The organism is Ktedonobacteraceae bacterium, assembly GCA_035653615.1.
In the GTDB taxonomy this organism is placed as follows: domain Bacteria; phylum Chloroflexota; class Ktedonobacteria; order Ktedonobacterales; family Ktedonobacteraceae; genus DASRBN01.
Genome location: DASRBN010000025.1, coordinates 57672 through 115342, shown reverse-complemented (window position 1 = coordinate 115342; position 57671 = coordinate 57672). Strand labels below are relative to the sequence as shown.

Sequence of the window (57671 nt, the reverse complement as noted above, 5' to 3'; positions counted from 1 at the left end):
TGAGGTAGCGGCGACAAGAATAGCTGCATCTTCCAGGGTAGCTGCCGCGAGCAGTCCCTGCTCGCCGAGTATGACTCCTGGTAAGGCTTTGCGCGCTTCCTGTTCTATCTCCGGTGTACCGGCGAAACACGCGACCAGGGAAGGTTGAAACTCCCGCACCTGCTGCGCGAGGAGCGAAACATTGCTACGTGCCGCCAAAGCTACAACTTGAAAATGCTCCGGGTAACACCGCACCACGTCCAACGTCTGCCGCCCAATCGATCCGGTGCTGCCCAATAAGGCAATACGCCTGGGAAAATCGGTCATATATGTGTATCCATGCGGGAAATGTGTTGACCCACCTCATAATGATATGCGAACGAATTGCTCGCCCTGAATACGATCACTCTGGCCCGTAGGGGGCTTCATTGAAAGCGGAATTTCGTTCGCCTTGTTTCTATACTATTCTCAGTCATATTCTACCACGCGGCCAGGCAAAAAAGAAACTTTCTGGGAACCTGTCAATGGTGTCTTGAGTGCTGGCTGACGTAGCATCTACTACTATAAATACGTAATAACTTGCGTAAAGACGAACACGACAACGACAACGAAGAGGATGCTATCCGCACGGTCAAGGATGCCACCGTGACCGGGCATAAAATGCCCACTATCCTTGACATGCGTCGTCCGTTTGATCAGCGATTCGGCCAGGTCACCCAGCGTCGCGGCCACACCGATCAGAATGCCCAGCACAATTGCCAGGTACCATGGTACCTTCAGGGGAATGACGGTGAGGGCAAGGGAGAAAGCAATTGAACAAACGAGGCCGCCTATCGCGCCCTCCCAGGTTTTCGCCGGGCTAATCTTCGGCGCCAATTTATGGCGTCCAATGAGGCGACCGGTAAAGAACGCGCCGCTATCGAAGCTCCAGGTACCGAGCAAGACGACCAGTACCCACCACAGGCCAGGGCTGAACCCGACCTGGTACCCGCGTAGTACGGGGAATAGACTGAGGGGCCAGCCTAAATAGACGGCGATTGCTATAGTCAGCGACCAATCGACCATCGCACCATCGAGCTTTTTGCGAAAGAACAGCAGGGGAAAGGAAACCAGCAATGCTAAAACCAGCCCAATTTCAAGGAATAGCAGGCTTAGATGAGGAAACATGGCAGCGATCATAAAGAGCATACTCAGGACGAGACTGACTACTATCAACGGATGGTACCCCTCGTGAACCATCATCGTATGTAGCTCATTGATTCCCAGCACAACCACCAGCCCAGCCGCAGCAAAAGCCCACCAGCCCCCAAACCAGACGAAAACCAGCACAATTGGTATGGCGATAAAAGAAGTAATAACGCGTTGGACGACGCCGCTTTTCTGCCTTTTGGGTTGGGCAGGCTCCGGCGCTTCCGGCTCTAAATTTCGCTTCGTTGCTGATCGCACGCGACTCCTTATAGGGGCATTTCCCCATCACTTTTTGGCTGGAAAGCTCGACACATCGCTCTTCTTCCCATTTGATTATGCTAGACGCGCAGGCGTGTGTCAAGTGATTCCGGAACTTGCCCCTATTATACGCTATGATGTGGAGAGGCGGCCAAATCGTCGTTGCCGTTGACGGTAACTCTCGAGCGCTGCCCTCAAGTCCTCGCGCCCAAAATCGGGCCAGAGGGTAGGAGTCGCATAATATTCACTGTACGCGGATTGCCAGAGCAGGAAGTTACTGACCCGCATTTCTCCGGCGGTACGAATGACCATATCCGGGTCTGGCAAATCGCGCGTATAGAGATAGGAACTGATCAATTCTTCGGTGATAGTATCCGGGTCACGGCCATCGGCGATAATCTGGCGAATAGCATCAACCAGTTCGGCGCGCCCGCCATAATTAAAGCAAACGTTGAGACTAAGCCGTGTATTATTGCGTGTCAATTCGACCATATCGCGCACGGCGCGCTGGATATCGGGCGAGAGATCTTGTAGACGACCAAGATGGCGCAGGCGCACTCCATTGCGATGCAACTTCTCTACATCCGAGCGGATCGTTTCCCAGAACAGGCGCATCAACCCATCTACTTCTGTTCGCGGGCGCCCCCAATTTTCGGTTGAAAAGGCATAGACGCTGAGCATTTCGATGTTTTCGTCGACGGCGCATTCTACGACGCGGCGCAGCGCGGCTACACCGGCCTTATGCCCGGCGAGGCGCGGTAAATGGCGTTTCGCTGCCCAACGCCCATTGCCATCCATAATGATGGCAAGGTGACGCAGGGTGAAAGGCTTTTGCTCGGAAGCTGCTAGCTCCTCAGCTTTGGATTGCGTCTGCACACTGTCTTTCCCCTGCGACGAGGAGAAAAGATTTTGAATCATGGTCAAATCTAGACCTCCAGAATCTCCAGTTCCTTAGCTTTTCCGACCTTGTCCATCTCATCGATATAGCGGTCGGTGAGCTTCTGTAGACGTTCCGTGCTACGTTTCAGCTCATCTTCGGAAATTTCTTTTTTCTTCTCACGATCGCGCAACTTGTCCTGCGCATCACGGCGAACGTTGCGTATGGCAACCTTATGCTCATCCAATTTCTTGTGGAGAGTCTTTACCATCTCACGGCGGCGCTCCTCGTTGAGCGGGGGGATAGCGAGGCGAATAACCTGGCCATCGTTGTTGGGATTAATTCCCAGGTCGGACCGCTGGATAGCCTTCTCAATATCGACCAGCAGCTTGCGGTCCCAGGGCTGAATTACCAACAAACGCGCCTCCGGCACAGAAATTGTGGCAACCTGGTTGATGGGTGTCGGTGCTCCATAGTAATCGACCGTGATACGTTCTACGAGCGCAGAGCTGGCACGCCCTGTACGGATGGCAGCCAGGTCCTGTCGTAAAGCTTCAACAGCCTTTTGCATACGTCGTTCTGCATCTCCGAAAATATCGTCTACCATAGCAATGCTCCCTTTCAACGGCAGGGACAACATGTTCGCATCCTGTCCCTACAGCCCTGTTTCATCTCTTCGTTGCCCGGCCTGCTCCTGACTTGGAAAGAAGCAGGCAGCGTTCACAGATCAACGACTGGCACTCCACTCCGGTTCCTCGATATCATGGACCAGCGTACCATACTTACCGCCGTGTACAATAGCCTCAAGCGCACCCGCCTCATCGAGATCAAACACTACTATCGGCAGGTCGTTATCCTTACACAGCGAAAGCGCGGTGCTATCCATGACTTTCAGCCCCATATTGAGTGCCCGCATGTAGCTCAGTTCCTCGAACTTCCGAGCATCAGGGTTGCGCATGGGATCATCGTCATAGACACCATCTACTTTGGTTGCCTTGAGCAAAACTTGAGCATTGAGTTCAACAGCACGGAGAGCAGCCGCGGTATCGGTAGTGAAAAATGGGTTGCCGCTGCCAGCAGCCAGGATCACGACACGCCCCTTTTCCAGGTGACGGACGGCCCGGCGGCGAATAAACGGCTCGGCCACGGGCGGCATTTCGATTGCCGTCTGCACGCGAGTGACCATCCCCAATTTTTCCATGGCATCCTGCATAGCCAGCGAATTCATAACCGTTGCCAGCATGCCCGCGTAGTCGGCAGTAGCGCGGTCCATACCTGCCGCGGCCGCGTCTGCTCCACGCCAGATATTTCCGCCACCTACCACGACTGCCACCTGCACGCCTTCCTCATGCACCTTCTGAATTTCGCTGGCGATGCGCCGCACTCTCTCGGCATCGATGCCAAAGCCGTTACGCGGAGAGAGGGCTTCGCCGCTCAACTTCAGCAGGATACGATGATACTTCAAAGGTGAACTCTCTTGAGACATGTCTTGCGCTTCTCCCATACTTCCACTAGTCCTGGCGAATGAAGCGGGCGCAAAACCTACGCGCCCGCCTCATTTTGCCCTACTGTTCCCCTAATGCGAAGCGGCTAAAGCGCCGCAGCACCACGTTCTCACCGGTCTCGGCAATCACCTTACGCACGAGATCGCCCACCGTGACAGCCTCATCCTTCACCCAGGGTTGTAACATCAATACCTGCTCGCCCAATACCTTCTTGAGCTTATTGTTGATAACCTCGTCACGCTTTTCTTCCGGGACACGCGCTATCGACGGATCCTCAAGAATTTTGTAACGGGCCTCTTCCACAATCTCTACTGGCACGTCTTCAAAGTTGATGTACTTGGGGTCGGCTCCCGCGATCTGTAATGCCAGGTCACTGGCAAGCTGGCGGAAACTTTCGCTACGAGCAACAAAATCGGTGCTGCAATTGAGCTCAAGCAAGACGCCCAGGCTGTGATTGTGATGCACATACGAGAAGATACCGCCCTGTTTGGTTTCTCGACCCGCCGCTATCATTTTCTCAGCCTTTTTGTCGCTCTTCGCCTCAACGATCCTGGTGGCTTCATCCCAGGTTTTCGCATCCGCCAACGCATTCCTACAGTCAGCAAACGTTGCGCCCGTCTGTTCGCGCAACTTCTTGACGTCCGCAGCAGTGTACTCCATGTGTGTTTACTCCTTGATATTGTTGTATGATACTCAGACCCTACCGGTTATACAATAGCTTTCGTCCATCTTTTTGGGTCCCGAGTGCTTGACAAAAACGTTGTAATATGTGTTGTTTATTATTTCGTGGCGAGAGAAAGGGTTGCGCACGCGGCCCAGGACGTTACTCCCACCCATAACCTGTTACGCAATACAGTATGAGGCGGGAGATGGAATCGGGTTCCTACCTCCCGCCTTTCCGAATATACAGGGATGCCTCTTACAGTCGAAAACGTTTCCCTATATTTCTTTTGCTACGAGTTCAGGCTCCTGCTGAACCTCCACGCCTTCATTGCCGGCAGTGGCGGCATTTTCAGACTGTTCAGCCGATCCAGCAGCGCGATTCTCTGAAGGCGCCGGAAGGGCCAGTTCAGGTTCGGTAACCTCACCGGCTTCAGTAGTTTCAGCCTCCGCAGGCTCATTATCTTTCTGGCGAGCTTCCAGTTCGCGGCGTCCCTCGATCACGGCATCAGCGATTTTCGCGGCTAGCAGGCGAACGGCACGTATGGCATCGTCATTGGCAGGGATGGGATAGTCCATTTCATCGGGATCGCAGTTCGTATCAGCAAGGGCGATGATTGGAATCTCCAGGCGGCGTGCCTCTAATACTGCTGTACGCTCTTTGCGCGTGTCAATGATGAAGAGCGCGTCTGGCAGGCGGCGCATATCTTTAATACCACCAAGCGTGCGTTCGAGGCGAGCGATATCATCCTGTAAATGCTGTACTTCTTTTTTGGGCAGGCGCTCGAAATCGCCGCGATCTCGTCTCGCTTCCAGGTCACGGAGATAGCGGATACGCGCTTGAATGGTCTGGAAATTGGTCAACATGCCACCCAACCAGCGCTGGTTGACATAGAACATGCCGCAGCGTTTCGCCTCTTCAGCGACGGCTTCCTGGGCCTGTTTCTTCGTGCCAACGAACAGGATAGTGCCACCATTAGCGGCCAGCTGCTCTACAAACCTGTAAGCCTCATTGAGGCGCGTCACCGTCTGCTGGAGATCGATGATATGGATGCCGTTGCGATCCATAAAGATGAACGGCTGCATCTTGGGGTTCCAGCGCCGGGTCTGATGACCAAAGTGAACGCCTGCCTCAAGCAGCTGCTTCATTGAGATTACGTTTGCCAAAAATGAATCCTCCCTTTTGGTCCTCCGCTCTTTTCCTATCAACGACAGGGTCCCACAGGCCATGGTGAAACTGCTTACTTACTGCTTCACGTAACCCCTACCACCAGTATCTTCAGATAGATCGAGGGGCACCAGGGTTTTCGCCGATCTAAGAGCGTGCGTACTTAATTTTTGTGTTCTACAAAGAGCGGGTACATCATCTCCCGCTAACGTGGAAGTATAGCACACCGTGAGCGAAGATTCAAGAAAAATGGCCGCCCGGCAGTACATTTCAGGTGCCTGCAACCCATACAGGAGTTCTCATCTTGCAAACTTGCAAACGTGAAGCATGCAGGACGTAGTAAGACTATGTTATAATCCCATAAGGTGCAGTCGAAATAGCAATCAGCCAGGTAAAGAAGATTCATCTACTATGATCTTCCGCTATGAAGAGAGTATTTTCCATACAGTAGGGGTGCGGGCTTGCCCCGCCCTCGCGTCCACTTGCGAACAATCCATCAAGGCACGAGGGCGGGGCAAGCCCGCACCCCTACTGCTATTGTTATTCCTGTGCTTTTTAGCGAGCTGCGGACAGATGACCGGTGGGCAAACGAGCAACAGCCAGGGCAATACGGCTACACTGGCGCGGCCACCGGCGGCACCTATCACTTACGTTGCGATTGGAGCTTCCGACACATTCGGCATCGGAACCGGCGATCCTTATAACGAGAATTGGGCTGCCGACCTGGCTCAGAAACTTGGCAGCGCCTATCATCTGATTAATCTTGGCATACCCGGTATTACTGTACACGATGCATTGAGCGAAGAACTTCCTGTTGCGCTCGATGAGCATCCTCGCCTGGTCACGATCTGGTTGGCAGTCAATGATCTCGCAAACGGAGTCGATGTCGGCAGCTACTCACACGACCTGGCGACAATGATACGCCGGCTGCAGGCCAGTTCGCCACGTGTAACCATCGCTATGGCGAACGTACCTGATCTCACGCTGCTCCCTTATTTCAGTGCCTACAATCCTTCATACCTGGAGAGTAGGGTTCACGCTTATAATACTGCCATCGCCAACATCGCGCAGCAGCAACGCGTGATTCTGGTGAATCTGGTGAACTACGACCTTAAGGATTTTCCCGAATACATCAGCAATGATGGTCTTCATCCTAGCACGATTGGTTATGTTCGGATCGCGGAACTCTTCTATAACGCTTTACAGGCTTCGCTAGAATTACCAAAACATCCATGACACAGATCTTCGGTATTCCACTCGATAGATTGACGACCATCCTTGTGGTCACTGCCGCGATCATCACCGGCAGCGTCGTACTGCTGGCAATCGGCAATGCCATCTTTTTCAAGATCGGCGTGCGCAATATCTTTCGCCGTCGCACGCAAATGTTGCTGATCGTCTTCGCGCTGATGCTTTCCACCACCTTGCTCTCCAGCGTGCTGGCAACAGGCGATGTCATCACCGCCGCGGTACAGACGGTGGCCGTCTATAATCTGGGCAACGTCGACGAGACGATACAAGGAGGGAATGGCGGCTTCTTCGACGACTCTATCTATTACCAGCTGGTCAGGCGAGAGCGAAACAATCCTGACATCGCGGCAATAGGAGCTGCGCTTTTCGAAAACGATCTGCTGGTAGCCGACCTCACCTCGCGGCAGGTGCGCTCAAAGGTCACAGGAATGGGTATCATCCCTGGCAGCGAGCAGGGCTTTGGGGGCTTGGAGGATGAAAGCGGAAAAGGACATCATACCATTGCCGAACTCGGGCCGAATGAGGTCTTGCTCAACAATACTGTCGCAATATTGCTCAATGCTCATGCCGGAGATAACCTTTACATTTATTCGGAACGCTGGCCAGGTCAGCGCTTCGAACTGCATGTGCGAGCTATCGTCCGCGATGGTGGCCTTGTCGGAGAACTGCCATATATTCTCACCAATGTGCAGACATTTCGTGCTATCGAGCATCGCCATGATGACCTCACGGAAATCTTCGTTGAGAATCGTGGCGGTGGAGGCACCGGTGGCGTCGCTCTATCCGGCCAGGTAGAAGATGAATTGGAGCAAGCGCTACCAGGCTATTTACATGTTTCTCAAGTGAAAGAGATAGGCATACAAAATGCGCAGCTGGCTGATAACATCTTCTCGCGCATTTTTGCCCTCTTCAGCCTCTTTGCCCTGGCGATCAGCCTGCTCCTGATCTTCCTGATATTCGTGCTGCTGGCAGCTGAGCGACGCGCTGAAATGGGTATGGCGCGCGCTATCGGCGTACAGCGCCGCCATCTTGTCCTCATGTATCTTTTCGAGGGCACGGTTTACGATCTGGGCGCTTCATTGATCGGCCTGTTGATCGGCATAGGTGCAGGCACGTTGCTGGTACTCTACCTTAGCCCGATACTGGCGCGGTTTAATTTCCCGCTCCAACTCACTTTTCAGCCGCGCAGCCTGGTGATTGCTTATTGCCTGGGCGTGATCTTCACATTTTGTTCTGTAGGAGTATCGGCCTGGGTGGTCAGCCGTATGACAATTGTCGACGCATTGCGCAACCTGCCGGAAACAGAACGCCCCACGCTCTCCTTCCGCGAGATTCTGGCACAGATGCTCCAGATAGGAAAGGTTCTTGGCACCCAGCTTGTTCAGCCTGTACTGCCCTCGACGATCCGGCAATACTATCGCGAGCAAAGGACTCTGCATCCGCGCAGTATCAGGCGCGCGCTCCTACAGCAATTGCCTGAATTAGTGATAAGTTTCATCGCGACCCTATCTCGCACAGGCATCCTGCCGCTGCTGGCCGGCTACTGGCTCCTCGAGTTCGGGCTACAGCAGGCGCTGATTACTCCTTTCTCGCTTGGCCTTTCACTGCTCGCCGTTGGCGCGGGGCTACTGCTCAAGACGATTGCGGAAAACATCCTCTTCCGAATGGGCAAGAGGAGATGGAATAGATACGTCAATAAGATATTTGCTGCCGTCGTGGGACTTTCGCTACTCGCCTACTGGGCGCTGCCTTTCGACGTACTGGCGCAATTGGGCTTGCCGCGTTTCCAGGGAGGTCTGGAGGTTTTCTTTGTCTCGGGTATTATGATGGTGCTGGGAGGAGCATGGGCGCTGATTGCCAACGCCGAACTGCTTGCGATACCCTTACTGGCGCTTTTCTCGCGTCTGCCCGGCTTACAGATGATGACGCGCCTGGCTTCGAGTTACCCTTTACATCATCGATTCCGCACGGGACTGAGCGTAGTGATGTTTAGCCTGGTAATCTTTGCCATGACGGTAATGGCGGTGATTACCAGCGCCATGCAGAATAATTATGCCGATATCAACTACCAGACGGGTGGATATGATATTCAGGCCGTCACCTATTTCAAATCGATACCCGATATACAAACAGCGCTGCTCAGTCACGGCATCAACCCGCATGTTTTTTCGGCCATCGGTGTCAGTTCAGAGACAACAGTGGGAGTGATCCAGCCCAATGGACAGGACCCGGCATGGCACATTTACCCGGCGCAGGTGGTGAGCGGAGGGTTTCTACAAGGCTATGGACTGCACCTGACCGCGCGTGCCAGGGGTTTCAACAGCGATAGCGCCGTATGGCAGGCATTGCAAACGCACCCCAATTATGCTTTGATCGACGATGACGCCCTACCATACCGTCCTGGCAGCCTGATCAACTCGCCGGTATATGACCCTAACGCTCCGCAGGCCGCAGCAGCAGGTGCCCCGCTCACTCCCCCCGGCATCGATCCTTATTATGCCTTCACAATGAGCGGCATCTACCAGGGCGATACCACCTTTCCTGCTACCAACTTGTGGACGGTGGGTTATTACAACAATAATACGTCCGCGATGAAACTGACGATTATCGGTGTGGTTGACAATGGCGATAGCTCGCACTTTGGACTCTATATCTCCAGTGCCGCCTTTCACAATTTCCAACCGGACCTGTCGACGCCTGAATCGCAGACCTACTATTTCAAGGTTGCGCCGGGGCAGGATAAGCGCCAGCTTGCTCTAGCTCTCGGCTCCGCATTTCTCGACTATGGAATGGAGTCCACTGTGCTTGAGGATGCCATCTTGTCGATACGCGGGCCGCGCATATTCCTCAGTAATGTGCTTTTGGGTGTCGTCGGGTTGACCCTGCTGCTGGGTATCGCCGCCCTGGCTATTACAGGCACACGCGCAGTCATCGAACGCCGCCAGCAAATTGGCATGCTGCGAGCGCTCGGCTGCAAACGGCGACTATTGCAAGGAGCATTTCTCAGCGAATCGTTCATCGTGGGCTGTGTAGGGAGCCTGATGGGCGTGACTCTGGGCCTGATTCTTTCGCGCAACATTTTTGCTGTGAATTTCTTCGAGCAATTCAACATCGGCCTGATATTTGCCGTGCCATGGCACGAATTGGGCCTGATTGTGGGTATTGCCATGCTGGCCTCGCTGCTTGCGGCATTGCTCCCGGCATGGCAGGCAGGACGAGTCACGCCTACAGAGGCGCTGCGGTCCTAAATGTGCGCACCATCACTCATCTAGAGGATCGTCCTTGACCAGGTGTGCGAACGGCCTGAGATGTTCCTGCACCGCTGACTTTTGCTCATCTGTCATCGTCTCGGACATTTGCAGCATCATGTTCAGGCCCGTCAAATGCCGCCCTAACTCTGCATCGTTCCCCTGGAATCGCTGAGCAAGTTCATTAATGGCAAGGCCCAAAAGGTCTGCATCGGCATTTTTCATCGCCGGGAGCAAGAAGTAGGCCGCACTAACATGTGTATTCAGCACCTCCCGCGCATCCATCTCCCACAGCTGGATTCTCTTGAACTTGAATTCCATCATCACTCTCCCCCCAATTTCATCTCGTATATGTTCAGGGATCGCGCTGGGGAACGGGCAGAGGACTTCTGGATAGACATCATAGGCAATTACTGTTCCCCGATTCCCACTCTCATACTGAACAACATGGTCATCTTCCGGGAAATCTTCTTTTACTTTGCGCATGACCGTAGCAAAATTCGCCAGGAGACGGCGTGGGAGTTTCTTGTCATCGCGTTCCATCTGAAACTCAATCATTAAGACGGTTGGCTCATCAGACCCTTCTTCCTTGACGCGATAAGCGCGTTCAAATTTTCCTGAATGCTCAATCCATTCGGTTTTGTAGGCTTTCACAACCTCCGCTCCTGGCATAAGCAAGCCTACAAGTCCCTTATCCATCTCACTTGGAGAGCCTTCGAGTGGAATTGATCGAAGCTCGGGCATCTCGATATCCAAAACCTGTATCACCTGAAGGCCGGGCTCCAGGACAGGCACAATTTCCTCAGCCTGTTCGTGCAAGAGATTTTTAAGAATATGCGTATAAGGTCGTTTGCTTTTCATCTGGCTATCGTCTCCCTTTCTATACCACGATATTTGCCAGAGTATAGCATAGCCGGATTTAAAACTCGATAATATCGTGTATAGCGGGGAAAAATTCCTACTCCCCAACACGAAAAAAATGAGGTATACTCTTTACCAGAACAGAGAAGTGCGATGTAGTGGGGCGGAGGGTCGAGATGCGGCGGCAGATACGTTATCGCAAAATCATCTTAGTTGCTGATCACGTTGTTGATGAGCGTGGCTGGAAATTTCCTCTGATTGTCCCCACTCCAACACCCCACATTTTTGAAGCCAATGCTGGCAAGCATATTCCGCGTAAAATTCACCTGCTGCCACTTTTGTTTTCGCCTACCACAGTAACTTCGCCTACAGAAGAATTGGAATCGGCACTAACAGTAGCCTCCGGCTCTGGCAGTTTGCTTTTCCGCAAACGATGAGATTTGCGGGGCATCCAGAAGTACACAACAAACAACCAGGCAAGAATAGCCACCAGGCCAGCCGCTGAAAGCAAAGCGCCGTAGCGCACAGATGAGGGGGCATACGTGTAACTTAACATATGCGTACCAGGACCAACCTTGATGGCCGGTAGCACGCCTCCAATCAACTGTACCTGCGCGGCATGTCCATCCAGCACGGCATTCCAACCAGGAAATGCGGGCATAGCAATCACGAAATAGCCGGCTACAGCGGTGGAAAAAGTGAATACCTGCTGCTCTGGCTCAAGCGTGATAGCGCGAATACCAGCAGGAAGCTGCTGTACCTGGTCGAGCGATGGTGGATTGCCACCAGACCCTGGCAAAACGAAGTAGCCGGGACCGGCATCAGCGGTGTTTTGATAGATGAATACGCCATTTACTTTCTCAATCAGTATGAAGAGGGGATCGGTCAGCGGCCTGCGCGAAACCACGATGCTGATATGCATCAATCCAAGCAGCCTGGCGTGCGGCTGAACGTGTGAATTATCGTAATCAGGGATGTAGAGATGGTAGCCACTGGCAGTATATCCGCCAGCACGCTGCATATAGGTCACATAGTCTTCAAGCAAGAGCGGGTCCTGACCATCCGCGAGTGGTATTTGTAACGCTATCGCGTCCCGCTGTGGAATGATCCGCTGTATATCGTAGACACGCCCGGAGCCGGCTAACTGCACCACTACACGCGCCAGGGCAGTAGGCGTTGTAGCCGCGACAATATCACCATCATGCGCATATCCCATATCTGTTTTGACGAGTGAAAGCGCGATGACCAGGACAAGCAGAAAACCGGCGACAACCCTCCCACGCGGCAAGACGCGGCGTACACCCTTAAGAAGCGCGTCCGCGCCAAACCCCGCCAGCAGGGCGAACAACATGAGCGCGACGAACCATATGCGCGTAAGATCACGAAAGTGATTAAAATCGGGCAAGACCTTCGCAGCCACACGGTAAAACGGCAAGGCATGGCCCATCGCAAGCGTTGCCACGATGATGATAGCAAGCAGCAGCGGCCAGACGCGCCGCCAGTAAACCGCTACGGCGAGCAGCGCCAGAACAAGAGCGGCCAGACCGGGGGTGAGCATTTTTTCCCATGCTGGATACGAAGGCGGTCGTTGATCGATCAGTTCCTGCAGGAAGCGCGACAACGGATAGCTATCCGCGGCATTCAATGAGAGCTGGCGCGTCGAATGAGCGGTAAGTTCGAACAGGGGTAGCAGGTAGACCGACGCCAGTAGCACAGCGATACCTCCACCCACGATCAGCCCTGTCAGTGATGACAGTGCCGCTTGCCGCCCTTCCACATACCAACGTTTTGCCAGGAACCATGCCGACATACCGATCGTCATTAGTAGCCCATAATATGCCATTTGTGGATGCCCGGCCAGCAACATCATTGCGATACAGATGCCAAAAAGCCCGCAGCGGCGGAGCGACTCTCGCACAGTTGCCCAACAGGTCAGCGCGACCCAGGGATACCAGGCTACCGTTTGAATGATGGTGACATGACCCGCGCCAAGATGGCTGATCAATGCCGGTGTCGCCATGTAACTTACTGCCGCCGCCAGCGCTGCTAGAGGCGATAATTTAAGCGCGAGGCGCGCCAGCAGCAGCATCCCGAGGCCCGCAAAGACCAGGTGCGCTAAAAAGAGTACGAGGAAGTAATCACGTAACGAAAGAAAATGGACCAGCAGCGTTGGCGGATAGAAAAATGCCGCCAGTGGATTAGCATCGAGGGGCAAGCCGCCGGCAATATACGGATTCCACAGTGGCAGCGTGTGTTCCTGCGCGAAGGTGCGCTGGATCAGCAACGCGAATGGCCAGTGGCTCATCAATACGTCACTGACTCCTGAAACTGCCGGCAACTGATTTTGTTGAAATGGCGCGGGATAGAGAAGTGCAATCGCAACGGCAACAAGCACAGCAAGCTGGCCTGCTGCTGAGAGCAGTGGTACTAGATTCACCCTCCGTAATTGCCGTAGTACCATTCGTGTCTCTTTCATGGCGGAAACAATCTCTTACATTTCACTTCAATTTAAACGTATTCTCTGCGAAGCCGGTAACTCTTCCAGCATGAGAGATGTGGACACGGTGAAGAGTAAGGAGGTAGTTATGAATAAGTTTCATACCTTCTTGTAACACTATGAAAGCTACGAAAATGATATAATATCAACCGCAAAATCGTACCAACAGGGCAGAATCAATCACAGGATAGTATGCAGGAACAGACAATCATACAGGCACAAAAGGTGCGCAAAATCTATCGCAGTGGGCACTTGCGAGTAGAAGCTTTGCGCAATATCGATATGGAAGTAGCTGCCGGTGAGATGGTGGCCATTATGGGACCAAGCGGCTGCGGCAAGACGACGCTGCTCAATTGTCTCGCCGGTTTAGATACCATCGACGAGGGTGATATCTTCATCCAGGGCGATAATCTCCGCGACCTGAGCGATAACGAACGCACGGCCTATCGTGCCCGGCATATGGGATTCGTTTTCCAGGACTTCAACCTTCTACCGATGCTCAGCGCTGTGGAGAATGTGGAATTGCCGATGCTGGTTTCTGGAGTTGCCAGCCGGAAGGCGCGCAAGCGGGCATTGGAGATGCTTGATCGCGTGGGACTCGCCGACCGCGCGCAGCATCGCCCCGCTGAACTTTCGGGAGGCCAGCGCCAGCGCGTAACAATCGCGCGCGCACTGATAAACGAACCTGCCATCGTGTGGGCCGACGAGCCGACAGGCAATCTCGATAGCGAAGCGGCAAATGATATTATGGACCTGCTGTGCCGCTTCAACAATGAACTCAGACAGACGCTGGTGGTTGTCACGCATGCCCTGGAAGTTGGTCAACGGGCGAACCGTATTATTCGCATGCAGGACGGAAGCATTGTGAAGGCCTGATAATCCATCTGGTGAGCACGATACGCTGGCCAGATGGATTATCGCACACCTATTAACGAGCCAGTTCGTATCCCTTAGACTCGGAATGCACAAGCTCCCGCACAACATCCTTGACATGCGAGGATGTCAGCCCATAGAGTTCCTTCAGGATAGAGGGCGCTCCATGTTCAACCAGCCTATCGGGGAAACCAATCAGCCGTATATCGACGTGAGGCAATAGACCGCGGGCCTCTAGCAATTCGAGTACCGCGCTGCCGAAACCACCCGCGACGACATGATCTTCGATGGTCACCATACGCCGTGTTCCCCTGGCCAGCCGCAGGATCATTTCCTCGTCAAGGGGCTTGGCCCAACGCGCATTTACTACGGTCACATGAATGCCTTCTTCCGCCAGTTCTTTGGCCGCCAGTTCCGCCTGCGCAACAGTTGTGCCATAGGCCAGAATGGTGCAATCTTGCCGCTCCGCATCTTCAATAGTAGCCGGACTCAGCAGTTCTGCCTTACCGACCTCCAGTTTACGCAATTCGGCATCCAGGGGCACACCAACCGCCTTCCCCCTGGCATAGCGCAAAGCAACGGGACCATCCATATACACAGCAGTATAAAGCATATGGCGCAGTTCATTCTCATCCTTGGGCGCCATGAGCTTCATATTGGGAATGGGGCGTAGGAAAGCAATATCGAATACGCCGTGCTGGGTTGGGCCATCCTCGCCCACTACACCGGCACGATCCATGGCAAAGACGACGTGCAGGTCTTGCATACAGATGTCGTGTATCACCTGGTCATAAGCGCGCTGCAAGAAAGTGGAATAGATGGCAACGACGGGACGCAGACCACCCACAGCAAGGCCGCCAGCGAAGGTGACGGCGTGCTGTTCCGCGATGCCGACATCAAAGTAGCGCTCTGGAAAGCGCTGGTGCATCTTTTTCAGGCCGGTACCTTCCGCCATTGCCGCCGTGATGCCGACAATCGACTTATCCTTCTCGGCCAGTTCCACCAATGTATTCGCAAAGACATCCGTATAGGTCGGTGGGTCGGAAGGGTTTTTCTTGATAACGCCGGTTTCATAATCGAAAGCGCCAGGGCCATGCCATTTGGTCGAGTCCTTTTCCGCGAACTCCCAACCCTTGCCCTTTTTCGTGACCACCTGCACGATGACGGGGCCTTCGATATGCTTGATATTCTCAAAAACGTCGAGCATCAACGGAATATTATGCCCATCGAAAGGTCCAAAGAATTTGATGCCCAATTCTTCAAAGATAAGCCCTGCCTTGCTGTGCATCACAAAATTCTTGAAGCTCATTTCGGCACGACCCGCCGCCTCGCGCGCTTTGTCCCCGACCACCGGAAGTTTTTCGATTGATCCTTTTGCCATTTCACGTAACTGGCGATAGCTGGGAGAAGTTTCTACCTGGCGTATCTTCCCCAGGTAATGATGCAAAGCTCCAACATTATCAGAGATGGATTTCTCATTGTCATTCAAGACAATGATGAGATTTTTTTTGAGACTGCCCGCATTGTTGATCGCTTCCAGAGCCATACCGCCGGTTAACGCGCCATCACCTATCACGGCTACGACTTTGAAATTCTGTCCTTGCAGGTCACGAGCGACAGCTAAGCCGAGCGCGGCTGAAATTGAAGTGCTGGCATGGCTTGCCCCGAAGACATCATAAGGGCTTTCATCACGCCGCAGATAGCCGGAAAGACCACCGAATTGACGTATGGTATGGAAACGGTCTCTTCGTCCCGTCAGAAGCTTATGCACATAAGCCTGGTGCCCAATATCCCAGACCAGCAGGTCGTTTGGGGTATCGAAAACGTAGTGCAGCGCCATCGTCAGTTCAACCACGCCCAGGTTTGGGGCCAGGTGACCACCTTTTACCGAGACCTTTTCGATGATCTCACGTCGAATTTCTTCAGCCAGTTGCTGCATTTGCGCGGTTGTCAGGGCGCGTAACTGCTCTGGGCCATTAATAGTATCGAGAATCCTCGCCAAGTATTTCCTCCAAAACTCGTAGGGCATCCTGAGGGGTGCCAGTCGCCAATAACTACCATCCTATTTTCTCTCATAAGACGTTAGAATCAGGCATCGGGGGTCTAAAGCATCATACTATATTATATGGGCGCGAACAGTTCCATGCAAATACTCTCAAACATCAATTCATGCACCTGGGGTCTTGACAGGCTAGCAGTTCCCATTATAAGCAGCTTCAGACCTATAAAAATACATCTTGACAGATAGTTACTTTCTTCATATGATGACAGTGGAGATACCACCGGTAGGGATGAAAGTTCTTGCCTTTTCGGAAGTGGTAGAACTACAAATTATGCGGGGCGGTTACGAGGATCGCCTTACAGAAAAATAACAGGTGGAGAATGACAAGGAAAGATAGCGAGAAAGACGCAGAACGGCCACATTACTATTCTCAGTTCTGGCTCGATGTCGCTGCCGGGCGCAGGGTGATCGGCGGGTCAAAATCCGAAGATGGCACCGAAAGCGCGGAGGCGGAGCTTCCAGAACCAATAGCCCTTCGTAGAGCCGGGCGTACAAGCACAGCCCCTACCAGCGATGGGCATAGGGAAACACGATCCCAATCTGTCGTTGAGCCTGCCTTCGCACCCGATGAAGAAGAGGAAGAGGAAATGGAACCCGAACTGGAGGAACCTGACCTCGTTGCTGAAGAGGATGAACTGGGCATTCCAAACATCGATGTGGATGAAATGGCCGATGATACCGAATTCCCCGATTTAGACCTCGTTACCCCCGAAGCCGAAGAAGACGAAGAGGAAGATTTCTTCGACGAGGAGGACGAGGAGGAAGAAGAAGACGATTGGGCCATTGGCCGGGGCCGCAAAAAGCCCAAACCGGGCCGGCAAGTGAAACCACCCAAGCCGAGCAAAAAGCCCAGGCGCGAGCCACGACGCGGATTCTAACGTGGCCGATGAATCGGCGCTGGGCGCGATCAATCGGCCCCTACGGGATGCCCGTAGGGGCCGATTGATCGCGCCCAGCGCCGATTCATCGGCCCGCGCGTTTATTGCCGCAATAATTTGTTAAAAACCATCACCGGCTATCACGGGATCATCAAAGTTATCTGATTACACCCATAAGGTGAAGCTCGCCTACGGGTAAATGCCACGCACCTGCGTCGCTTCCGCTACACGGGAGATAGCAAGCATATTGGCGGCCAATCGCATATCGCAGGAGTAGTGCTCTGCTTTCTCGGTAACAGCAGCAAAGGCGCGATTCATAATTACTTCGAGCTTTTGCGTAATCTCTTCAACTCCCCAGAAGAAACTTTGCAGATCCTGCACCCATTCGAAGTAGCTGACGGTCACACCACCGGCATTGGCGAGAATATCGGGCACAACAATGATATCCTTGTCGAAGAGGATCTTATCTGCCTCGGGTGTTGTTGGCCCATTCGCAGCTTCTGCTACAATGCGCGCCTGGATGCGATCAGCATTGATTGCCGTAATGACACCCTCAGTAGCAGCAGGAATCAGAATGTCGCAGGGTACTTCCAATACATCCTGGATGCTCACCTTTTGAGCACGAGGGAAATCGGTGACGCTTCCTTTTTCTTGCTTATGACGGAGAACGGCTGAAGGATCAAGCCCGGACTCATCGTAGATGCCGCCGCGCGTATCACTAACCGCCACAATCTTGCACCCTTCCTGGTGGAAGAGGCGCGCGGCGATAGAACCAGCATTGCCGAAGCCCTGTATGCTGACACGAGCGCCTTGCAGCGGCATGCCGATACGCTTAGCCGCCTGGCGAGTCACGAACAGGACACCGGTCGCGGTCGCGTCGTTGCGGCCCTCACTTCCGCCAATCGAGAGCGGTTTGCCGGTAACGACTGCTGGAATTGAAAAACCTTCGTGCATGGAATAGGTATCCATAATCCATGCCATCACCTGCGAGTTCGTATTGACATCGGGAGCTGGAATATCACCGTGCGGCCCGATAATAACGGAAATCTCAGTAGCATAGCGGCGAGTGAGACGCTCTAATTCGCCGGGGCTCATATGCTTGGGATCGCAGATGACGCCCCCTTTAGCGCCGCCATAGGGGATTCCGACCACGGCGCATTTCCAGCTCATCCACATAGCCAGCGCCTTCACCTCATCCAGCGTCACCTCGGGGCTGTAGCGAATGCCGCCCTTAGCCGGACCGCGATTCACGTTATGCTGAACACGATAACCTGTAAACGTCCTGATTCGACCATCGTCGAGCCTTACGGGGAAATGAACGGTAAGCTCGCGTTTAGGCTGTCGCAGAATCTCGCGCATATCCTCAGAGAGGTTAAGCTTATCAGCGGCAGCTTCGAACTGCTGGACCGCCATATCGTAGGGATTCAATGCGGCAGACTTCACATCGTCGTGCATTGTCTGCATCTCCTTTTCATGCGTACCAACTCCTTCCTGCATTGAAGAAGTTTCGTACATTTTTTTGTAAGTAGGTGTATTCGAACTATAGCGTGACTGCAAGCTGTAGCATAAAAGAAAACAAAGCAGTGATTGCTTCACTGCATCTTCCTTGATCGATATTCAACGACCGTCGCTATTTTCTTCTCTCACCCCCTTCTTCTATTGATACCAGTAAGTCTAGCCTTTCCCAGGACTTTCGTCAATAGTTGAAAAGAACAATCATCTCACATTTTTTCTCAACTGATCTAACACATGCAGCGTTGCACGCCCATCAGAAGCAGGATAAAGCAAGGAAGCCTGGCCAAGCATGCAATCGATAAAGTGCGATACCATCGCCTGGTAAGGGTCTGCCGGCGCAAAAACTTTTTGCTCCAGGGTCGAACCGCGTTGTATAAACAGCAGCGTCGTGTCATCTTTCCAGGCAGTAAAAGCAAGCGGCGCTGTGACAGCTCCTTTACTTCCCACCACTTCAATGACCTGGTGTTCGGCTGCGGTAAAACTGCATTGGATATGGGCCAGAATATCCCGCTCAAAACGCAAAATAGCCATCGTACTGGTATCAACACCATTCTGGCTATATGAAATACCCTGCGTGTCTTGTGGCTCGGAACCGGTAAGCCAGCGAGCAGCATTGACACAATAGCTTCCTACATCCAGTAACGCTCCTCCCCCGAACTGGGAGAAATTACGATAATTGCCGGGTGCATGGAAAGGAAAAGAGAAGGCGGTATGCAAAAAGCGGATGTTTCCACAGGCACCGGAAACCAGCAATTGCTTCAGGTATTGCATACGCGGATGAAAACGATACATGACGGCTTCCATTAACAGGACATGCGCTTGCCGGCAGGCGGCAATCATTTCATCGCATTCGGCAGCGTTCATGGCCAGTGGCTTCTCGCATAATACATGTTTGCCAGCTTGAGCAGCACGAATCGTCCATTTATAGTGCAGGTGGTTGGGAAGCGCGATATAGACGGCCTGGATATCAGGGTCTGCCAGCAACTGGTCGTAGTCATCATACGCTTGCTTAATACTAAACCGGGCAGCAGTAAGCCGGGCGCGTTCTTTATTGCTGCTGGCTACGGCAAGTACGCGGGCGTTCGCTACGTTCTGGATGGCGGGAATGACGGCGCGAGTGGCAACAAAACCGGGGCCTAACACTCCCCAATTGCAGGGCATATCATACTCCTAAATGCTCGTACTTCTCGTTCAGTCTAGTATAGGCAGCCTCAACCGGACAGTCAAGAGCAGTGCAATAGCCCAGAAGTCCTATAGGAGTCAAGATTTGTAAACAAGCAAGTGCCGGTGTTTATAATTGATTCGTGTAGCAAGAGAAAGGGTGCTCGCTTGCTGCTGAGATAAGTAGTGAAGGCGCTTGAGAGCTAAGTTGACATTTCCTTGAAATAGAGTATACTGTTCCATTGTAGGAGAGTTGGTGCTAGTAGAGGAGACCTCAGAGGAATCACCTCTACTGTTCTTCTTTAGATTTCAGCCCAGGCGTTATTGGGAAGAGGCGCGTTTGAGCGGGTAGGAGAATAATAAGTTATGTCCCTGATCAACATGGCGAAGCGAGAAATCAATTGTAAGATAGTCTATTATGGCATCGGTTTGAGTGGCAAAACCACGAATCTGCACTATATACACCAGGCGGTTAATCCAAGAGATGTAGGTGACATGGTTTCGATTGACACAGAGACCGAACGAACCTTGTATTTTGATCTGTTACCCCTTGAACTGGGCAAAGTTCACGGCTTCCAGATTCGCTTTCAACTCTACACCGTGCCAGGTCAGATACTCTACCAGCAGACACGCATTTCTGTTCTCAAAGGCGCCGATTGCGTGATTTTTGTCGCCGACTCCCAGGCCAGCAAGCTGCAAGAGAATATCGAGTGCTGGAACGAGCTTCAGGAGCAGCTCCGGCGCATGAACAAGGAAATCACGGAGTTCCCCCTGGTGATGCAATGGAACAAACGCGACTTGCAGGATATCCTGCCTGTTCCGGTGCTGGAGCAGTATCTCAACACCTATCACGCGCCGAGTTTTGAGTCCGTTGCGGTCACCGGCAAGGGCGTGATCGAGTGCCTGCGAGTGGGCATCAATTCTACACTGCGCCGCCTTGAGCGCATTTAGTCATCTTAAGCGTATTGCCGGGAGCGGCCGCAACGTCATTTGAGGTGTGCCGGTCGCTCCGCCTGCTCTTCAGTTTTCCTGGCTTTGCTGTCATCAGCCAGGAAAAGCTCTTGTGCAATCCATAAACATGCCGACATATAAACCATATGGGCTATCTCACGATTGTCCATCATGAGCTAAACGTGTATAATGTTCCAATGATCGGGTTATAACTTACCTGTTCCATGGAACAGGCTATGAGTATACCTGAGACACTCCCCCTGCCTTCTTGAGGAGTGAGTGCATACTTTCTCTCTATTTCGTAATCAATTGATAGAAGTGAGGCAGTACAGTGGCAGGACTCCAACTCCGCTCCGGCTGCTCTGAACGAGGAATTGAATGGACACAATACGAGTAATCATCGTTGATGAGCAGCCCCTGTTTCGCGAAGGTATTCGTTATACCCTCGAAAACATGGGAAATTGTGAAATCATTGGCACATCTACCGATGCCGTCGAAGTTCTTGAGATGGCCCGCCTGGGCAATCCCGACGTTGCCGTGATCGACGCCGGATTGACTTCAACGGACCCGCTCGAGATCATCAGACAAATGCGTCATATTGCTCCACAGGTAGCAGTAATGATTCTTACACCCTCCGAAGACGAGGAACGGCTATTTCAATCCATCAAGGTTGGCGCTGCTGCCTATTATGCGCGCAATATCACGCCGGGAGAACTCGCCGACGCGGTTAAGCGTGTCAGCCAGGGCGAATATTTGATTAATGATGACGTCCTTTCAAAGCCGCAGCTGGCCAGCCGCGTACTCAAGTCGTTCCGCGAGCTGGCGGTCGAAGAGGAAGACCCGACCACAAAAGACCTCTATTCTCCCCTGTCGAGCCGCGAAGTTGAAATCCTGGACTATATTGCGCGCGGTAACAGCAATAAAGAGATTGCCAAATCATTGAAGATTAGCGATCAAACGGTGAAAAATCATATTACCTCGATCCTCAAAAAGCTCTCGGTCAACGACCGTACAGCGGCGGTCGTCCACGCGCTGCGCCACGGTTGGATTAAGATGCACGATAGTTGATCAAATACGGATCGCCAGCAGTTCCTGGCCGGTATTCGCGTCGAGGAAGACGTAGAGGTCGTAATGTTTTGAGAGCGACTGAGATGGGTCGGCTGAGGGATCGGAAGATGGTTGGGGTATTTGTTGGTACAGCACCATCCAGGCGGGTTGATTGGTAATGGCCCGCTGCGGTGTTGCTGTACCTGTCCCATCATAGCTCAAAAGGACATAGCTGGCGCTCGTTCTCTGCGCGTTCGCGGCTGCGTCCGGCTCAAGCTCTCCGGCCATCAACAGCGCCTGTTGTTGAGTGAGCGCGGGCGGCGAAGCAGGAGTCCCTAACGAAATTCCGGCGGCAGTTAATGGTGCAATCTGACCTACGGTAGGAGTTGGTTGAGTCAGACCAGGAATGGGGAGCAACGAGATGCCTGTTCCCCCTGTAAAGCGGTTTGAAATCATCCATGCCAGCCATAATAACGCGAGCGCAAGCAAGAAGGCGCCTACAATTCCACTTACCAGGCGTTTTTTTGTAGTCAGTTCCTCAAGCCTGGTTAGCTGCCGGCCCCGGGTGTTTCTTCTATAGCCTGCCACGTTGTTTTCTCCTCAGCAATTCGTGATACCTGCCCGACTCACCTGGAGCCAGTATAGAGGAAATGCTGCCTGAAAGCAATCATTGTGAAAGACAAAGAAATGGGGATACCATTTTGTTCGCCATCGAATTGACCTGACTTTCCCCAAATTATATACTTGTTTTAGTAGACATCACAGAAAGGAACCTTTATCCGTGAAAGTATTTGGCCGCATGACGGTCTTTCCCATCATGCCTTCGCGCATTAGCCGACTGTATGAGCTGGCTTACAATCTATGGTGGAGCTGGCATCCAGAGGCGCGTGCCCTTTATAGAAAACTAGACCCTGATTTGTGGGAAAAGGTCGGGCATAATCCCGTTCATTTCCTGAGCGAATTGGACCCGCGGCTGCTGGAACAGGCCGCTGAAGACAAGGTATACCTGGAACATTACGACAGCGTCCTGGAGGACTTCGACCGCTATATGCATCCGCGGGCCGAGGAAACGTGGTTCTCACAGACTTATCCCGAATATGCAGATCAAACAATCGCCTATTTTTCGGCAGAGTTCGGATTACATGAATCCTTGCCTATCTATTCCGGTGGCCTGGGCATCCTCTCAGGAGATCATTGCAAAGAGGCCAGCGACCTCGGTCTGCCTTTCGTCGGCGTAGGCTTTCTCTATCCTCAGGGCTACTTCCGCCAGGCAGTGACCCGCGAGGGAGTGCAGGAGGCCTTTTATGACAAGCTGCATTTTTCAGAGGCGCCCGCTACCCCCGCCCTTGGACCTGATGGCAACGAGGTCATGATCAGCGTCGACCTGCCGGGACGCCGTATTCATGCCAAAGTGTGGAAGTTACAGGTTGGGCGCATCCCGCTGTACCTCATGGACACGGATGTTCCCCCCAACGCTCCGCATGACCGCGAACTTTCCGCCCGCCTCTACGGTGGAGATCGCGAGATGCGTATCTCGCAGGAGATCGTACTGGGCATCGGTGGCGTGCGCGCCCTGCGCGCTTTAGGCATTTCACCTGCCGCGTGGCATCTTAATGAGGGACACGCGGCCTTTTTGAATCTGGAACGCTGCCGCGAACTGGTTGCTGCCGGATTGAAATTTAATGAGGCAAGAGAAGCGGTTGCGGCAAATTCGCTCTTCACGACACATACCCCGGTACCCGCCGGCAATGACACCTTCAGTTACGATCTTATTGACAAGTACTTTGGCTCCTACTGGGGACAACTTGGACTCAATCGCGAGCAATTCATGGAGATTGCACGCGAGGATCATGGCTGGGGCCCAACCTTCAGTATGACGGTGCTGGCGCTGCGCTTAACGGGCGACCATAATGGCGTGAGCCGCCTGCATGGGGATGTTTCGCGTAAGATGTGGCAGTTTTTGTGGCCTGGAATCGATCCCGACGAGGTACCGATTGACTACATCACGAACGGCATTCATACCCCTTCCTGGATTTCTCCGCAGATGAACGACCTGTTCAAACGCTACCTCGGTGAGGATTGGGAGAATCACGTGGATGATCCCGATTTATGGAACCGCATCGATGAGATTCCCGACGAAAAACTCTGGAATGTTCATTTGGAGAGAAAAGAGGCCCTTATTGCGTATGCTCGCCGCCATTTGAGAGATCAACACCTACGACTGGGTGAGGGATCGGTCCAGATTGCCGAGATTGAACGCATGCTGAACAAAGATGCGCTCATCATTGGCTTTGCACGACGTTTCGCTACCTATAAGCGCGCCACACTGATCTTCCGTGACTTTGATCGACTGAATCGCATTGTGAACAACCCTCAACGCCCGGTACAAATTATCTTCGCGGGCAAGGCACATCCCGCCGATGAACCTGGCAAAGCGCTGATCGAACAGGTCTATCGCTTCTCGCGCAGCGATGCATTGCGCGGCAAGATCATATTCCTGGAAAACTATGATATCGACATGGCGCGCTACCTGGTTTCAGGCACAGACCTCTGGCTGAACAATCCCATCCGCCCGCACGAGGCAAGTGGCACAAGCGGTCAAAAGGCTGCGTTGAACGGACAGCCCAATTGCAGTATTCTCGATGGCTGGTGGGCCGAGGGCTATAATGGCAAGAACGGTTGGGCCATCGGCGAGGAACGGGAGTATCACGATACAAACGTGCAGGCCGAGGCGGATAGCCTTTCACTCTACCGGTTGCTTGAAGAAGAGATTGTCCCAACCTATTATGATTGCGGGTCAGACGGCATCCCGCACCGCTGGATTGCCTTTATGAAAGAGGCTATTCGCACTTGCGCTCCGCAGTTCAGTATGAAACGGATGGTGAAAGAGTATACCACCCGTTTCTATGTGCCAGAAATCCAGCGGGGCATAGCCATTGCACAGGACAATTACGAACGGGCGCGTGTCCTGGCAGCATGGAAAGACAAGATAAGGAAGAGCTGGCAGAGCCTGGAAGTGTATGCTGATGGGCAGCGCGATGGGCAGTTGAGCCTCGGCGAGGGCATCGATGTACGCGCATGGGTGCGCGGTGATGGACTGCGCCCCCAGGATTTAAGCGTCGAGCTGGTCTATGGCGATGCTAACGACGAGCAGCTTCCAATCCAGCATACGTTACCAATGCAATACACCAAGCAGGAACTGGACGGCTCCTACCGCTTTGACCTGCGCCTGCAGCCGCCCGAAAGTGGCAGCATTGCCTACGGTATCCGCGTGCTGCCAAACCATCCGGCCCTCGGCGGCAAGCATGAGATGGGACTGGTGCGCTGGGCATAAAGTACAGCAATTCAGATGGCATTGAGAACCTGGCTCAGAAGATCTGTAGGGACAGCGACTGGTCCCTACAGATTCCTTTTCGCCGCGATTTGCTGTCCGGTTTGCGCCTGGACTACTCCCCATACGGTATCCAGATATTCTTCACCTGGGTGGCCTCGTGTAGGAACTCTTCGCCCTCGCCCTGAACAGGGTCCAACCAGTTACGAGGGTGACCATAATTGACCCAGGTGCGCTTCATATTGCCCGCCGATGCCAGTTCAACTCGTTTGCAGCCCTCGGATGGGCCGAAGTACCACATAGAGTCTACATCGTCATGATCGGCCAGCACCTGGCTGAGCGTATCGCGATCACCCGTCACGATATTTACGACTCCATTGGGAAGATCAGAGGTTTCCAGCACCTGGTAGAAATCGGTGGCACTTAAAGGCGACGTTTGTGACGGCACAACCACAATCGTATTGCCCATAGCGATTGCCGGCGCTACTAATGATACAAAGCCGAGCAACGGGAACGCTTCGGGGCAGGCAATACCGATGACGCCAATGGGTTCGGGCATAGCCAGTACCGCTCCACGTATCGGTGGACGATGCACAAAGCCCTCAAACTTATCCGTCCAGGCGGCATAGCTGAAGAGGCGCGAGATGCTGGCTTCAACTTCTGAAAGCGCATCCGAGTAAGAACGGCCCGTTTGCTGCACAATGCGCCGCGCGAATTCCTCTTCGCGTACCGCCAGGTTCTCGGCGATGTAGTAGAGTATCTGCGCGCGGTTATGCGTCGTTCCAACAGCCCAACCGGCAGCGGCATGTGCCGCCTCGACCGCGTTACGGATATCTTTCCGATTGCCTTCGCCCACCTGCCCCACCATCTGCCCCTCTGGATTAAAAACATCCCGGCTATAACCAGAATCCGGTCGCACCTGCTTGCCGCCGATGAACATCTTCGGCGTGCGATCAATCGATGGCATTACCGGATGATAACCATTGCCCGCATCGACCTCAATCTCTTCCCTACGCGGCTCCTCATTATCTTCATCCACTATTTGCCTGGAACCATTAGAAGACGACGATTCTACAGCTATAGGAAATTCGTGGTTGGATATGGATGAAGATGATTCCCATTTCGGACGCACGTATTCGTAGAGGCCCTCTTTGCCACCTTCGCGACCAAAACCACTTTCGCGGTAGCCGCCAAAGCCACTTGAGGCATCGAAGAGGTTGGTACAGTTGATCCAGACACTTCCGGCTTTGAGTTTGGGAGCAACGTCGAGGGCAAGATTGATATTCTCGCTCCAGACGCTGGCCGCCAGTCCATAGCGTGTGTTGTTCGCCAGTTCGACCGCTTCGTTAGGCGTGCGAAAGGTCATGGAGACCAGGACAGGGCCGAAGATTTCGACCTGCGCGATGGTTGTGGCCGGGGAGACATTGGTGAAGAGGGTAGGCGGGAAGAAGTAGCCCTCACTCGGACAGGCCCACGATGGCTGCCACATCACCGCTCCCTCTTCAACGCCCTGATTGACCAGGCGCTGAATCTCTTTCAACTGGCCTGGGGAGACGATTGCCCCAATATCCACTGCTTTGTCCAGGGGATCGCCGATGCGCAGGTGTTCCATACGCAGGCGCAGTTTTTCGACCAGGCGATCAGCGATATCTTCCTGCACGAGCAGGCGCGAACCGGCGCAGCATACCTGGCCCTGGTTGAACCAGATGGCATCAACGACGCCTTCGACAACGCTATCCAGGTCAGCGTCATCGAAGACGATGAAAGGCGATTTGCCACCCAGTTCAAGCGAGAGTTTTTTGCCAGAGCCTGCCGTAGCCCGGCGGATGCTGCGGCCCACATCAGTCGAACCGGTAAAGGCAATCTTATTCACATCGGGATGGCGCACCAGCGCCTCACCAACCCGCGATGCCTCACCGGTTACGATGTTGATGACTCCCGGTGGCAAACCTATCTCCTGGATGATTTCAGCAAATTTCAGGGCGGTCAGCGAGGTATACCGCGCCGGTTTCAGGACAACCGTATTGCCCATGGCGAGCGCGGGAGCTATTTTCCAGGCCAGCATGAGCAAGGGGAAATTCCAGGGGATGATCTGGCCGACGACACCTACCGGCTCGTAATTGGGAAGCTCCGAGGCCATGAGCTGCGCCCAGCCAGCATGATAGTAGAAATGGCGGGCGACGAGCGGGATATCGATATCGCGCGTCTCGCGAATAGGCTTGCCATTGTCAAGCGATTCCAGCACGGCCAGCAGGCGCGAGTGCTTTTGAATGTGACGCGCGATAGCATAGAGATACCGGGCGCGCACATGGCCAGGAGTTCTGCCCCAGCTTTCAAAGGCGGCGCGAGCGGCTGCTACTGCCGCATCGACATCGGCACTATTGGCTGAGGCGATTTGCGCGAGCAGCTTACCAGTGGCAGGATTGATGCTTTCCATATACTGTCCGCTGGCCGGTTTGACCCACGAATTGTTTATAAACAACTCGAACGGTTCGTGCGCCGAAATCCATGTCAATCCGGGAGCGGCAGCTTCGGGAGCAGGGCCATATTCCATTGTGTTGAAGATCTCCATGACGTTCATACCGTCGCTCCTCTCAAGCCATCGGATTGTGATGGGCCGCGGCATAGTGGCCGGTGACGAAGTACGAGAGCTGGCGCTCAATATCGGCAAGCAAACCGCTGGCACCAATGCGGAACAACCTGTTGCTCAGCCATTCGTTGCCCAATTCTTCTTTCATTAAGATCAGCCAGTCGAGCGAAGATTTGGCGCTGCGAATACCGCCTGCCGGTTTGAAGCCAACTTTATAGCCCGTGCGCTCAAAATAATCGCGAATGGCACGCACCATGACCACTCCAACGGGAAGCGTGGCATTAACAGCCTCTTTACCGGTAGAGGTTTTGATGAAATCGGCTCCAGCCATCATGCAGACGAGGCTCGCCATATCGACATTGCGCAACGTGGCGAGTTCGTGCGTGGCAAGGATGGTTTTCATATGGGCTTCACCGCAAGCAGCGCGGAAGGCACGCACTTCGTCATACAGCGCCTGCCAGTTGCCGGTCAAAACGTGGGCGCGCGAAATGACGATATCGATCTCCCTGGCCCCGGCCTTAACCGATGTATTTATCTCCTCGAGCTTCTGCTCAAACGCGATTTGGCCGGCGGGAAAGCCCGTCGAGACGGCGGCCACGGGAATATCAGAGCCACGCAGCGCCTCGACCGATACCGGAACGAGGTTATGATAGACACAGACTGCCCCAACTTTCAGGTCGAGATCCCCTGCTCCCAGCGCATCCAATATTTCCTGGCGCACAGGATGACGGGCCTTGGCGCAGAGGCGCAGGACATTGCCAGGCGTATCGTCGCCTGCCAGCGTAGTGAGATCAATGCAGGTGATTGCTCTCAATAACCACGCCGCCTGCCACTCTTTCTTGACTGTGCGCCGTGTAGGTATGGTTGCTGCTCGCCGCTCGACCGCGCTGCGATTAACGCGCGCCTGGCGCACCCAGTCCATATCCAGCGGTATGCCTGGATTGCGCACAGGATGGGATACGGCATCAAACTGGGGAGAAATATCTGGCCCGGTTCGTCTTTTGGTTGTGGTCATCGGTTTTGTCCTTGAAGTGACTGAAGCCCTTGCTTGCTTCAGGTTGTCTCACGGTTATACGTCTATCTTCACTTATAAGCAAGGGGATTGTCAAGCTGAGACGGCGTTATCTTATTGCATGTCCTGGGATTATGGTTGGAAGAGGGGCAGATGTGCCAGCCGCTCTCTTTTTTTGCCAATGACGCCATATATTGATAGCGCACTAATTCAACGCCTGCTTGATTGTGGCACCAAAAGCTGGAGGCAAGAGTATACCCCTGGATAACTCACCGGAATCCGGCCAGTAGGCTCGTATGACTGAAGTGCCGTCCTGGAGATGAAAATCAATGAAATACTGGCTGCTTCCCTGGCTCCGGTAGTTCTGGTTTACGGGCGCGTTAAGAACCATCGCAACGAGCTCTTCTACCTGTTTTGAATCTTTAACAGACCCCAATTCGGTTCTGCCATCCTGGGGACTGTTTATACCTATATACAGTACTTTTCCGCTGATGTCGAGCAGGTCAGCGCCCACTTTAGCATGGGGATTGGTATCCGATTCGTAAAGTTGTAGTTCGCCATCCTCATAGGCGGCCAGCCGGAATGTTGGTTTGTAACCCTTTACAGTGTATACCTTTGTCCCTGGATTGAGAAATGCAGCATCTCCATCCTTACTTTGATAGTTCGGGGCCTGTACGTTACCATCCAGCTTGAATCTGATGGTAGCGAAGACTGGTCCCAGGTCCTTAGCAACTAATGGGCGACCAGGGCTTGCAGCCTCATAGGTTATTCCCCCAAATTTAATGAAATCCACCCAATCGATCTGTACACGGGTCTGTACATTCTGCGAGTTCGATGAGGGTAAGGCGGCACAGGCGACTAAAACGAGTGGAGATAACAGGCAAAATACGCATATGGAAGTAACTTGAGAACCCTTATTAGTAATGTTTCTCATGCACACATTCCTCCATCTATGAATTGATGCTTTCAATAATATGTTTGCTGTAAAAGCAGACGATGAAGAGGGATAAATTGTTCCCAATAACGGGAACTCATGCATTGGACAGGAACAGGAACAGAATGATAGAATACAACTACATACAAACTCGACCAGAGGAAACCACAACTTCTATTTACTCCCCTGGTCCATATTACTTACAGATTGGAGCGCGCTATGTCCTATGAACAACTCCCACGCTGAATATGCGCAACAATTGAAAGATGCGGTGCTGCAAAGTCCCGGCGCTACATCCACCGAAATGCGACAGGCTGTCGCGGCATATGTTGCCCACCTGGGTGGTAGCCCCAGCAATTCGGCTGGAGATATTCCTGCTGGCTTAGCCATGTATCTCAAAAAAGTTGCATTACATGCCTACAAGACGACTGATGAGGATATCGCGGTACTGCGCCAGTCCGGCTATTCTGAAGATGCTATTTTCGAAATCACGTTGAGCGCCGCGCTTGGCGCGGGGCTGGCACGTTTAGAGTGTGGACTGGCAGCTTTGAAAGGAGAACAGGAATGAGGCTTGAGAAACTTGACCAGGTAATGGCAGATAAGCCCGTACCTGATGTTACCCGTGTAATATCCTATCGACCAGAGTTCTTTGGTCTTCCTTTCTCTCGCTGCTTAGAGGATGTGATGCGCGGCCCTTCAGAATGGAGTGTCGGAGAACGGGAGTTGTTCGCAGCCTTCGTCTCGCGCAAAAATCAATGTCCCTTTTGAACGGGTAGTCACGGCGCGGTCGCGTCGAAGGCACTCGGAAACGAGTTCGTCCAGGCAGTACTGGAAGACTGGCATACGGCTCCCATTAATGAGAAGCTACGAGCAACGCTCGGCTTTTTAGAGAAGTTAACACTTTCCCCTCAAGATGTTGGGCCAGGTGATATAGTGCCAGTACGTGAGGCAGGGGTCAGCGACGCAGCTATCGAGGATGCCATCTACGTTTGTGCCTATTTCAATATGATTGATCGCATCGCGGATTCCCTGGGGTTCAAGGTGCTATCGGATGAAACGTTCGCGGCACGAGCGGGGAGATTCCTGGAGCTAGGGTATCTTTGATGCGCGCCAGCAATGGCCTTTACGCCCTCGAGAAGTGTATCGATGCTATTCTGGCACAAGAGGAAAGTCAACAACAAGAGTAGAAAAGCACAGGAGCGTTGCCAGCATAGCAACGCTCCTGTGTATTTCAGACCGATCATCTACCTAATCGGAGGCGAGGCCAATCGCTGAAAATGGAAGAGTATACTGGGAAGGATCGATGACGGTTGTCAGGCTGCCATCATGGTGAACCTGGAAGCCACTCAGCGTGGCAGGTCCAGGAGGTGAGTTCAGGAGCCGGGAGTCCAGCACGTATAAGTAGCGGCTATTGCGGCTCAATCCCTCTTCCAACGGGAAGGTGTCTGATGGCGTCGAACCGGTTACACCATCGGAGTTCAACAGACTGATCTTACCATTCTCATGGATGCGATAACCCGAGATGGTATGACTGTCCGCATCAGAGGTGTAGGCATAGTGTCCATTCTGGGTGATAACCATCCAGCATGGCGCAACCTGATGATCAGGTACCGGGCCATTGATGAGCTGGATACTTCCATGAACGAGGCGATAGGCTGTTACTGCACCTGTGTTGTTCTGACCACCCATGCCATCATCGACGATCAGCTCATGCCTGCTGGCAGGATCAAAAGCCATGCCAAAGGGATAGACACCCGTCGAGGGATAGGTTGTTGGACCACTCAGGCTGCCATCCGAGTGAATCTGATACACATCGATCAAGTTTGTCACCTTCTCTGTGACCACCAGGAAGTGGCCAGTCGGATCAATCAGTACCTCAGCAGGATTGGGCTGGGAAGTACTGAGCGGCTGGGTCGCCCCTGGAATCGGGTGCAGATTACCCTTGCGGTCAACATGGAAGCCTGCAACATTGGCCGATTGCGAACTTCCATTAGCAGCATTCAAGACATAGAGCAACCCGGCGCGATAGCTCAGGCTGACCGGGCCGGTTCCACCGGAGGAAAAAACGCCTACAGGAGAGAGTTGCTTCCCATGCACATCGACGACAGAAATCTGGTTACTCCCCGCGTCCACTGCGAAGAGTCTTGTCCCATCGGGAGCAAGAATTAACGAACCCTGTGTGCCATCGGCGAATGCTGATAAACTGCCAGTTCCACCAATAGAGGTTACACCTAACAGTGTCAGCGAACCATCTCTACCACGCGCGAAGACGGTGATCGAATTGGAGCCGCTCAAGTCGTTGTTTAAGACGTACACATAGCCAGCAATATTCCAATCAGCCGCCGCAAACGTGCGTGGAGCAGGTCCGAGCAGCAGAGCCAGCCCGGACAGGATCAGGGCAATCAGCGTACAGCTGATGAGCGACTGACCACTTATCAGCCGAGTATTGCTGCCTTTTGAGATGGAAGACGTGTTTATCTGGCCTGCAAAGGGACCGGACATAGACCTAGCGGCTAGAACGAACGTCTTCTGTATAGTTGCCATAACGAAACTCCTTTCTGAGGAAAGTAAGGCAAGGCATTCTCCCGGCGCTAGATTGTGCCATACGCGAAGAGACACCAGTTCCTCTTTAGCTACAGTTGGCGCAGTATCCTCTATTCGAGCATTAGCACAAGAGCCCCAGGGAGAATAACCCTGAAATCAATGCTTTTGCATCTCTTCACTTGCCATACATACTGATGTCAGCTATTACGGATATGTATATGACAGGAAGAGAAAACAACCTGGCTTACCGCACTACTAGTCGAGGTCAAGCTGGATCTCGGTCCCAAAGAAGCCTGTACGCGCAATCTTAGAAGCAGGATCAATATGCATCTCGAAGGTCACGCTCTCACCACGCAACAACTGAGAACGATCATCGATCACACCGTAAAGGTAGTACATCCCATCACGCACCTCTACCTCCGTAATGCGAACAATGCGCGATAAACCGGGGAGCGCAATATTGCTCATATCTCCGGGATGGCCTGCCATGACCGATTTCGTCACCATACCTGTCTTCGTGTTGAGATCGATATGACCCTGGATCACGTAGGACGCGTAACTGGGCATTGGTCGCGAGGGCATACCTGCTACTGCCCGGAAGGTGAAGGTGCCTGCATGCGTGTTGGTCGTCAGTTTAGGTGCCTTCGGCAGATTTGGCAGGACGACCGCCCCTCCAGCGCTTGCCGCTGCGAGCGAACCGGCTCCGGCCAACTGTAAGAATCTGCGTCGATTAATTCCACTCATTGCTTTCACCTCCTAATGCGGTATGCCTACATAAGGGAACTCTGAAAGGTAATCAGTGTGCGGCCCCACCATATCAGTGGTGATCTGGCCATTCGTGACAATCGTCAATGAGATGTCAATGACATCGTCGGTCAGTTGCCGCCCGTTGAAATTGGCATAGCCCTGATTACTGTGGTAGTTATACGAGAGGATATCCGGCAGCAGAATCTTCGCGATAGCATCCGCGTGTGCCTCATCATAGCCGAATGACTCCAGCACATCCTCGAACTTTTCCTCGAAGAGATCGCGGTCCTGCGTCGGCTGAATCTTGTTGAACGTGTTTTTGTCATCGCCATGGTTGAACACGGTATTGAGGGCGGGATGGCCCATGCGATCAACCTGGTAGTATGTCTTGCCATCGGGATTAGGCAGCAAGACCCTGAACCAGATACCAATCTGCGGATTCGAGCCAAGGGCATGGTTGGGGACTTCCAGAACGATACTATAGACATTCTTATCGATGAAGAAGTCGTTGCCAGTGAACTGGAAGTTGTTCAGAAAGCCCAACAGGTCGAAGAAAAACGGATCGCTGCGGAAACCGGCGAAGAACTTGTATTCCCCTGCTGTCGTAATATGCGCCTGCTTGCCAAAGGAGACAGGTGCATGCTCGATAATGACATGACCGCTGCCATTCAATTTCGCGGCATCTGCTCCCGTAGCCCGGCGGACGGTCGCGAACTGCTTCGTTTCCTGTTTGTTTATCTCAGAAAAGGTAAACCGGAACGCAATTTCGGCCACCGCGTCGCCATCGGTGTCGACTTGAAGATCGTAGATCGCCCCGTCATCGAACTCATCGTCGAGCGTGGGCGCTAACGGATTGACGTTCAGAATCAGAATCGACTTGTTCGGGTCCCCTGGCTTTTGAAAGATGTAGATATCGGTGATATCCACCTTCGCATTCATATTAGGGGACTGTAGACCAGGTGCGTCTAAATGGTCTGCCATACACAACTCCTTTGTTCCTGTATGCTCCCTAGATACACATAAAGATGGCGCATGAGGGCATACCATACCTGAAAATCGATTACCGTTTGGGTTGATTTCTGCGCCACTCTATCTAAGGTATGTTGAATAACGGGATGTACTGACGCCAACTGCCGCTAAAGAGGAACTCTCCATCCCGTTTTCGATATACTTTGGCCTGAGTAGAGTGACCCTGACAAGGTGTACGGAGCTTCAGGAATTCTGGATTATTTTTCAATGAGAAATTTTGAAAGGCACTTTTGCAGATAAGAATACAAGAATGTAGCATGACTGCTACAGGGTTTTCCTTTCCTCAAGCGTCTTAGGAGTGATATCCTTCATATGACAACCCTGGAGGAAAGAAGAGCGTAATGCACGACCTCTCCTACAACTCAATCGACCCTGCCGGTAAGCCCGAACCTCTCGAGAATACGGTCGAGGATGTGAAATTGGCACGCCGGGGCGATGAGGCGGCCTTCACAAGGCTTTTTCATCAATATAACGCTCCTATTTGCGCCTACCTGGGCAGCCTGATTGGCAACGCAGAAGTCGGAAATGATCTTGCCCAGGAAACCTTTATTCGGGCCTGGAAAAGTTTGCCGGGTCTAGTTGATGATTCTCTTTTCAAATCCTGGCTCTATCGCATTGCCACGAATCTGGCCCATTCGTATATACGGCACGAGCGGCTGGTGCGCTGGCTACCCTGGCATGAACAAAGCGGCCAGGATGATGCACCTTCAGCCTGGATCGAGGGAGCCGAAATGCAGGCCGAGGAAGTTGATCGTGTCCGCAAAGTCCTGGCAGAATTGGGGCCACAGGCGCGTAGTTGTTTGCTGCTCCAGCTCTACGCAGGTTTCTCACAGCGCGAGATCGCCTCGGCGCTCAATATCAGTGAAAAAAGCGTTAGCGCATATGTCAGCCGCGCCCGCGAACAGTTCCGTAGGCTCTATCGTCAGTCGCAAGGAGATCATTCGCAATGAAACAGCACAGCACTGCTTCCAATAAACCCTGCCCGGAATGGCTTGAAAAACTGAATGCATACCATCCCGACGACCTCAGCCCTGAAGAGCGAACGCAACTGAACAAACACCTGGAAACATGCGCGCGATGCCGGCCTGTCAAAGCCGAATACGCGACTATCAACGCTCGTATTCTCAGTCTGCCCCGTGCCAGGCCGCTGCCCGCTCTCCCGGTTCGCTTGCAGGAATTGATGGGCACACAAACAGAGACTGAACAAACACTTTCGAGCGAACCAATACAGGGCAATGGCTCATTGCGACCTGCACAAACTCCGGCACCTACTCGTTCAGGGCCGGTTCAGCGTCAAGATAGAAGCCCCGTAAGCAAGCTCAATCGTGCTGCCGCTGTGCTGGTCACAGTAGCTCTGCTGGGAAGTCTCCTGCTTCTGCTCGGTACGTACCGGTCCAGCCTCAATACACTATCGTCCTCAAACACTGCTCACCTGTATGTGATCTCAAGAGGGCCAGGCGAGCAATCGAACATGATCCTCACCAGGCTAAATCCGGCCAACGCTCAGGTTATCTGGCAACAAGGGCTTGATAGCACCTTGGAAGGTTACGGCTTCTCCACGCGGGGCAATCTCTACTTTCCGGCGCAAGATGGCAATATCTATGCTTACAACGGTGGCGATGGGCATGCATTATGGCATACCAATGTAAGTCACGAACCTGCCGCATCCACCAGTGTTTCGCTGCTCACCTACCAGAACCTCGTTATCGATAGCATCACTAATACCAGTGTTGGTAGTGGCGACCTTTATGCATTTAATGCGCAAACAGGGGCCGTCGCCTGGCATAAAGCTATTTCTTGCGCGACCTCAAACAATTGTGCCCCATCTGGACGCCTTATGCTCCAGGCAAATGGAATCATATATGGGCTTGCTGAGGATGGTCTTTCTGCGTGGAATGCCGCGAATGGCCGTTTCCTCTGGCGCTATCCAGACTACCAGCTGGACGGTTATCCTCAATCAATGGTGGTATCGAACGGCAAACTCTACATCACCAATTATTCTCTCAAAATAGACGTGCTGGATGCCAAATCAGGGCGCTTCCTTCACAGCCTGGCATCGCTCGAACACAATCCTGGGGAAGTTTATGATATCGCTGCCAACAAGAATATCATCTATATACTTGCAGATCAGATGGTGTCTGCTTACCGGGCAAGCGACGACACGCTGCTCTGGAAACGGTCGTTTAGCTATCATTCGCAAGGCACAATCTACGCAGGCAACAGCGGCATTTATGTGAATTATTACGACATTACTATGGGAAAAGCTGGCACAGGCGGCTCCGACAACTATCTTTATTCGTTAGATCCCGGCGACGGCCATATTCTCTGGCAGCGCCAGGATCTTCCCTACACGGGCGGTTCGTACCCGGTCGAATTTAATAACATCATCTGTATTGGAGGGTTCCATAGCGTCTTTGGCCTCAGCGTCAGCGATGGCAAACAGGTCTGGCAGTTCTCTCCCAGCGGTTCTGTCAATGATGTCTTCAGCGGCTGATGTTCCTGCCTCACAACTGATTGAAAGGTTCCAGGTGAATAAGCTGCTATTCACTTGCCCGCCTGCTATCAGGCTTGCCTGGTAAATCATCGCCTTAGCTTTTGGATATAACCGGCAACACCACCGCAGAAGGATGCTCCCCATCATGATAAATCCGCTGCTCAGCGACTGCCATTTCCGTCGTAACTCCCAGGGGCGCGCCCGTATTCAAATTGCGGTCGTACTTCGGAAACGCGCTCGAACTGATCTCCAACCCGATGCGATGACCGGCTTTGAACACCTGCGCGGTATTCCAGCAATCGATGGAATAATGATAGATTCTGCCTGGCTCGATCAATGACGGTCGATCCATCCCATCGCGGAAACGAGCGCGTACCATGCCATCGCAGAGACGCTGGGTGAAACCGGTGGGCCAGATATCTACCAGTTTGGCCGTAAAGTCGGTATCGGGGGCTGAAGATGAGGCATACAAATCGACACGGATAGGGCCAGTAACTTCGATATCCTCTGAAAGCGGCCCGGTCACATAGACCAGCACATCGTCGCGGCGTTCGATGGCGGCATAATCATCGGGACCACCGATCTGGGAAGAGGTTGGTTCTGTAATAAATGGCACTGGGCGCGCCGGGTCATAACGATAGTTATCAGGCAGCTCTTGCGCTGATGGCTTAGTCGTTGAAAGTGTGCCGTCGCCGAAACGACTATTGGCGCGCCCCTGACTGTGCAGGTAATAGGATGTCCATTGTGTGCGAGCAAGCGGCCATTCACGTTCGTCGCGCCATTCGTTCGCGCCCATGACAAAGATGCGAACAGGAGCTTCATCTCGTGCCGTTTCATCTGTGACGCCTTTCAGCCAGCGATCAAACCAGCGCAGTTCTTCCGCGCGTAGATCGATCAGGGCCTGTGGGCCAAAATCGACCTCGCCCAGTTTTGAGTCTTTGTTCACCACATGTCCCCATGGACCCACGAGCAATTTCTGGCCAGCTCTCGCTTCGGGCGTAGCCGCATGTGCCGTCATGCCAATGTAGTTGAGCGGAGTACCAATCTGCTCGTCGTCGTACCAGCCAGAAATATGCAGTACAGGGACGTTAACGCGATCAAACTTCTTCTGATAGCAAAGCGGTTCCCAGTAATCATCTAGCTGTGGATGCTCGATATCCGCGTGCCAGTGTGGAATAGAGCGCCCTATTCGCTCGTCCATCGTTATCATAGGCAGGTGCTCATAAACCTGTGCCCAGTCAACGGCTTCCATTAACTGGTTTGTATGTCCACTGACGAAGTGTAACCAGCAGAGGTGCATAGGAGAAGGCAGACCGGTCGGCGTTTCGACAAAAGGGTCCGCTGGGGTTACGCGCACGATCATGGCGCGCAGGTGTGGTGGTTGATGGAGAGCCGCCAGCCATTGAATACGGCCAGGATATGAGCTTCCCATTGTGCCAATATTTCTATCCGACCAGGGCTGCGTGGCGCACCATTCAATGGCATCGTAACCATCCTGCCCATCATTGATATATGGTACGAACTGGCCGTCAGAATCGCCACGCCCGCGCACATCCATTGCGACGAAGATATAGCCATGTTCCGCATAGTAGCTCGCAAGTGCCAGCTGAAGCTCGTTCAATTTCATATATGGCGTGCGCGTCAGGATGATGGGATATTTTTTCGATGCGCTCGCGTCAATCGGAAAATATATGTCGGCTGAGAGGGTGATGCCGTCGCGCATAGGAACACGCCGGTTGAATTCGACACGGACTTTTTTGGGGTCTGGGGTGGTCATAAATGAGTATCGCTTTCTATTTGTAGCTGCTTCAATTTCATGATCTTCTACTCTGTAGAGCGAAGTCACTACTTTCCAGTCTATCACATCTTCATTCAGCAGTAACGTCTATGCGAAGGCCGGCCATTGCTGCTCAGAACAGTATCGCTCACACGAAAAATAGTTGGAATCAAACTACTGGCAGACCAACTATTCGATGGCTTATAATATCCATTGATGGGATTCAAGCTGTGAATCTCTGAACGGGGGATATTTCTTTCAGGAGGTTTTACCATGGTACAAGACAGGGTTATCCGCGCGCTACGTATGTGCTTTCTCAGCAGTCTGTTGGCAGTAGCGGTACTGCTGGTGCTGCCTTTTAGTGTGAGCGCCCTCTCGGTCGCGCATGGGCAGGCAAGCGCTCATCCGACTAAGAGCGTGACGGTCAAGATCATACAAAAACACGGAACTTACAAGTTCAAGCCCAAGAAGATCACGGTCACGCAGGGAGAGCAGGGAACGCTGGATAACACCACGAATATTGATCAGACGATTACGTACATGGGCGCTCCGATTTACACCATCCCGGCCAATAGCTCTATCACCGTAACGATAGCATTTACACCCGGAACATACGTGGTGAGCTTGCTCTCGAATCCTAATGCGCATTTGACGATCATCGTGAAGTGACGCTCCGATCAGGACTTCATAGGATATTTCAACTACGAGATCCACTTACGTTTTTCGGTTTTGATGCAAAGAGGTCCTGAGAATGGCTTATCTCAGGACCTCTTTGGGTGTTCAGGCGAGAAGGTTTGCTTACAAACTCACACGCTGAAGCTTTCCTTCTGCTGTTGATGGAAAGGCGCAAGAGCAGCATTGGCAGCCACAGTTATCTCCAGGCGCTCAACGAGTCCGGCAAAATCGGGGCCTGGGAGCGTCAAGACCAGCTCGGATGGAGTCAGGCCGGTGTAGGTACGGGCTCCAACACAGCCAAAGCTCATTGAAGTAGTTCCTGTCTTCAGGGCGCGCGGGATGACGGCGCACGTAGGTCGCCCAAAAGCCGATTGACCGCCCTGATGCAGCCAGTTCATGTTACCCATAGCTTCAGCTACCAGCATGGCCTGCTGCGTATCTAGAATGCAAAGTATCACGTCAGCCTCTACCGGGAGTTGATCCAACCGGCCATAGACGATACCCTGGTGAGGTTTGTCCACGACAGGCAAAGCGGCGACTTCAGCAGGTGAAAAATATTGTATATCGGCCATCGTCTGTACCAATGCCTGCGCTCGTTGTTGAGAAGCTTCCGGCATCGTAAAACCCATTGTCATCATCCCAATCGGACAATTCTGATGATCCTCAGCGGTCGCATAGAAAACATCTTGTTCGGCCAGCCGCCAGAAGGTGCAGGCGGAAGGCACACGTTTATTTGTATGCGGAATGCTCTCTGGGATAGTCTCGACAAATGCCAGGCCGATAGGTGGTTGTTTCAATTGCAGCAGTTGGGTAAATCGTTGGGGCAGGTCTTGATACACGCTGTTCTTCCTTCTGGTTGGGCCTTATAAGGGCAGCATTCCTGCCCCGTCCAATTGTATCACATGAAAAAGGAAGATTATCCGCTACAACCCATACTTCTTGATAAGCACCCTTACCCAGTTCACCTGCTTTTCTGAAGGAACAAACTTATTCTTCTGCATGCGCTTCGCCATATCATTCACAAATGCACGCTCATTGGCAGAGACGCGCGAACTATCGATGGCGGTGCTGTCAAACAAGGTTTTCAGCTTCTGCACTTGCTGGCGTAGAGCGGCCAGTTCGGCAGGAGGCATCATATTGCGTGCTTCGGGCGCTTGCGAAGCCTGCCATTGTTCATAGGCAACCTTATCTCCGTTCCAGGCGCCCAGGCCGGCCAGTTCGTCGGCGCGCTCGTTCTGGCGATGACCGGCATGCCCGCGCACCCATTCAAACACCGGAGGAGATTGACGTTTTCTGAGCAGGATACGGTACAGCTCCCAAAGGTCGGAATTGGCCTGCATCTGGAAAACACCCCTGGCGACTTTGATGGTATATTCACTATCGCTATAGATAGTCAGGGGCTGATCCCTCGGGGCAAGGCAGAGTGCAGCCAGAACAGCGGTTATCTCGGCACGATTATTGGTAGTGGTCGCGGATCTGGGAATATGTCCATAGCACTCGATGCGCGGGGCATCTGACGGCAGTTCGCCATCAATAAGCTCGTCCGCGGCCACAAGAATGACACTCCAACCCGCGGGTCCGCCTGGATTTTTTATACACGCCCCATCGGTATATGCTATCGCCGCCCTTTCGCCAACGGTTTCCTGAACCGTTTCAACGGGGATGTTTCGCAAGGCATTGAGTATCGATTGCCATTCCAACGAGTCATCAGCGAGGCTCATAGAAGTATCCGATCTACACCACAATTTGTTTCGCGGCAATTACACCGCGCTTACTCTTCTTTCCTTCAACTACGATTTCGGAGCCTTCTTGTAACTCTTGCATTGCAGAAGGGGAGGCCGCCTCACCTGTTTTTCGCAGAACGGTTGTATTTCCATTTACGCGCACGGCTACCGGCCTGGTTTCACCCGTACTCTTTTTCGTCGTGCCACCGGCAATGATATAGGTCTCTTTTTTATCCGCTTCATGCGCAACCCCCACGACGGTGACCTTGCGTCCTTCCTCTATGAGCTTGTTAACACGAGCTTGCATTTGTTGCCGCTCCCATTCGTCAGGCTGGTCATGCTCTTGACCAGAATTTCCAGCTTCTGCTTGCTCTTGCGCGGGCGATTGATCTTCTGAATGAGAAGCTGTTTGCTGCCCACCTGTTTGATCTTCAGATTGTGAAGCGGCATTTCCATGTGGATGCTCAAAAAGAGTATTGTTATATGAGGCAGGAATGGCTACTCGTAAAGCGCGCGGCATAGCATCGAAGCTGTAACTGACCATGATTTGATCGGCATCGTCGAACTGCTTGAATACTTTGCGATCCGATTTGCCCAGGTAGTCTTTCAGTTGAACGGCACTGCCATCCAGTTGCAGGTGAATGGAGGCCGGGACGCTGACGGAGAGGTGCGCGCCGTGGAAGTACTCGGCGGTCAGGTTATCGGGTTTGCGCCTGAGTAAGAGCGAGGTTATCTGCTGTATAGTGGTGAGGGGATCACCGGCAGTGATGACGCAGACATCCAGGATGCCATCATCGATATGGGCACCGGGGGTCATCTCAAGAATACTGGCATATTTGCGCGTATTGCCGATGACGACTTGAAGCGCTTCTCCTTGCCAGACGAGATCATCTTTGCCCTTATCATTGGCAGCGCGAATCTCGACCGGAAATGGATGCTGTTTAGGTAGTTCTTTGGCCGCGGAAAGCCCCACAGCGAGCCGGCCAATCTCATACTTCAAGGGTTTGGAAACATGCTGCATAATATCGGCATCGATCCCCAGACCGGCCATCAGCAAAAAGTGATGACGCCCCCTGGAAGACGCCTTGATCTTGCGCAAAGCTTTAGCATCTCCATTGCTACCATTATTTTGGGCTTCACCTGAAAGCGTAAAGCCCTCAATATCAACATGGCCGATATCAACTTTACGTGCCTGGCTCTCGACAAGTGCGAGCGCAGCCTTGACAGCATCGCCCGGTATGCCAACTTCCGACGCCCAGACGTTCGCTGTACCGCCTGGAATGACACCCACAATGCTATGCTGCCCTTTCGCGTTCATTACCCCATTGACCACCTGATTGACCGTGCCATCGCCGCCATAGGCAATGACGAGATCACGGTTATCTTCCGCGGCTTCCGTGGCTAATTCCAGTGTCTGCCCGCCATATTCTTTGAGTTTGATGTCCGTTTTCATACCGGCGGCGGATAGAATGGCCAGTATGTCTGCCAGTTTTGTGAGATTCTCTCCTGCCCTGGGATTAATGATCAGGCTTGCTTTCTTGCTGCGCATATAACTTCTCCTCGTAGATGATGGTTAACATTCTGTTCAAAAACACGAGGAGGGTAGAGGTAGAGTTTCAAGGGATAGAAAACTTGTTATGAGAAACCCTGATCGTATAAGATACAGTAGACTTACGACTTTGAAAAATATGGAGTGAACTGATTATGCACCTGCGAGGTATTGGATATGCCATAATAGCCTCGTTCATGTTTGGCCTTGGTGCAGTGCTGGCAAAACTTGTAGGCAGTGAAATCGATGCCGCGCTGGTAGCGTTCCTCGACCTCGCCGTCGGAGGGCTACTGCTCACGCTCTGCCTGGCAATCACCAGAACCCCTATCCTTCATCAGATAAGGGGACTGCGGCGAGCGGATTGGATCAACGTTTTTCTGCTCGCGTGTCCTGGCACATCGCTCCCGCTGCTCTTGATCGTTGGCGGCTTTGCGCGTACAAGCGCGCTGGAGGGTGGATTTTTGCTGCAACTGAATGGCGTGGCCGCTCTGATTTTCGCGCTGCTGCTGTTGGGAGAGCGCATTCGTTTGAGGCAAAGCCTTGGTATCCTGCTGCTACTCCTGGGCAGCACACTGGTCGTGCTAAAGGGAACGCAAGGGGGAAATGCGGGAAGCGACTTAGTGGGCGACCTGATGATCGTGGGAGGCACAATTGCTATCGGTTTCGCCTATATCCCCGCGAAACGCCTGACTTCGCGCATCGATACTCTATCGTTGACGGCTATACGCCTGTTCGTGGGAGCCGCTTCCATTTTACCGGTTCTGGTCATCGAGTTTCTCGCTGGCACGCATTCATTCCTCTGGCAGCCCACGCTCGTTACCTTTTGGATCGCACTACCGGTATATATTCTCACGAATTTCTGCCTCGGCTATCTCAGCCAGCAAGAGGGACTGAAGTTGATCAGGGCCTGGGAGGTGGCCACGATTACGCAAACTGTGCCGCTCTTCTCCACAGCTTTTGCCATACTCTTGCTGCACGATTCTATGACACCCATCCAGGTAATAGGAGGACTGGTAGCCATTGCCGGTGGAGTTGTGGTTTCATTAAACAATGAGGCTCCAGCGCCAGCAGTTTTTTCGGAAAAAGAACAATTGCAAGAGGTGCCGGGTAAAGATCGCTAAAGAGCTGTAAAAAAATTCAGACCGCCGCGCGGCGGTCTGAATTTTTTACAGCTCTTTAGCGAGTTGCTACTCTTTATGTGCCAGGACTTTGACGGCCTGCACGATATGGTGGGCGTTGATACCGGCCTCTTCGAGCAATTCATCGGGAGTGCCGGAACCGGGCATGGATTGCACGGCCAGTTTCACCACCCTGGGCAATGGGCCATCATACTGGGCAAACACGTCCAGAACGGCATCGCCGAGTCCACCTTCGGGCCAGTGATCTTCGACAACCACGAGCCTGCCGCCGGTTTCCTCAGCTGCTGCAATAATGGTTTCCTCGTCGAGAGGCTTGACCGAGTAGGCATCGAGGATGCGAACATTGATGCCTTCTTGCTGTAGCTGATCGTAGGCTTTAAGGGCCTCGTGCAGCGTAATTCCGGCGGCAATGACTGTCGCCTCGTCTTTACCAGAAGAGTGAACAACCTTGCTGCCACCGATCGTGAATTCATCATCCGCATTGTAGATGACCGGCGTGGCCTCGCGGGTCGTACGCATGTAGACGATACCATCATGCTCGGCCATCTGCGCGACCAATTGCGCGGTCTGATTGGGATCGCAAGGATAGAGGACGGTGCTGCCATACACGGCTCGCATCATTGCCAGGTCTTCGAGCGCCATCTGCGAAGGGCCATCCTGTCCTATCGAGACGCCGGCATGCGAACCACACAGGCGAATATTGGCGCGCGAGACGGCCGCCATACGGATGAAGTCGTAAGCGCGGGTGAAGAAAGCAGCAAAAGTGGATGCGAACGGAATCTTGTGCCGCACGCTCATACCGACTGCCGCAGCTACCATCTGCTGCTCCGCGATATACTGCTCAAAGAAACGGTCGGGGAAAGCCTTAGCGAATTCATCGGCATGGGTCGAGTTGCTTACTTCGCCATCCAGACCAACCACGTCGGGATAGGCTGCGCCAAGCGCCTGCAACGCGTCGCCATAAGCCTTGCGGGTCGCGACCGGTTTGCTGCTATCGTATTTAGGCAATTCTACCTGCTTTTTGGCAGCTTCAGGAGCGGGTTGGCGATTCTCCGGCTTCTGAACGAGGAAGGTCATGCTGCGGGAATAATTCAGTTCCTTGAGTGCTTCCTGCTCTTGATCCTTATTGAGGGCCTTGCCATGCCATCCATTCTTGTTTTCGAGGAAAGAGACGCCCTTACCCTTGACAGTTTTCGCGATAATGGCCGTGGGCGCATCAGTTGCCTGGATGGCCTGGGCATAGGCATTGTTAATTTCGTCGTAGTTATGGCCGTCGATGACGATGGCATTCCAGCCAAAAGCTTTGGCGCGCGCTTCATACGCGGCGGTATTCCAGCCAAGCTCGGTTTCGCCGCGCTGGCCCAGGCGATTCACGTCGATGATGGCGATAAGGTTGTTCAACTGGTAGTGCGAGGCATGATCGAATGCTTCCCATATCGAACCCTCGGCCATTTCGCTATCGCCGCACAACACCCAGATATGATATGGCAGCTTATCCAGGTACTTGCCGCAGAGCGCGATACCGACGCCAATGGGTAAACCCTGCCCAAGAGAGCCGGTGGCTACATCAACCCAGGGAATGGCAGGGGTTGGATGTCCCTCGAGACGGCTACCGAATTTGCGCAGGGTGAGCAGTTCCTCGTCGGTAATGGCTCCCGCGGCCTTAAACATAGAATAGAGTAGGGGTGAGGCATGCCCTTTTGAAAAAATCAGGTGATCGTTGTTCGGATTTTTCGGGTCTTCGAAGTCATAATGCAGATAGCTGATCATTAAAACGGCCATCAGGTCTGCTGCCGACATGGACGAAGTGGGATGGCCTGAGCCTGCGGTAGTGGTACTACGGATGCTATCTACACGCAATTGCTGGGCGAGGTTTGTCCACTGTTGCACTTTTGATTCTGTTTGAGTCGTTGTCATCTACACACTCCTCTTAAAATTTTAAGGGCGTTGAATGCCGCCCTCGCGCTTCGGGCGTTCAAGCGTTGAAATCAGCTTCGAACGCTCAGTCATACGCCCATTTATTATACGATATTCTCCCTATACTAACGCCTTCAATCCGCTCGTTCCGTTACGCCTTAGCGCGTCTTTCTTTTATTGTAAAATGTAAGCTTGCGAAGGGCAAGCTGATGCTTGCTTCCAGAAGGTACAATAGGGCATGGAATTGATTATCTTCATAGGATTGCAAGCATCTGGTAAGAGCACGTTTTATCACCAGCATTTTGAGACAACGCACATACACGTGAGCAAGGATTTGCTGCACAACAATAAGAAACCTGGTCGCAGGCAAATGCAGCTGGTTGAAGAGGCTCTGAAAGCCGGACAATCGGTCGTGGTGGATAATACCAATCCAACACCCGTGGACCGCGAGCCGCTCATTCGTCTCGGACACGAGTATGGGGCCGAAGTAATCGGCTATTATTTTGAATCCAACACGCGTTCGAGCCTGGAGCGCAATAAGACACGCGAGGGGAAGGCCAGGGTACCGGACGTGGCAATTTACGTCACGGCGAGCAAACTGGCGTCACCTACCTATGCGGAAGGGTTCGATACGTTATATGATGTACATATAGCCGAGAACTCCGGTTTTGAAGTGCGGGCACGGGAAAAGAACGAGGTCCAATAGCTATGCCTGAAATGGAACTCAGTGAAGAAGAACACGACGATGAAGAATTGGACGAGGTAGGCGAAATACCCGCTGATGATGAGCTGCCAGTTCACGAAAAAGACCACCGCTCGCGCTACTTCTTTGCCATAATGTGCTTCCTGATCGCGCTGATCCTGCTGAGCTTCTACCTCAACAACCATTTTGACGTTGGCCCCGGCTTACTGCTGCTCTTCCTGGCGATACTTTCCGGCTACCTGGGAGTTCTCTTCTTCCGGCGTGGCAATACGCACGACCCCAAGGTAGGTTCATGGATGGATAATGAAACTGAGGCACATAACGCGCCCGTAGTTGAGCAGGCACAAGCTGGAGAGATGATGGAAGAGGGTGAAGAGGACGACCAGGTTCCATTTGAGCAACTGGTTGAACAGGCGCTGGCCTCAATCCCTGAAGAGTTTCACGAGCAGATGAAGAACGTGCTGGTACGAGTAGAAAGCGAACCGGACGAAGAGCTATTGCGGCGCGTGGGCGTGAAACACGGCTACACGCTGCTGGGACTCTACGAAGGCGTGCCCTTGACTGCCTATGGTCGCATCGGAGGGCCGGAGATCATCACGATTTACCAGCACCCCATTGAGAGATATTGCCGCTGGAACCCCGACCGTATTCGCGAACAGGTGCGGCGCACGGTATTGCACGAAGTGGCGCACCACTTTGGCATTGATCATGATGAGATGCCGATCTGGGTGAAATAAGAAATTAGCAAAAGCAAAGCGTGTCTTCAAGGTAGAATCACCACTTTCAACGCGTCCCCCGGCCTTGCCACCAGTTGAAACGCCTGGGCAGCATCTTTCAACGGGAAACGATGGGTAATGACCGTTTCCGCTCGAATACGCCCCGTTTTTAGCAATTCCAGGGCTAATCTTGTCTCGTAAGGGCCGGAGGAATAGCTGGTGCGTAACGTGATCTCTTGAAAAAAGAGGGCGTTGGGGGTGATAGGAAGCACCTCGGTAGGCGGCGGCGGCGCGAAGAGCAGTACAGTTCCGCCCGCGCCCGCTAATGCTATCCCTTGCTGCATGGCGCGGATACTGGAAGGTGTCACGATCACAATATCCGGCTTGCGCCCATCGTTCACCTCGTACACTTGATTCATCAGAATACCGGGTTCGGAATCAAAGGCGTAATCGATGCCAACATTCAGGGCATGCTGCCGACGGTAAGGGATGGGATCGACGATGATGACGCGAGACGCGCCACGCTGCTGGGCGAGTTGTGCCAGCAGGATACCATTGCTGCCCGCTCCCAGTACAAGGACGCTGTCTCCCGGTCGAATCATCGCGCGGTCGATACCCCGAATACAGCATGCCAATGGTTCTATCAACGTTGCTGCCTCAAATGAAAGATTGACTGGTAAGGGAAGTACATCAAGCTGGACGTTCTGGGCAGGAACGCGAATATATTCGGCCAGCCCACCGGGATAAAGGCGTGTGGAGCGAAAGGTTGCACATTGTGAATAGGAACCACGCTGGCAATAGTGACAGACCATGCAGGGCACGTGGTGATGGATGAAGACACGCTGGCCGGGAGTGAACTGCTCGACCCCCTCGCCCACCGCTGCTATAACTCCGACAGGCTCATGCCCTGGATAGAGGGGAGCGCGTGGTTTCATGTACCATTCCATCACGTCGCTGGCACAAATGCCGCAGGCCCGCAGTTGTAGGAGCAATTCGCCCGCGCCAACTTCGGGTACGGGTAGTTCGACAAGGCGTATATCCGAATTGCTATGATATTCGACGGCTAACATGGGCCCTTATCGCTTTGCCGGCACAACGCAGAGGAAACCAAATGGGTCCTCGCCAACTGTGAAGAACTGGTGTACCTCGTTGCCGGGAATGTAGACAACATCCCCTGGATGAAGTGCGTATTCTTCGCCACCTGCAAAAAGCCTGGCGCGCCCATGCAGGATATAGACGCCATGGTCGTGTGGATGCTGGTCCAGCGAGGTATGACCACCCGGCTGGACGGCGAAGTAACGCATGTGAAAATTGGGAGCGTTTTCGTCAGCGCCGATGAGTACCTGGCGCGTGGCACGGTCGGCGCCGCTATTTTCCGGCCCATAAGATCGCACCGGCACACCCTGCCAGCGATATTCATCATTTTCCCTGTTGCCAATATAATGGATGATAGCCATGTAAAGCTTCCGATCCTATCCGATTCTCTTCTTGACAGCGCTCGATATTTTCGCTAATGTAGCGCAACCAATAAAATTTGCTATGATTGTAACATAGTTACAGACACCTGGCCCTATCCCTGCATTTCCTAATACATGCACCTGTGGACGAGGACAGGGACAAGCCACTGTCCCTACATCCCTATTTCCCCCAGGGTTCAACTCGTCAGGATAGCAATATAGTTTGCCGGCAGGGTACAACCGCTGTAGAGTTTTAACAGTAAGGTTGGTTGATAGAATACCGTGACTTGCTGGCCCGCGCAGGTCATGACGAGCGTGCGGGCTCCTACTGGCAGGTCCTGGCGCAATGGCTTGGCCTGACCTCGCAAATTGAAAACGCCCATTGGCCACAATTCGCCTTCGGTGACAAAATCCTGCGTCTTAAAGTAGAAGAACGGCACGCCATAGCGCATCGTTGTCTGCACGTCGGTAATCAAGGTCAGGATATGCGAGACTGCTACCTGATAGGGACTGTAGGGATCAATACCGCAGCCGTTGAAGCAGCCTGTGCCCTCCACCACCCAGATATGCTTGCCCAGCGCGCCGCTATTGAGATCGACACCAAATTGCTGCGCCCAGAAGACAAATAACCCGTACAGGCTATTGGTGTACTGGTTGGGATAGCCATTATGCCAGCTGTCGATGAGGCCGATGGCATGCGAGCGCCAACTCCAGTTCCCCCCAGGATGTACCGACGTATTCATGGCATACTGCATTTGATTAAGATAGTTGGCCTGGGCAACAAGTGGCGCGTAATCTATGCCGCCAACATGGGGATCAAGGGAGCCCATCAATACCGGGATATTGGGTTGTACAGCATGTACGAGCCGCTGGCAGAGATCATAGAACCTGGCGAAAGCGTCCGGTGAGACATAGGCGGTCAGAGGCGGGTTGTACTTCATCTGCTCGTTGCCACATTCCACAGCATCCGCGCCACTATGGGCCACATCCTGTAGCGGCTTTGTATCTAACAGATGAGAGGGATTGGGCGACTGGCAGGTTACAAGCAGAACATGGATGCCCTGCGCATGCAGGCCCTGTATTTTTTGCTGGAGCGCGGTTCCACTAACACCCTGGCCGCACGTGGGATAGCCTAAGCGTATCCATGAAAGGCCCGGCATCGTTTGTGGAGGGACGCTATCAATACCGAGTATCTTAGCAGGGTTCGTGGTGGGAGCGAGAGTTGGCACGGCAGTAGGAGTAAGCGTGGGCATGACAGCAGATGTAGCAGTGGGAGGGATGGTCGGTGATGGCACTGTGACTGGCGAAGTAGGCGTTGTGGCCGGAGAGGCCTGCGTTACGCGCGTGGCAGCTACCCGGTATGCAAAGGTAGCGACCAGCAGACTGGCGACGAGTACACCAAGAGCTATAACGAGAGCTTTACTCCTGGATCTCCTGGGTGACTGCATATCTGAACCCCCTTGCTTGCAGCAAACATACAACTTCAGCGGAGATACTTCCACTAAGTACTTTACCACCTGAAATCAAGTGACGGGGATGAATACGGTTGCCGTAGGGACGCACCCGGGTCTTTGTTCCAGATTAGCCAGGTTTTCCCCCTGTATCTCCCGCGTTGGGACTTACCTCGTGCCCTGGTTTGGAGAGATCAAGCTGTTCCTTTGGGAATTGCTCGGGGTGCCTCTCTTTCCAGGCATGCCAGACAGCCAAAAATATTGACTGGATCAGCCCGGTTACAGGCCCAGAGTAGAATGCGCCCAGGATGCCGAAGAGCTGCACGCCGGCAATCAGCGCAACAATGATGAGAATGGGATGAATACCAATGGTATGGCCTACAATGCGTGGCGCCAGTATCTCTCCCTCAAGCGCCTGGCCCAGGATGACAAATCCTAACGTAATGAGACCCGTGATCCACCCATGAGTCAAGCCAAAAAGAACGGCAGTAATAGCTGTGATATAGAAACCAAGCACCGGAATGAATTCCATCACAAAGGCGATGGACCCCAACAGGAAGGGAAATGGAACACCGATGAAGTAGGCGCCAATACCTATGTAGACCCCAAGCACTACACCGAGAATAAACGTTCCGCGAAAGTTCCCACCGATGACCCGCTCTAACGTATCCAGCAGAAAATTCGTGCCGCCGCGTATCTGTACAGGTGTACCTGTGCGCAGCCAATGCACAATGCGCGGCCCGACAAGCAAGAAATAGATACTGAGCAGAACAATGAGGACAATGTCGAGGATGATATCAAAGACATTGCTCAGCAGTGGGATGATATTGCCCAGGATGCCCTGCAATTGAGTAACCAGGTTTTGTTCAAATGAGCGGATCTGATTTTGAGAAATGCCCAGGCGTTGAAGCGTCTTTAACACGGGCTGAATAGGGCCGGCCCCATTAGAGTTGATGATGGCCTGGATATAGTGGATAAATCCCATCACCTGGATAATGATCGTATTGATAAGGTAATAAAGCAGGGCGCCCAGCAAACAGAAGACGATGATATAGACAATCGTCACAGCCCATGGACGTGCTATTTTATGCTCGAGCCAGCGCACGAGAGGATACACGACGGTAGCAATCGTCGCCCCAAGCAGTGCCAGCACAAAAGCGCGAAAAATCTGTCCAATCGCCCAGATGAAGATAGCAGCAAGCGCGAGCCAGGCCAGAATGGTCAGCGAAATGACGAGCCGTTTGACCCAGGTAGTGAGGGATTCATTGCCTTTTAAGATGCCGGGCTCATTAGGGCGAGATAACATGCCAGCATTTTCCTACGCAATATATGTGTTTTATGTCTCCTTAAGGTGTACACGGGCAATATTGAATCTTAGTGACAGCGCTACGCTCTTTTATCCCCCTTGAAAATCCACTGAACACCATATTTATCATAAAACTGTCCATACGTTCCAAATGGCATATCATGCAATTCTTGAAACCTTGACTTTTCTGCTCCTTCGGCCAGCTTGTCAAATACTGCTTTCAGCTCATCATATGCGCCACCAATAACAAAGATTGCGTATGTATTCCCTTGTTTTGGTTCAAATGTAGGAGAAGCCATCCAGTCGGTAGCAGAAAATTCAAGAGCGCCACTTTTGAGATGCGCATTGATCATCCGGTTGTGCTTTTCTGGCGGGAACTGGTCTTTCATCGGAGTATCGCCAAGCCTGGTCAGCGTTAACTCTCCACCAAGACACTGGTGGTAAAAGGTCATTGCCTCTGCACAGTTGCCGTCAAATAACAGAAATGGCGTACAATGTAACATATCTTTTCACCTCCTGGTTGAACGATGCCACGCTCTTTAAAAGACGAGAGCCAGCACATTTTCCACTTCTCCTGAGAAGTATACCAGATGTGATAGCGAACTCTTACTAAGGTGCGCCTGCAATCTGGAATGGAAGCGAGGATGTGATAAAGTAGGGAAAATATGCAAAGAACCATGCAGACCTGCACTCATACAGCTAGAAGTTGGTAAAAAATGGGAGTACAACTCATACAATTGCACGAAAACGTCTGGGTTATTCAAGGCGGAGCCAATATTGGTGTCATTGTTCGCGACGGACGCTGCCTCGTCATCGATAGCGGCATGGATAAGGATGCTGGCCGCGATATCTTGAATCAATTGAAGAGGCTCAATCTTACGCCCACCGCTCTACTGGTGACACACGCGCACGCTGACCACTTCGGAGGCGCGCACTACCTGGTGCGGCAGACCGGGCTCAAAGTCTATGCCACTCGTGTGGAAGCCTCAGTAATGGCCGGGCCAATCCTGGAGCCGCTCTATCTCTTCAGCGGCGCGCAGCCACCGCGCGAACTTCAACATAAATTCCTGCTCGCCAAACCTTGCCCTGCCGATGTCATCCTTGCCGGCAACGAACAGGTAGTGGATGATATTCCCGTAGAGGTGATCTCTTTACCGGGGCATAGCACCGAACAGGTAGGCGTAGCTTTCGGCGAAACACTGTTCACCGGCGATGCCTTTCTCATACCTGAGATTCTCGATAAGCATCGTATCCCCTTTTATACAGATGTACAGGCAGGACTTATGACCCTGGCCACGCTGAAAACGCGTGTAGAATCGTTTAAGCAAATAGTTGCAGGACACGGTGCCATCGCCACATCTGCCGGGCAAGCCAATCACGCCATCGACTACATGGCCGCTCGCCTGGAAGCCATTCTCGATCAGATACGCTTCGCCTTGAGCAATGGAGATGCCCGTACAGGGGCCGCTATCTTGAGTTCTGTTGCTACTGCTCTTGGGGCTGAAATCAGCACTCTGTCACAGTACGTGTTATATAACACAACGCTGCAATCAGCTTTGAGTACACTGTATACCGCCAATGAAATCGCCCCGGTCTTCCAGGAGAACCAGCTTTTATGGCGACGTTTACAATGACACGTACAGTAAAAAGAGGGTTGCGCAAACGGTTTCATTCCGGTAGATAAGCACATAACTGAAGGGCATAGCGCTGTTACCAAGCGAATTATAGGGACGTTATACAGCCATGAGGAGACAAGTCAGACATGCGCATCGGTATTAACGCTCAATTGCTATCTTTCAGCGAGAACTATCGTAACGGTGGTATCAGCCGCTACATCCGTTCGCTGTTGATAGAGTTGGCGCGGCAGCCTGGCGAGCATGAATATACTGTTTTTGTCAACGGGCAGGCGGTGGTAGAGCGTTTGAAAGAGCTGGCCGCTCACCCCCAGATTACCTACATTCCTGTAGCATGGCCCGAATCAAAGCCGGTAGCACGAGTGGCATGGGAACAATTTACCCTTCCATCAATCCTTCGCCAGAAGCGCATCGATGTCCTGCATTCGCCGGCTAACGTTTTGCCTGAATTCTTGCCACAGAGCTGCGCCGGTGTCGTGACCCTGCATGACCTGGCATTTTTACGCTTTCCAGAGGTGCTAACCCGTTCAAAGCGGGCGTACCATCGTACATTTACCATACGCAGCCTGCAACGCGCGACGAAGATTATCGCCAATTCAAATAGTACCCGGCAAGACGCCATCGAACTGGCAGGCATTGCGGCAGCGAAAATAGCAACCGTCTATATATGCATCGATAGACGTTTTTCCGGCGTTCTACTAGAAGAGGAAGAGATACAGGCCTTTCGCCAGAAGCAGGGACTGGCAGATGGATTTCTCCTGTATCTTGGTACGCTTGAGCCGCGTAAAAACCTTGTAACCCTGCTCAAAGCGTATGCGCTGATGCGTAAAGAGTCAACGCGCACGGAGAAACTGGTGCTGGCAGGCGCAAAGGGCTGGCTCTATGATGCTATTTTCGCCAAAGTACGCGAGCTTGGATTAGAGACGGAGGTGCTTTTCCCCGGCTTCGTCGCGGATGCCGACCAGCTGCTCTGGTATAGCTCTGCATCGGCTTTTGTGTATCCCTCGCTGTACGAGGGATTTGGTATGCCGGTCGCGGAAGCCCTGGCATGCGGCGTTCCGGTGGTCACTTCGAATGTCTCGAGCTTACCGGAAGCAGGAGCGGGCCTGGCCTTGACAGTCGATCCGCACGATGTAGAGGCTATGAGTAAGGCTCTGTATGCCGCCTTAACCGATACGTCTCTTCGCCTGCGCTGCCGGGAGCAAGCGGCTTCGATTGCGCGGCGATTCTCTGCGCAGGCGATGGTGGAGCAGACCATCAACGTATATGAACAGGCATACGCGGCAAGTCATAAGCTTGCGGCAAGGTCTGATACAACCGCCAGATGACAAACTGGCTACGTTATTCGTTACAAGTAACAAAGGGAATGACCGGAGCAGTGAAGCAAAGTGAATTATCACACATAACCGGTATCGATAGAGATACAGATAAGACAGGGACATTCGAAATGGTGGGAAGCGCGGGCACAGAAACCGGTACAAGTGGCGCGACAGGGCCTATCACCAAAGCCATCTCCCAGCGGCGTTCGCACCGCAGGCAATGGCGCATCTTCGAATGCGTAGCCATGCTTATCCTCGACGCGGTATTGATAGACGTTGCGTTTCGTCTTGCTCACTACCTGCGCTATTATGTGTTGTTCAATAGTCCTGTCCTTTCCAGTATACGCAATAATCTGTCCAGGATCGATAATCCATCAACACACAGCACATTGACCAGCGCAGATCAGTATACGAAACTCAGCAGCTATTTCGGGCTTGAGGTAGGCATTGTCATTGGCCTGATCTTAATTTTTGCCATACGCGGATTGTATGGCATTCGTCTGACCGGCACCTGGTTCAAACAAGTATGGAATGTCATCACTTCTGCTACGCTCGGCCTGGCCTTTTTGATCACCTACTATTTTGTCTTTCAACCAGCCGCAAACTCCCGCCTGCTGATGCTGTTCGTCTGGGCAGTAGCTATTCTCATCTTATGCCTGGCAAGGTTGATTGTCTCGGTCACCATGGGTCTGCTTTACCGGCTCGGCCTGGGCGAAACACGCCTGCTTGTCGTTGGATCGGGACGATTGGGCAAGATGATCATGCAGCATATCGCGGCCAACCCCAGCCTGGGCTACTCCATCATCGGCTTCTTGAATGATTTGAATGAGCCGCCAGGAGACTTCGGGCGCTTCAAGATGCTGGGCACATTGGATGATCTCGGCATGGTCATCCGTTCAATGCAGGTTGACGAAGTGATCATCGCGCTGCCAGCCAACCTGCACCAGCAGTCAATCCGTAGCGTCCGTCTTTGCGAGCGCCTCGGTACATCATTCAAACTCGTGCCCGATCTTTACGAGCTAAGTCTTTCCCGCATCGATATGGAGGCCATCGAGGGCATCCCGCTGCTGGGAATACGCCAGGAGTCGATCAATTCTCTTCAGAGCGCCGTCACGCGCACGGTTGATATTGTGATATCGGTGCTGATACTGACGCTGGGATTGCCTCTATGGCTCTGTATTGCGCTGGCAATACGGCTCAGTTCTGCTGGAGAAGTGATTTACAGGCAAACGCGTATAGGAAAGAATGGGCGGCCTTTCAAAGTATATAAATTCCGCTCCATGTATAAAGACGCTGACCGTGTGTTGTCCGATCTACTGATGTACAATGAAGCCCAGGGGCCGCTCTTTAAAATGAGGGATGATCCTCGCATTACGCCGGTCGGGAAATTCCTGCGCCGCACGAGCTTTGACGAAATCCCACAGTTGATCAATGTCATTCGAGGCGAGATGAGCCTGGTCGGGCCGAGACCCCCTTTGCCCCAGGAGGTAGCACAGTACGAAGAATGGCAAAAGGGCCGGTTGGCCGTCAAACCGGGCATGACCGGCTTATGGCAAGTGCGAGGCCGTAGCGACCTGACTTTTGACGAAGGCGTGTTGATGGACCTCTATTATATTGAAAACTGGTCGTTACGCCTGTATTTCCAGATTCTGTTACGTACCATACCGGCTGTCCTCAGGCGCCGGGGAGCGTATTAATGGTTTTTACCAACGTATTCCGGCAATGGATGCGGGGCCGATTCATCGCGCTGTTGCTGGTTTATTTTGTTAAGCCGCATAATACAGTGTAACTTGTTCAAGTGCATAAAAATAAGACATGAGTGAGTAAAATGAAAGTAGCCCTGGTGCATGATTATTTAAATCAGATGGGCGGTGCTGAACGCGTTGTTCTGGCTTTTCACGAGTTATTTCCGAATGCGCCCCTTTACACGTCGATTTATGATCCCCGGCGGGTCGATCCGGCTTTCCAGAAAATAGATATACGCACCTCTTTTATGCAAAAGATGCCGCTGGTCAAAAAGCACCACCAGCCGTTCTTACCTTTTTATCCTTTCGCCATGGAGCGACTCGACCTGCGCGGCTATGATCTCGTCTTGAGCAGTTCAAGCGCCTTCGGTAAAGGGGTGATTACCAAACCGGAAACCATACATATCTGCTACTGTCATACACCCATGCGCTGGTGCTGGAATTACGATGAATATATCGAACGGGAACAATTGGGCAAAGTGGCACGCAGTATCTTGCCATTCCTCATTACCAGCATGCGTGTCTGGGATCAGGCCAGCTCGATGCGGGTCGATCATTTTATTGCCAACTCGCCCGCCGTGGCACAACGCATCGCAAAGTACTACCGGCGCGATGCAGTCGTTATTCCGCCCCCTGTAGAGGTGAGCAGATTTATCTTCGACCCCACGATACAGCCGGAAGATTACTTCCTGATCGTCAGCCGCTTCATGCCCTACAAGCGTATCGACCTTGCAATTCAAGCATGCAATCAGCTACAATTGCCACTGGTGATCATCGGCAAAGGACGTGATGAACCCCGCTTGAAGAGAATGGCAGGACCCACGATTCGTTTCCTGGGCAGCCTCTCAGATGCAGAGGTGTTGCACTACTACGCGCGCTGTCGCGCGCTTCTCCTACCGGGAGAAGAGGACTTTGGGATCACGCCATTAGAGGCGCAAGCTTCCGGTCGGCCCGTCATCGCTTATGGCGCTGGCGGCGCTCTGGCTTCGATCATCGATGGGGTGACCGGCACATTCTTCGATGAACAAACCGTAGAGAGCCTGGCAAGCGCCCTCTCTTCATTCGACGAACGACAATTTGATCCACAGACCATTCGTAATCATGCGCTCGAATTTGATAAGCCGCGCTTCCATCGCCGCATCCTTCAGTTCATTGAAGCGAAAATGAGCGAGGGAAAGCCGACATCACTGCGCACTCCAACCAACGAACTGGTACGATGAAAATACAGACGAAAGAGCAGGAGAGACTGTGGAATTACGGACCTACTGGACGATAATCTGGCGGCGCATCTGGCTGGTAGCGCTGATCGTAATAGTGGTCGGATTATTCGCCGCTTACCAATACTATCACCTGAGAAAAACTCCAGGAGCTTTGAAAGCATATAGCTCGAGTATCACGCTGCAAATCGGCCTGCAAAATACGCAGAATAACAATAATAACGCTGAAAGCATTGACGTCGTTTCGGAGAATCTGGCCGATTCACTCGCTACCGGCCCCATTCTGACCTCACATGAATTTGATACGGATGTTTCTAACCAGATTGGGCAGGACATGGCCGAGATCACGCAGCGCTATGGCAACAATCCCGACCTTGGCGATTGGCAAAACGCTGGAGCTATTGGAGGAGCATTGAACGCAGTACGCGTTCATAGCCTGGTAACTGTCACCGCAACATGGAGTACATTACCGGGCGCGTGGGCTATAGCGAACGCGGTCGGTGAAGTGAGCGCCTCCAGAATCGGCGTGTACCTTGCCGGGGATTCCGCCCAGCCACCAGCTACTGCTTACATCGTCAGTCATGCAACAGACCCGGCCACCGTTCCAGGAACATCTGCAAACAGGGTGACGCTGCTGATACTACTGGTGCTGGTAGCTTTGATTGTTGGTATCGCGCTGGCT

Annotated in this window: 51 protein-coding genes (2 of these 51 cut by a window edge); 22 read left to right on the top strand and 29 right to left on the bottom strand. The window is 52.9% G+C overall.

The features are described 5' to 3' along the window. The 7 genes from VFA09_13195 to rpsB all read right to left on the bottom strand — a co-directional run. On the bottom strand, positions 1-306 hold the beginning of the coding sequence (locus tag VFA09_13195) for a 1-deoxy-D-xylulose-5-phosphate reductoisomerase (protein ID HZU68226.1). Its footprint begins 885 nt before the window's first position; the window shows 306 of its 1191 coding nt (coding positions 1-306); it begins with the start codon at positions 304-306; its stop codon lies beyond the left edge, outside the window. Between the two features lie 234 nt (positions 307-540). Further along, the gene (locus VFA09_13190) at positions 541-1425 is read right to left on the bottom strand and encodes a phosphatidate cytidylyltransferase (protein HZU68225.1); all 885 of its coding nucleotides are present in this window, start codon (positions 1423-1425) and stop codon (positions 541-543) included. A 132-nt stretch (positions 1426-1557) separates the two neighbouring features. Next, positions 1558-2301 carry a polyprenyl diphosphate synthase gene (gene uppS, locus VFA09_13185; protein ID HZU68224.1) on the bottom strand — a complete coding sequence of 248 codons (744 nt, stop codon included), beginning with the start codon at positions 2299-2301 and terminating at the stop codon, positions 1558-1560. Between the two features lie 50 nt (positions 2302-2351). Then, positions 2352-2909 carry a ribosome recycling factor gene (frr, locus tag VFA09_13180; protein ID HZU68223.1) on the bottom strand — a complete coding sequence of 186 codons (558 nt, stop codon included), beginning with the start codon at positions 2907-2909 and terminating at the stop codon, positions 2352-2354. Positions 2910-3029: 120 nt separating this feature from the next. Beyond that, on the bottom strand, positions 3030-3788 hold the full coding sequence (pyrH, locus tag VFA09_13175; GenBank protein HZU68222.1) for a UMP kinase: 759 nt from the start codon (positions 3786-3788) through the stop codon (positions 3030-3032). 79 nt (positions 3789-3867) lie between these two features. Beyond that, positions 3868-4467, bottom strand: a complete 600-nt coding sequence (locus VFA09_13170; GenBank protein ID HZU68221.1) for a hypothetical protein — start codon at positions 4465-4467, stop codon at positions 3868-3870. Positions 4468-4746: 279 nt separating this feature from the next. Beyond that, on the bottom strand, positions 4747-5634 hold the full coding sequence (rpsB, locus tag VFA09_13165; GenBank protein HZU68220.1) for a 30S ribosomal protein S2: 888 nt from the start codon (positions 5632-5634) through the stop codon (positions 4747-4749). A gap of 412 nt (positions 5635-6046) precedes the next feature. Here rpsB and VFA09_13160 point away from each other — a divergent pair, with 412 nt between their 5' ends. Next, positions 6047-6871 (top strand): GDSL-type esterase/lipase family protein, encoded by an 825-nt coding sequence (locus VFA09_13160; GenBank protein ID HZU68219.1) that lies wholly within the window; start codon positions 6047-6049, stop codon positions 6869-6871. After that, the gene (locus tag VFA09_13155; protein ID HZU68218.1) at positions 6868-10134 is read left to right on the top strand and encodes an FtsX-like permease family protein; all 3267 of its coding nucleotides are present in this window, start codon (positions 6868-6870) and stop codon (positions 10132-10134) included. Before VFA09_13160 ends, VFA09_13155 begins: the two co-directional genes overlap by 4 nt. Before the next feature lie 12 nt (positions 10135-10146). Here VFA09_13155 and VFA09_13150 read toward each other — a convergent pair whose 3' ends face one another. Both VFA09_13150 and VFA09_13145 read right to left on the bottom strand, forming a co-directional pair. Then, positions 10147-10995, bottom strand: coding sequence for a hypothetical protein (locus VFA09_13150; protein HZU68217.1), 849 nt, complete (start codon positions 10993-10995; stop codon positions 10147-10149). A gap of 322 nt (positions 10996-11317) precedes the next feature. Further along, the gene (locus VFA09_13145) at positions 11318-13471 is read right to left on the bottom strand and encodes a hypothetical protein (protein ID HZU68216.1); all 2154 of its coding nucleotides are present in this window, start codon (positions 13469-13471) and stop codon (positions 11318-11320) included. Positions 13472-13684: 213 nt separating this feature from the next. Between VFA09_13145 and VFA09_13140 the strand changes: the two genes are divergently transcribed. Further along, entirely contained in the window at positions 13685-14368 is a 684-nt protein-coding gene (locus VFA09_13140) for an ABC transporter ATP-binding protein (protein HZU68215.1), read from the top strand. Positions 14369-14420: 52 nt separating this feature from the next. Here VFA09_13140 and dxs read toward each other — a convergent pair whose 3' ends face one another. After that, the gene (gene dxs / locus VFA09_13135) at positions 14421-16367 is read right to left on the bottom strand and encodes a 1-deoxy-D-xylulose-5-phosphate synthase (GenBank protein HZU68214.1); all 1947 of its coding nucleotides are present in this window, start codon (positions 16365-16367) and stop codon (positions 14421-14423) included. 380 nt (positions 16368-16747) lie between these two features. On the opposite strand from dxs, the gene VFA09_13130 reads away from it, so the two are divergent. Together VFA09_13130 and VFA09_13125 are read left to right on the top strand one after the other, a co-directional pair. Further along, a complete protein-coding gene (locus VFA09_13130; GenBank protein ID HZU68213.1) occupies positions 16748-17305 on the top strand; it encodes a hypothetical protein in 558 nt (185 codons plus the stop codon). 1 nt (position 17306) lies between these two features. Then, a complete protein-coding gene (locus VFA09_13125) occupies positions 17307-17429 on the top strand; it encodes a hypothetical protein (protein HZU68212.1) in 123 nt (40 codons plus the stop codon). Positions 17430-17494: 65 nt separating this feature from the next. Here VFA09_13125 and VFA09_13120 read toward each other — a convergent pair whose 3' ends face one another. Further along, positions 17495-18760: a Glu/Leu/Phe/Val dehydrogenase gene (locus VFA09_13120; GenBank protein ID HZU68211.1), complete on the bottom strand. Its 1266-nt coding sequence runs from the start codon at positions 18758-18760 to the stop codon at positions 17495-17497. A 261-nt stretch (positions 18761-19021) separates the two neighbouring features. Continuing rightward, positions 19022-19981, bottom strand: a complete 960-nt coding sequence (locus VFA09_13115; GenBank protein ID HZU68210.1) for a Gfo/Idh/MocA family oxidoreductase — start codon at positions 19979-19981, stop codon at positions 19022-19024. A 366-nt stretch (positions 19982-20347) separates the two neighbouring features. Between VFA09_13115 and VFA09_13110 the strand changes: the two genes are divergently transcribed. Then, a complete protein-coding gene (locus VFA09_13110; GenBank protein ID HZU68209.1) occupies positions 20348-20932 on the top strand; it encodes an ADP-ribosylation factor-like protein in 585 nt (194 codons plus the stop codon). Between the two features lie 378 nt (positions 20933-21310). Continuing rightward, positions 21311-22000: a response regulator transcription factor gene (locus VFA09_13105; GenBank protein ID HZU68208.1), complete on the top strand. Its 690-nt coding sequence runs from the start codon at positions 21311-21313 to the stop codon at positions 21998-22000. Here VFA09_13105 and VFA09_13100 read toward each other — a convergent pair whose 3' ends face one another. Then, entirely contained in the window at positions 22001-22567 is a 567-nt protein-coding gene (locus tag VFA09_13100) for a hypothetical protein (protein HZU68207.1), read from the bottom strand. It abuts the gene before it with no gap. Between the two features lie 193 nt (positions 22568-22760). On the opposite strand from VFA09_13100, the gene glgP reads away from it, so the two are divergent. Next, positions 22761-25313 (top strand): alpha-glucan family phosphorylase, encoded by a 2553-nt coding sequence (gene glgP / locus VFA09_13095; protein ID HZU68206.1) that lies wholly within the window; start codon positions 22761-22763, stop codon positions 25311-25313. Between the two features lie 112 nt (positions 25314-25425). Here glgP and VFA09_13090 read toward each other — a convergent pair whose 3' ends face one another. The 3 genes from VFA09_13090 to VFA09_13080 form a co-directional block, all read right to left on the bottom strand. Continuing rightward, positions 25426-27891 carry an aldehyde dehydrogenase family protein gene (locus VFA09_13090; protein HZU68205.1) on the bottom strand — a complete coding sequence of 822 codons (2466 nt, stop codon included), beginning with the start codon at positions 27889-27891 and terminating at the stop codon, positions 25426-25428. A gap of 13 nt (positions 27892-27904) precedes the next feature. Further along, complete coding sequence (deoC, locus tag VFA09_13085) at positions 27905-28915, bottom strand: deoxyribose-phosphate aldolase (GenBank protein ID HZU68204.1); 1011 nt, start codon at positions 28913-28915, stop codon at positions 27905-27907. Between the two features lie 202 nt (positions 28916-29117). Then, positions 29118-29846 carry a hypothetical protein gene (locus VFA09_13080; GenBank protein ID HZU68203.1) on the bottom strand — a complete coding sequence of 243 codons (729 nt, stop codon included), beginning with the start codon at positions 29844-29846 and terminating at the stop codon, positions 29118-29120. A 226-nt stretch (positions 29847-30072) separates the two neighbouring features. On the opposite strand from VFA09_13080, the gene VFA09_13075 reads away from it, so the two are divergent. The 3 genes from VFA09_13075 (at position 30073) to VFA09_13065 (ending at position 30950) form a co-directional block, all read left to right on the top strand. After that, the gene (locus tag VFA09_13075) at positions 30073-30414 is read left to right on the top strand and encodes a hypothetical protein (protein HZU68202.1); all 342 of its coding nucleotides are present in this window, start codon (positions 30073-30075) and stop codon (positions 30412-30414) included. Continuing rightward, entirely contained in the window at positions 30411-30614 is a 204-nt protein-coding gene (locus VFA09_13070; GenBank protein ID HZU68201.1) for a hypothetical protein, read from the top strand. The genes VFA09_13075 and VFA09_13070 overlap by 4 nt, the downstream gene beginning before the upstream one ends. 165 nt (positions 30615-30779) lie before the next feature. Next, entirely contained in the window at positions 30780-30950 is a 171-nt protein-coding gene (locus VFA09_13065) for a hypothetical protein (GenBank protein ID HZU68200.1), read from the top strand. Positions 30951-31094: 144 nt separating this feature from the next. On the opposite strand, the gene VFA09_13060 is transcribed toward VFA09_13065, so the two are convergent. From VFA09_13060 to VFA09_13050, 3 genes are all read right to left on the bottom strand, one after another. Further along, complete coding sequence (locus VFA09_13060) at positions 31095-32390, bottom strand: beta-propeller fold lactonase family protein (GenBank protein HZU68199.1); 1296 nt, start codon at positions 32388-32390, stop codon at positions 31095-31097. 255 nt (positions 32391-32645) lie between these two features. Next, complete coding sequence (locus tag VFA09_13055) at positions 32646-33134, bottom strand: twin-arginine translocation signal domain-containing protein (protein HZU68198.1); 489 nt, start codon at positions 33132-33134, stop codon at positions 32646-32648. A 12-nt stretch (positions 33135-33146) separates the two neighbouring features. Continuing rightward, positions 33147-34118, bottom strand: a complete 972-nt coding sequence (locus tag VFA09_13050) for a DUF4331 family protein (GenBank protein ID HZU68197.1) — start codon at positions 34116-34118, stop codon at positions 33147-33149. A 389-nt stretch (positions 34119-34507) separates the two neighbouring features. On the opposite strand from VFA09_13050, the gene VFA09_13045 reads away from it, so the two are divergent. Continuing rightward, positions 34508-35116: an RNA polymerase sigma factor gene (locus tag VFA09_13045; GenBank protein ID HZU68196.1), complete on the top strand. Its 609-nt coding sequence runs from the start codon at positions 34508-34510 to the stop codon at positions 35114-35116. Beyond that, complete coding sequence (locus tag VFA09_13040; protein HZU68195.1) at positions 35113-36660, top strand: PQQ-binding-like beta-propeller repeat protein; 1548 nt, start codon at positions 35113-35115, stop codon at positions 36658-36660. Before VFA09_13045 ends, VFA09_13040 begins: the two co-directional genes overlap by 4 nt. A 94-nt stretch (positions 36661-36754) precedes the next feature. Here VFA09_13040 and VFA09_13035 read toward each other — a convergent pair whose 3' ends face one another. Next, positions 36755-38437 carry a CocE/NonD family hydrolase gene (locus VFA09_13035; protein HZU68194.1) on the bottom strand — a complete coding sequence of 561 codons (1683 nt, stop codon included), beginning with the start codon at positions 38435-38437 and terminating at the stop codon, positions 36755-36757. 273 nt (positions 38438-38710) lie between these two features. Between VFA09_13035 and VFA09_13030 the strand changes: the two genes are divergently transcribed. Next, positions 38711-39106, top strand: a complete 396-nt coding sequence (locus tag VFA09_13030; protein ID HZU68193.1) for a hypothetical protein — start codon at positions 38711-38713, stop codon at positions 39104-39106. Between the two features lie 137 nt (positions 39107-39243). On the opposite strand, the gene VFA09_13025 is transcribed toward VFA09_13030, so the two are convergent. The 3 genes from VFA09_13025 to VFA09_13015 all read right to left on the bottom strand — a co-directional run bounded on the left by VFA09_13025 (position 39244) and on the right by VFA09_13015 (position 42385). Next, a complete protein-coding gene (locus tag VFA09_13025) occupies positions 39244-39951 on the bottom strand; it encodes a DUF169 domain-containing protein (protein HZU68192.1) in 708 nt (235 codons plus the stop codon). A gap of 84 nt (positions 39952-40035) precedes the next feature. Next, positions 40036-40833: a ribonuclease H gene (locus tag VFA09_13020; GenBank protein ID HZU68191.1), complete on the bottom strand. Its 798-nt coding sequence runs from the start codon at positions 40831-40833 to the stop codon at positions 40036-40038. 13 nt (positions 40834-40846) lie between these two features. Beyond that, positions 40847-42385, bottom strand: a complete 1539-nt coding sequence (locus VFA09_13015; protein ID HZU68190.1) for a diacylglycerol kinase family protein — start codon at positions 42383-42385, stop codon at positions 40847-40849. 155 nt (positions 42386-42540) lie between these two features. Here VFA09_13015 and VFA09_13010 point away from each other — a divergent pair, with 155 nt between their 5' ends. After that, complete coding sequence (locus VFA09_13010) at positions 42541-43506, top strand: DMT family transporter (GenBank protein HZU68189.1); 966 nt, start codon at positions 42541-42543, stop codon at positions 43504-43506. Between the two features lie 66 nt (positions 43507-43572). Here the strand turns inward: VFA09_13010 and VFA09_13005 are convergent, their stop codons facing one another. Beyond that, on the bottom strand, positions 43573-45441 hold the full coding sequence (locus tag VFA09_13005; protein HZU68188.1) for a transketolase: 1869 nt from the start codon (positions 45439-45441) through the stop codon (positions 43573-43575). 238 nt (positions 45442-45679) lie between these two features. Here VFA09_13005 and VFA09_13000 point away from each other — a divergent pair, with 238 nt between their 5' ends. Together VFA09_13000 and VFA09_12995 are read left to right on the top strand one after the other, a co-directional pair. Continuing rightward, positions 45680-46147 (top strand): ATP-binding protein, encoded by a 468-nt coding sequence (locus tag VFA09_13000; protein HZU68187.1) that lies wholly within the window; start codon positions 45680-45682, stop codon positions 46145-46147. 2 nt (positions 46148-46149) lie between these two features. Continuing rightward, on the top strand, positions 46150-46881 hold the full coding sequence (locus VFA09_12995; GenBank protein ID HZU68186.1) for a metallopeptidase family protein: 732 nt from the start codon (positions 46150-46152) through the stop codon (positions 46879-46881). Positions 46882-46907: 26 nt separating this feature from the next. On the opposite strand, the gene VFA09_12990 is transcribed toward VFA09_12995, so the two are convergent. The 5 genes from VFA09_12990 to VFA09_12970 all read right to left on the bottom strand — a co-directional run bounded on the left by VFA09_12990 (position 46908) and on the right by VFA09_12970 (position 51577). Continuing rightward, a complete protein-coding gene (locus VFA09_12990; GenBank protein ID HZU68185.1) occupies positions 46908-47930 on the bottom strand; it encodes a zinc-dependent dehydrogenase in 1023 nt (340 codons plus the stop codon). 6 nt (positions 47931-47936) lie between these two features. Further along, the gene (locus VFA09_12985) at positions 47937-48317 is read right to left on the bottom strand and encodes a cupin domain-containing protein (GenBank protein HZU68184.1); all 381 of its coding nucleotides are present in this window, start codon (positions 48315-48317) and stop codon (positions 47937-47939) included. A gap of 197 nt (positions 48318-48514) precedes the next feature. Beyond that, positions 48515-49765 carry a hypothetical protein gene (locus VFA09_12980; protein HZU68183.1) on the bottom strand — a complete coding sequence of 417 codons (1251 nt, stop codon included), beginning with the start codon at positions 49763-49765 and terminating at the stop codon, positions 48515-48517. Positions 49766-49898: 133 nt separating this feature from the next. After that, positions 49899-51074 carry an AI-2E family transporter gene (locus tag VFA09_12975; GenBank protein HZU68182.1) on the bottom strand — a complete coding sequence of 392 codons (1176 nt, stop codon included), beginning with the start codon at positions 51072-51074 and terminating at the stop codon, positions 49899-49901. An 80-nt stretch (positions 51075-51154) separates the two neighbouring features. Further along, positions 51155-51577 (bottom strand): VOC family protein, encoded by a 423-nt coding sequence (locus VFA09_12970; GenBank protein ID HZU68181.1) that lies wholly within the window; start codon positions 51575-51577, stop codon positions 51155-51157. A 213-nt stretch (positions 51578-51790) separates the two neighbouring features. On the opposite strand from VFA09_12970, the gene VFA09_12965 reads away from it, so the two are divergent. From VFA09_12965 to VFA09_12945, 5 genes are all read left to right on the top strand, one after another. Then, entirely contained in the window at positions 51791-52708 is a 918-nt protein-coding gene (locus VFA09_12965; GenBank protein ID HZU68180.1) for an MBL fold metallo-hydrolase, read from the top strand. Between the two features lie 128 nt (positions 52709-52836). After that, the gene (locus VFA09_12960; protein HZU68179.1) at positions 52837-54036 is read left to right on the top strand and encodes a glycosyltransferase family 1 protein; all 1200 of its coding nucleotides are present in this window, start codon (positions 52837-52839) and stop codon (positions 54034-54036) included. 50 nt (positions 54037-54086) lie between these two features. Beyond that, entirely contained in the window at positions 54087-55724 is a 1638-nt protein-coding gene (locus VFA09_12955) for a sugar transferase (GenBank protein HZU68178.1), read from the top strand. Between the two features lie 131 nt (positions 55725-55855). Then, a complete protein-coding gene (locus tag VFA09_12950; protein ID HZU68177.1) occupies positions 55856-56992 on the top strand; it encodes a glycosyltransferase in 1137 nt (378 codons plus the stop codon). A 28-nt stretch (positions 56993-57020) separates the two neighbouring features. Beyond that, positions 57021-57671, top strand: the 5' portion of a protein-coding gene (locus tag VFA09_12945; protein ID HZU68176.1) for a hypothetical protein. 126 nt of this gene lie beyond the right edge of the window; only the first 651 of its 777 coding nucleotides appear in the window; it begins with the start codon at positions 57021-57023; its stop codon lies off the right edge, out of view.

Coding starts and splice junctions, on each gene's coding strand:
- frr (HZU68223.1), bottom strand. CDS start 2,909: ATGGTAGACGATATTTTCGGAGATGCAGAACGACGTATGCAAAAGGCT.
- pyrH (HZU68222.1), bottom strand. CDS start 3,788: ATGTCTCAAGAGAGTTCACCTTTGAAGTATCATCGTATCCTGCTGAAG.
- VFA09_13170 (HZU68221.1), bottom strand. CDS start 4,467: ATGGAGTACACTGCTGCGGACGTCAAGAAGTTGCGCGAACAGACGGGC.
- VFA09_13160 (HZU68219.1), top strand. CDS start 6,047: ATGATCTTCCGCTATGAAGAGAGTATTTTCCATACAGTAGGGGTGCGG.
- VFA09_13155 (HZU68218.1), top strand. CDS start 6,868: ATGACACAGATCTTCGGTATTCCACTCGATAGATTGACGACCATCCTT.
- VFA09_13150 (HZU68217.1), bottom strand. CDS start 10,995: ATGAAAAGCAAACGACCTTATACGCATATTCTTAAAAATCTCTTGCAC.
- VFA09_13145 (HZU68216.1), bottom strand. CDS start 13,471: ATGAAAGAGACACGAATGGTACTACGGCAATTACGGAGGGTGAATCTA.
- VFA09_13140 (HZU68215.1), top strand. CDS start 13,685: ATGCAGGAACAGACAATCATACAGGCACAAAAGGTGCGCAAAATCTAT.
- VFA09_13130 (HZU68213.1), top strand. CDS start 16,748: ATGACAAGGAAAGATAGCGAGAAAGACGCAGAACGGCCACATTACTAT.
- VFA09_13120 (HZU68211.1), bottom strand. CDS start 18,760: ATGCACGACGATGTGAAGTCTGCCGCATTGAATCCCTACGATATGGCG.
- VFA09_13115 (HZU68210.1), bottom strand. CDS start 19,981: ATGCCCTGCAATTGGGGAGTGTTAGGCCCCGGTTTTGTTGCCACTCGC.
- VFA09_13110 (HZU68209.1), top strand. CDS start 20,348: ATGTCCCTGATCAACATGGCGAAGCGAGAAATCAATTGTAAGATAGTC.
- VFA09_13105 (HZU68208.1), top strand. CDS start 21,311: ATGGACACAATACGAGTAATCATCGTTGATGAGCAGCCCCTGTTTCGC.
- VFA09_13090 (HZU68205.1), bottom strand. CDS start 27,891: ATGAACGTCATGGAGATCTTCAACACAATGGAATATGGCCCTGCTCCC.
- deoC (HZU68204.1), bottom strand. CDS start 28,915: ATGACCACAACCAAAAGACGAACCGGGCCAGATATTTCTCCCCAGTTT.
- VFA09_13080 (HZU68203.1), bottom strand. CDS start 29,846: ATGAGAAACATTACTAATAAGGGTTCTCAAGTTACTTCCATATGCGTA.
- VFA09_13075 (HZU68202.1), top strand. CDS start 30,073: ATGAACAACTCCCACGCTGAATATGCGCAACAATTGAAAGATGCGGTG.
- VFA09_13070 (HZU68201.1), top strand. CDS start 30,411: ATGAGGCTTGAGAAACTTGACCAGGTAATGGCAGATAAGCCCGTACCT.
- VFA09_13060 (HZU68199.1), bottom strand. CDS start 32,390: ATGGCAACTATACAGAAGACGTTCGTTCTAGCCGCTAGGTCTATGTCC.
- VFA09_13055 (HZU68198.1), bottom strand. CDS start 33,134: ATGAGTGGAATTAATCGACGCAGATTCTTACAGTTGGCCGGAGCCGGT.
- VFA09_13050 (HZU68197.1), bottom strand. CDS start 34,118: ATGGCAGACCATTTAGACGCACCTGGTCTACAGTCCCCTAATATGAAT.
- VFA09_13045 (HZU68196.1), top strand. CDS start 34,508: ATGCACGACCTCTCCTACAACTCAATCGACCCTGCCGGTAAGCCCGAA.
- VFA09_13040 (HZU68195.1), top strand. CDS start 35,113: ATGAAACAGCACAGCACTGCTTCCAATAAACCCTGCCCGGAATGGCTT.
- VFA09_13035 (HZU68194.1), bottom strand. CDS start 38,437: ATGACCACCCCAGACCCCAAAAAAGTCCGTGTCGAATTCAACCGGCGT.
- VFA09_13030 (HZU68193.1), top strand. CDS start 38,711: ATGGTACAAGACAGGGTTATCCGCGCGCTACGTATGTGCTTTCTCAGC.
- VFA09_13020 (HZU68191.1), bottom strand. CDS start 40,833: ATGAGCCTCGCTGATGACTCGTTGGAATGGCAATCGATACTCAATGCC.
- VFA09_13015 (HZU68190.1), bottom strand. CDS start 42,385: ATGCGCAGCAAGAAAGCAAGCCTGATCATTAATCCCAGGGCAGGAGAG.
- VFA09_13010 (HZU68189.1), top strand. CDS start 42,541: ATGCACCTGCGAGGTATTGGATATGCCATAATAGCCTCGTTCATGTTT.
- VFA09_13005 (HZU68188.1), bottom strand. CDS start 45,441: ATGACAACGACTCAAACAGAATCAAAAGTGCAACAGTGGACAAACCTC.
- VFA09_13000 (HZU68187.1), top strand. CDS start 45,680: ATGGAATTGATTATCTTCATAGGATTGCAAGCATCTGGTAAGAGCACG.
- VFA09_12995 (HZU68186.1), top strand. CDS start 46,150: ATGCCTGAAATGGAACTCAGTGAAGAAGAACACGACGATGAAGAATTG.
- VFA09_12990 (HZU68185.1), bottom strand. CDS start 47,930: ATGTTAGCCGTCGAATATCATAGCAATTCGGATATACGCCTTGTCGAA.
- VFA09_12985 (HZU68184.1), bottom strand. CDS start 48,317: ATGGCTATCATCCATTATATTGGCAACAGGGAAAATGATGAATATCGC.
- VFA09_12980 (HZU68183.1), bottom strand. CDS start 49,765: ATGCAGTCACCCAGGAGATCCAGGAGTAAAGCTCTCGTTATAGCTCTT.
- VFA09_12975 (HZU68182.1), bottom strand. CDS start 51,074: ATGTTATCTCGCCCTAATGAGCCCGGCATCTTAAAAGGCAATGAATCC.
- VFA09_12970 (HZU68181.1), bottom strand. CDS start 51,577: ATGTTACATTGTACGCCATTTCTGTTATTTGACGGCAACTGTGCAGAG.
- VFA09_12965 (HZU68180.1), top strand. CDS start 51,791: ATGGGAGTACAACTCATACAATTGCACGAAAACGTCTGGGTTATTCAA.
- VFA09_12960 (HZU68179.1), top strand. CDS start 52,837: ATGCGCATCGGTATTAACGCTCAATTGCTATCTTTCAGCGAGAACTAT.
- VFA09_12950 (HZU68177.1), top strand. CDS start 55,856: ATGAAAGTAGCCCTGGTGCATGATTATTTAAATCAGATGGGCGGTGCT.